This is a genomic window from Synechococcus sp. W60.3 (assembly GCF_047502615.1).
Taxonomy (GTDB): domain Bacteria; phylum Cyanobacteriota; class Cyanobacteriia; order Thermostichales; family Thermostichaceae; genus Thermostichus.
Genome location: NZ_JANSHJ010000013.1, coordinates 1 through 55626 on the forward strand (window position 1 = coordinate 1; position 55626 = coordinate 55626).

The 55626-nt window shown below is 61.5% G+C and carries 55 protein-coding genes and 1 tRNA gene (1 of these 56 only partly in view); 36 read left to right on the forward strand and 20 right to left on the reverse strand.

Annotated elements, in window-relative coordinates; all coding sequences use genetic code 11:
• From NW846_RS06245 to NW846_RS06255, 3 genes are all read left to right on the forward strand, one after another.
• Positions 1 to 449: extracellular solute-binding protein (locus tag NW846_RS06245; RefSeq protein WP_414515582.1), on the forward strand; the 449-nt coding region annotated here is incomplete at its 5' end.
• Between the two features lie 101 nt (positions 450 to 550).
• The gene (locus tag NW846_RS06250) at positions 551 to 817 is read left to right on the forward strand and encodes a hypothetical protein (protein WP_414348271.1); all 267 of its coding nucleotides are present in this window, start codon (positions 551 to 553) and stop codon (positions 815 to 817) included.
• A 93-nt stretch (positions 818 to 910) separates the two neighbouring features.
• Complete coding sequence (locus NW846_RS06255) at positions 911 to 1753, forward strand: carbohydrate ABC transporter permease (protein ID WP_414348269.1); 843 nt, start codon at positions 911 to 913, stop codon at positions 1751 to 1753.
• 24 nt (positions 1754 to 1777) lie between these two features.
• Here NW846_RS06255 and NW846_RS06260 read toward each other — a convergent pair whose 3' ends face one another.
• Together NW846_RS06260 and rpsO are read right to left on the reverse strand one after the other, a co-directional pair.
• Entirely contained in the window at positions 1778 to 2212 is a 435-nt protein-coding gene (locus tag NW846_RS06260; protein ID WP_011431559.1) for a PAM68 family protein, read from the reverse strand.
• Between the two features lie 35 nt (positions 2213 to 2247).
• A complete protein-coding gene (gene rpsO / locus NW846_RS06265) occupies positions 2248 to 2523 on the reverse strand; it encodes a 30S ribosomal protein S15 (protein WP_011431560.1) in 276 nt (91 codons plus the stop codon).
• A gap of 88 nt (positions 2524 to 2611) precedes the next feature.
• Here rpsO and NW846_RS06270 point away from each other — a divergent pair, with 88 nt between their 5' ends.
• A complete protein-coding gene (locus NW846_RS06270) occupies positions 2612 to 3292 on the forward strand; it encodes a HEAT repeat domain-containing protein (protein WP_099812700.1) in 681 nt (226 codons plus the stop codon).
• 66 nt (positions 3293 to 3358) lie between these two features.
• Here the strand turns inward: NW846_RS06270 and apcD are convergent, their stop codons facing one another.
• The 4 genes from apcD to NW846_RS06290 form a co-directional block, all read right to left on the reverse strand.
• On the reverse strand, positions 3359 to 3844 hold the full coding sequence (apcD, locus tag NW846_RS06275) for an allophycocyanin subunit alpha-B (RefSeq protein ID WP_011431562.1): 486 nt from the start codon (positions 3842 to 3844) through the stop codon (positions 3359 to 3361).
• A 187-nt stretch (positions 3845 to 4031) separates the two neighbouring features.
• Complete coding sequence (locus NW846_RS06280) at positions 4032 to 5270, reverse strand: type IV pilus twitching motility protein PilT (RefSeq protein ID WP_369781494.1); 1239 nt, start codon at positions 5268 to 5270, stop codon at positions 4032 to 4034.
• A 370-nt stretch (positions 5271 to 5640) separates the two neighbouring features.
• Entirely contained in the window at positions 5641 to 6330 is a 690-nt protein-coding gene (gene folE / locus NW846_RS06285; RefSeq protein ID WP_099812699.1) for a GTP cyclohydrolase I FolE, read from the reverse strand.
• 123 nt (positions 6331 to 6453) lie between these two features.
• Complete coding sequence (locus tag NW846_RS06290) at positions 6454 to 7179, reverse strand: SDR family oxidoreductase (protein ID WP_414348181.1); 726 nt, start codon at positions 7177 to 7179, stop codon at positions 6454 to 6456.
• Positions 7180 to 7403: 224 nt separating this feature from the next.
• On the opposite strand from NW846_RS06290, the gene NW846_RS06295 reads away from it, so the two are divergent.
• The 4 genes from NW846_RS06295 (at position 7404) to NW846_RS06310 (ending at position 11760) form a co-directional block, all read left to right on the forward strand.
• Positions 7404 to 8600, forward strand: a complete 1197-nt coding sequence (locus NW846_RS06295) for an ABC transporter ATP-binding protein (RefSeq protein ID WP_011431566.1) — start codon at positions 7404 to 7406, stop codon at positions 8598 to 8600.
• A 455-nt stretch (positions 8601 to 9055) separates the two neighbouring features.
• Positions 9056 to 9949, forward strand: a complete 894-nt coding sequence (locus NW846_RS06300) for a Tic22 family protein (RefSeq protein ID WP_011431567.1) — start codon at positions 9056 to 9058, stop codon at positions 9947 to 9949.
• A gap of 11 nt (positions 9950 to 9960) precedes the next feature.
• A complete protein-coding gene (gene prmC, locus NW846_RS06305) occupies positions 9961 to 10848 on the forward strand; it encodes a peptide chain release factor N(5)-glutamine methyltransferase (protein WP_041438671.1) in 888 nt (295 codons plus the stop codon).
• A gap of 141 nt (positions 10849 to 10989) precedes the next feature.
• Positions 10990 to 11760 carry a sensor histidine kinase gene (locus tag NW846_RS06310; protein WP_011431569.1) on the forward strand — a complete coding sequence of 257 codons (771 nt, stop codon included), beginning with the start codon at positions 10990 to 10992 and terminating at the stop codon, positions 11758 to 11760.
• Between the two features lie 25 nt (positions 11761 to 11785).
• Here the strand turns inward: NW846_RS06310 and psb27 are convergent, their stop codons facing one another.
• Positions 11786 to 12187 carry a photosystem II protein Psb27 gene (gene psb27, locus NW846_RS06315; RefSeq protein WP_011431570.1) on the reverse strand — a complete coding sequence of 134 codons (402 nt, stop codon included), beginning with the start codon at positions 12185 to 12187 and terminating at the stop codon, positions 11786 to 11788.
• A gap of 72 nt (positions 12188 to 12259) precedes the next feature.
• On the opposite strand from psb27, the gene NW846_RS06320 reads away from it, so the two are divergent.
• Together NW846_RS06320 and NW846_RS06325 are read left to right on the forward strand one after the other, a co-directional pair.
• Complete coding sequence (locus tag NW846_RS06320) at positions 12260 to 13000, forward strand: NnrU family protein (RefSeq protein ID WP_049749798.1); 741 nt, start codon at positions 12260 to 12262, stop codon at positions 12998 to 13000.
• 34 nt (positions 13001 to 13034) lie between these two features.
• Positions 13035 to 13427: a thioredoxin family protein gene (locus NW846_RS06325; protein WP_011431572.1), complete on the forward strand. Its 393-nt coding sequence runs from the start codon at positions 13035 to 13037 to the stop codon at positions 13425 to 13427.
• On the opposite strand, the gene NW846_RS06330 is transcribed toward NW846_RS06325, so the two are convergent.
• The 5 genes from NW846_RS06330 to NW846_RS06350 all read right to left on the reverse strand — a co-directional run bounded on the left by NW846_RS06330 (position 13364) and on the right by NW846_RS06350 (position 19258).
• Positions 13364 to 14944, reverse strand: coding sequence for a hydantoinase B/oxoprolinase family protein (locus tag NW846_RS06330; RefSeq protein WP_041439269.1), 1581 nt, complete (start codon positions 14942 to 14944; stop codon positions 13364 to 13366). The genes NW846_RS06325 and NW846_RS06330 overlap by 64 nt on opposite strands.
• A 5-nt stretch (positions 14945 to 14949) precedes the next feature.
• On the reverse strand, positions 14950 to 15258 hold the full coding sequence (locus NW846_RS06335) for a hypothetical protein (RefSeq protein ID WP_414347394.1): 309 nt from the start codon (positions 15256 to 15258) through the stop codon (positions 14950 to 14952).
• 31 nt (positions 15259 to 15289) lie between these two features.
• Positions 15290 to 15811, reverse strand: a complete 522-nt coding sequence (locus NW846_RS06340; protein ID WP_240527784.1) for a PDZ domain-containing protein — start codon at positions 15809 to 15811, stop codon at positions 15290 to 15292.
• A gap of 255 nt (positions 15812 to 16066) precedes the next feature.
• Entirely contained in the window at positions 16067 to 17017 is a 951-nt protein-coding gene (gene pip / locus NW846_RS06345) for a prolyl aminopeptidase (RefSeq protein ID WP_011431576.1), read from the reverse strand.
• Positions 17018 to 17050: 33 nt separating this feature from the next.
• Positions 17051 to 19258, reverse strand: coding sequence for a glycoside hydrolase (locus NW846_RS06350; protein ID WP_099812693.1), 2208 nt, complete (start codon positions 19256 to 19258; stop codon positions 17051 to 17053).
• Positions 19259 to 19433: 175 nt separating this feature from the next.
• Here NW846_RS06350 and NW846_RS06355 point away from each other — a divergent pair, with 175 nt between their 5' ends.
• From NW846_RS06355 to NW846_RS06365, 3 genes are all read left to right on the forward strand, one after another.
• Positions 19434 to 19976, forward strand: a complete 543-nt coding sequence (locus NW846_RS06355) for an HNH endonuclease (protein WP_011431578.1) — start codon at positions 19434 to 19436, stop codon at positions 19974 to 19976.
• Between the two features lie 47 nt (positions 19977 to 20023).
• The gene (locus NW846_RS06360) at positions 20024 to 20587 is read left to right on the forward strand and encodes a phycobiliprotein lyase (RefSeq protein WP_011431579.1); all 564 of its coding nucleotides are present in this window, start codon (positions 20024 to 20026) and stop codon (positions 20585 to 20587) included.
• Between the two features lie 123 nt (positions 20588 to 20710).
• The gene (locus NW846_RS06365) at positions 20711 to 22600 is read left to right on the forward strand and encodes an AAA family ATPase (protein ID WP_414515586.1); all 1890 of its coding nucleotides are present in this window, start codon (positions 20711 to 20713) and stop codon (positions 22598 to 22600) included.
• On the opposite strand, the gene glcD is transcribed toward NW846_RS06365, so the two are convergent.
• Complete coding sequence (glcD, locus tag NW846_RS06370) at positions 22597 to 24087, reverse strand: glycolate oxidase subunit GlcD (RefSeq protein ID WP_414515588.1); 1491 nt, start codon at positions 24085 to 24087, stop codon at positions 22597 to 22599. The two genes, NW846_RS06365 and glcD, sit on opposite strands and share 4 nt — an antisense overlap.
• 69 nt (positions 24088 to 24156) lie before the next feature.
• On the opposite strand from glcD, the gene NW846_RS06375 reads away from it, so the two are divergent.
• From NW846_RS06375 to NW846_RS06390, 4 genes are all read left to right on the forward strand, one after another.
• Entirely contained in the window at positions 24157 to 25383 is a 1227-nt protein-coding gene (locus NW846_RS06375) for a class I SAM-dependent methyltransferase (RefSeq protein ID WP_049749799.1), read from the forward strand.
• A 121-nt stretch (positions 25384 to 25504) separates the two neighbouring features.
• A complete protein-coding gene (gene rpmI / locus NW846_RS06380; RefSeq protein WP_011431583.1) occupies positions 25505 to 25705 on the forward strand; it encodes a 50S ribosomal protein L35 in 201 nt (66 codons plus the stop codon).
• A gap of 122 nt (positions 25706 to 25827) precedes the next feature.
• A complete protein-coding gene (gene rplT, locus NW846_RS06385; protein ID WP_011431584.1) occupies positions 25828 to 26184 on the forward strand; it encodes a 50S ribosomal protein L20 in 357 nt (118 codons plus the stop codon).
• A 49-nt stretch (positions 26185 to 26233) separates the two neighbouring features.
• Positions 26234 to 26989 (forward strand): transporter substrate-binding domain-containing protein, encoded by a 756-nt coding sequence (locus NW846_RS06390; protein ID WP_071813541.1) that lies wholly within the window; start codon positions 26234 to 26236, stop codon positions 26987 to 26989.
• On the opposite strand, the gene purH is transcribed toward NW846_RS06390, so the two are convergent.
• Positions 26986 to 28599 carry a bifunctional phosphoribosylaminoimidazolecarboxamide formyltransferase/IMP cyclohydrolase gene (gene purH / locus NW846_RS06395; RefSeq protein WP_011431586.1) on the reverse strand — a complete coding sequence of 538 codons (1614 nt, stop codon included), beginning with the start codon at positions 28597 to 28599 and terminating at the stop codon, positions 26986 to 26988. The genes NW846_RS06390 and purH overlap by 4 nt on opposite strands.
• Positions 28600 to 28892: 293 nt before the next feature.
• Here purH and NW846_RS06400 point away from each other — a divergent pair, with 293 nt between their 5' ends.
• Together NW846_RS06400 and NW846_RS06405 are read left to right on the forward strand one after the other, a co-directional pair.
• A complete protein-coding gene (locus tag NW846_RS06400) occupies positions 28893 to 29585 on the forward strand; it encodes a MotA/TolQ/ExbB proton channel family protein (protein ID WP_369781495.1) in 693 nt (230 codons plus the stop codon).
• Positions 29586 to 29588: 3 nt separating this feature from the next.
• Positions 29589 to 30014, forward strand: coding sequence for an ExbD/TolR family protein (locus NW846_RS06405; protein WP_414346678.1), 426 nt, complete (start codon positions 29589 to 29591; stop codon positions 30012 to 30014).
• A 33-nt stretch (positions 30015 to 30047) separates the two neighbouring features.
• Here the strand turns inward: NW846_RS06405 and argF are convergent, their stop codons facing one another.
• Positions 30048 to 30965 carry an ornithine carbamoyltransferase gene (argF, locus tag NW846_RS06410; RefSeq protein ID WP_187147178.1) on the reverse strand — a complete coding sequence of 306 codons (918 nt, stop codon included), beginning with the start codon at positions 30963 to 30965 and terminating at the stop codon, positions 30048 to 30050.
• 132 nt (positions 30966 to 31097) lie between these two features.
• Positions 31098 to 32393 (reverse strand): carboxyl-terminal processing protease CtpC, encoded by a 1296-nt coding sequence (gene ctpC / locus NW846_RS06415; protein ID WP_011431590.1) that lies wholly within the window; start codon positions 32391 to 32393, stop codon positions 31098 to 31100.
• Positions 32394 to 32641: 248 nt separating this feature from the next.
• On the opposite strand from ctpC, the gene NW846_RS06420 reads away from it, so the two are divergent.
• The 4 genes from NW846_RS06420 to NW846_RS06435 all read left to right on the forward strand — a co-directional run bounded on the left by NW846_RS06420 (position 32642) and on the right by NW846_RS06435 (position 36432).
• Entirely contained in the window at positions 32642 to 34018 is a 1377-nt protein-coding gene (locus tag NW846_RS06420; RefSeq protein ID WP_414346677.1) for a glutamate-5-semialdehyde dehydrogenase, read from the forward strand.
• Positions 34019 to 34281: 263 nt separating this feature from the next.
• Complete coding sequence (locus tag NW846_RS06425; RefSeq protein WP_011431593.1) at positions 34282 to 34827, forward strand: RNA recognition motif domain-containing protein; 546 nt, start codon at positions 34282 to 34284, stop codon at positions 34825 to 34827.
• Positions 34828 to 34960: 133 nt separating this feature from the next.
• The gene (locus NW846_RS06430) at positions 34961 to 35713 is read left to right on the forward strand and encodes a DsbA family protein (RefSeq protein WP_228375373.1); all 753 of its coding nucleotides are present in this window, start codon (positions 34961 to 34963) and stop codon (positions 35711 to 35713) included.
• Positions 35714 to 35736: 23 nt separating this feature from the next.
• Positions 35737 to 36432 (forward strand): HNH endonuclease, encoded by a 696-nt coding sequence (locus NW846_RS06435; protein WP_099884437.1) that lies wholly within the window; start codon positions 35737 to 35739, stop codon positions 36430 to 36432.
• A 74-nt stretch (positions 36433 to 36506) separates the two neighbouring features.
• Here NW846_RS06435 and NW846_RS06440 read toward each other — a convergent pair whose 3' ends face one another.
• Both NW846_RS06440 and NW846_RS06445 read right to left on the reverse strand, forming a co-directional pair.
• Positions 36507 to 37580 carry a sporulation protein gene (locus NW846_RS06440; protein WP_187147160.1) on the reverse strand — a complete coding sequence of 358 codons (1074 nt, stop codon included), beginning with the start codon at positions 37578 to 37580 and terminating at the stop codon, positions 36507 to 36509.
• 195 nt (positions 37581 to 37775) lie between these two features.
• Positions 37776 to 38192, reverse strand: a complete 417-nt coding sequence (locus NW846_RS06445; RefSeq protein WP_011431597.1) for a hypothetical protein — start codon at positions 38190 to 38192, stop codon at positions 37776 to 37778.
• Between the two features lie 97 nt (positions 38193 to 38289).
• On the opposite strand from NW846_RS06445, the gene recJ reads away from it, so the two are divergent.
• The 8 genes from recJ (at position 38290) to NW846_RS06485 (ending at position 46544) form a co-directional block, all read left to right on the forward strand.
• On the forward strand, positions 38290 to 40752 hold the full coding sequence (gene recJ / locus NW846_RS06450; RefSeq protein WP_240527781.1) for a single-stranded-DNA-specific exonuclease RecJ: 2463 nt from the start codon (positions 38290 to 38292) through the stop codon (positions 40750 to 40752).
• A gap of 22 nt (positions 40753 to 40774) precedes the next feature.
• Entirely contained in the window at positions 40775 to 41440 is a 666-nt protein-coding gene (locus tag NW846_RS06455) for a metallophosphoesterase family protein (protein ID WP_011431599.1), read from the forward strand.
• A 50-nt stretch (positions 41441 to 41490) separates the two neighbouring features.
• A complete protein-coding gene (gene rdgB, locus NW846_RS06460; RefSeq protein ID WP_011431600.1) occupies positions 41491 to 42084 on the forward strand; it encodes an RdgB/HAM1 family non-canonical purine NTP pyrophosphatase in 594 nt (197 codons plus the stop codon).
• 192 nt (positions 42085 to 42276) lie between these two features.
• Positions 42277 to 43398: a hypothetical protein gene (locus tag NW846_RS06465; protein ID WP_414346674.1), complete on the forward strand. Its 1122-nt coding sequence runs from the start codon at positions 42277 to 42279 to the stop codon at positions 43396 to 43398.
• Positions 43399 to 43413: 15 nt separating this feature from the next.
• On the forward strand, positions 43414 to 44028 hold the full coding sequence (tmk, locus tag NW846_RS06470; protein ID WP_011431602.1) for a dTMP kinase: 615 nt from the start codon (positions 43414 to 43416) through the stop codon (positions 44026 to 44028).
• A 207-nt stretch (positions 44029 to 44235) separates the two neighbouring features.
• Complete coding sequence (locus tag NW846_RS06475; RefSeq protein WP_414515591.1) at positions 44236 to 45138, forward strand: CHAD domain-containing protein; 903 nt, start codon at positions 44236 to 44238, stop codon at positions 45136 to 45138.
• A gap of 91 nt (positions 45139 to 45229) precedes the next feature.
• Positions 45230 to 46300, forward strand: a complete 1071-nt coding sequence (locus tag NW846_RS06480; protein WP_414346670.1) for a spermidine/putrescine ABC transporter substrate-binding protein — start codon at positions 45230 to 45232, stop codon at positions 46298 to 46300.
• A 100-nt stretch (positions 46301 to 46400) separates the two neighbouring features.
• Entirely contained in the window at positions 46401 to 46544 is a 144-nt protein-coding gene (locus NW846_RS06485; RefSeq protein WP_414346668.1) for a high light inducible protein, read from the forward strand.
• Between the two features lie 71 nt (positions 46545 to 46615).
• Here NW846_RS06485 and NW846_RS06490 read toward each other — a convergent pair whose 3' ends face one another.
• Positions 46616 to 51181: a GAF domain-containing protein gene (locus tag NW846_RS06490; protein WP_414515593.1), complete on the reverse strand. Its 4566-nt coding sequence runs from the start codon at positions 51179 to 51181 to the stop codon at positions 46616 to 46618.
• Between the two features lie 450 nt (positions 51182 to 51631).
• On the opposite strand from NW846_RS06490, the gene NW846_RS06495 reads away from it, so the two are divergent.
• Positions 51632 to 52009, forward strand: coding sequence for a hypothetical protein (locus NW846_RS06495; RefSeq protein ID WP_414515595.1), 378 nt, complete (start codon positions 51632 to 51634; stop codon positions 52007 to 52009).
• Between the two features lie 57 nt (positions 52010 to 52066).
• Here NW846_RS06495 and NW846_RS06500 read toward each other — a convergent pair.
• Positions 52067 to 52149 (reverse strand) — tRNA-Leu (locus tag NW846_RS06500).
• A 121-nt stretch (positions 52150 to 52270) separates the two neighbouring features.
• Here NW846_RS06500 and tgt point away from each other — a divergent pair.
• From tgt to NW846_RS06520, 4 genes are all read left to right on the forward strand, one after another.
• Positions 52271 to 53374, forward strand: coding sequence for a tRNA guanosine(34) transglycosylase Tgt (gene tgt, locus NW846_RS06505; protein WP_414347037.1), 1104 nt, complete (start codon positions 52271 to 52273; stop codon positions 53372 to 53374).
• A gap of 101 nt (positions 53375 to 53475) precedes the next feature.
• Entirely contained in the window at positions 53476 to 54087 is a 612-nt protein-coding gene (locus NW846_RS06510; RefSeq protein ID WP_099835726.1) for a hypothetical protein, read from the forward strand.
• A 63-nt stretch (positions 54088 to 54150) separates the two neighbouring features.
• A complete protein-coding gene (locus NW846_RS06515; protein WP_414347038.1) occupies positions 54151 to 55392 on the forward strand; it encodes a hypothetical protein in 1242 nt (413 codons plus the stop codon).
• Between the two features lie 6 nt (positions 55393 to 55398).
• Positions 55399 to 55626, forward strand: the 5' portion of a protein-coding gene (locus NW846_RS06520; protein WP_011431615.1) for a hypothetical protein. The gene runs 69 nt beyond the window's last position; only the first 228 of its 297 coding nucleotides appear in the window; it begins with the start codon at positions 55399 to 55401; its stop codon lies beyond the right edge, outside the window.

The window sequence follows — 55626 nt, forward strand, 5'->3', positions numbered from 1 at the left end:
CCACCCGCATGCCCTACAACGCCGACAAGGGTTGGACGGGGAACTTGATCGGGGGCGCCAGCCTTTGGTTGGTGAAGGATCTGCCCAAAGAGGTGGAAGAGGGGGCGCTGACCTTCATGTTGTGGCTGAATAACACCGAAAATGCTGCCGAATGGCACCAAGTGACCGGCTATCTGCCCATTCGCAAAAGCTCGGTAGCCTTGCTGGAGTCGCAGGGCTGGTTCAAGGAAAACCCCAACTTCTTCACTGCTATCGACCAAATCAACAACTCCAAGGTCACTCCTGCCACCCGTGGGGCGTTGCTGGGAGCCTTTCCTGAGATTCGCAATGTGGTAACCCAGACCATGGAAGATCTCATGCTCAAGGGCGGGGATCCGGCCCAAGCCATGGCCAGGGCCAACGAGACTGCCAACCGGCTTCTGGCCGAGTACAACTCCCTCTATCAGTAATTGGTCAGGAGCTGGGCTACAGCAAAGCAAAATCTGAGGATGGGGGGTGGGCGGCGGCCTGCCCCTTTTTGGCTTTTGCAAGGTTGGATGGGAGAGAGAACATGGGGAAATGGATCCAAGTGCTGCTGCCGCTGCTGGCGGGGTTGTCGGGGGCCCTCTGGGTGGGATCCCGTTTTCGGCGCATCGAGCGGCCTGTGCTGCTGGGGGCGGCTCTGGGGGGGCTGGCAGGAGGGTTGGGATCCCTGATCTTCATGGTGCCGCTGGATTTTTGCACCTTTGAGCCGGAGCGCAAGGCCATCGACCTCGCTTTTGGCGTGGGGTTGGTGCTGGCGGGCATGGCCATCCCCCTCTGGCCGCTGCTGGCCTAGATCCGCAAGGAGCGGGAGCGCCGCCTGGGGATCCCCAGTGCAGCTCCCCAAGAGAGGGGTATCTTCAAGCAGGGGTGGCTGGCCTGGCTGCTCTTGTTGCCCACCTTCGCCATTTTGGTGGTGTTTCTCTACTATCCAGGGCTGGATACCCTGCGCCTCTCCACCCTGCTCACCTTTGTGGGCGCGCCGCGCAGCCGCTTCGTCTGTGTGGACAACTTTACCGCTCTGCTGACGGATGCCACCTATCTGCGCAGCCTGGGGATTACCTTCGCCATTTCGGCGGCCATCGTGGTGTTGGGGCTGAGCGGATCCCTGTTGATTGCCACGCTGGCCTACCAGCCCATCCGCGGGGCGGCAATCTATCGCATCTTGCTGATCTGGCCCTACGCCATTTCGCCAGCAGTGGCCGGTATCATCTTTTTCATTATCTTCAACCCCTTGGGCGGCGTAGCCAACTACTTGCTGGGGTTAGTAGGGATCCCACGTTTGAACTGGCTGAGCGATCCCAATTTAGCCCCTTGGGTGGTGATCTTTGCCAGCGTTTGGAAGCAAATGGGCTACAACATTTTGTTTTATCTGGCTGGGCTGCAAAACCTGCCTAAAGATTTGCAGGAGGCGGCTGCCATCGATGGGGCGGGGGCCCTTCGCCGCTTCTTTTCCATCACTCTACCGCTGCTTTCCCCCATCACCTTCTTTTTGGTGATCACCAACATGACCTACGCCTTTTTCGATATTTTCGGCACCATTGATTTGCTGACTGCCGGCGGCCCTTCCGGATCCACCTCGGTGTTGATGTACGAGATCTACAAGATTGGCGTATCGTCAGGCAATTTGGGCAGGGCAGCCGCCCAATCCATTGTGCTCTTCTTAATTGTGGTGAGCCTGACGATCCTGCAATTCCGCACCACCGAGCGGAATGTAAGGTATGGGGGATAACGGGGCTGGGGGAGAGAGCAAAATCTAGGATTCGTCAGCTTCCGACGGCTTAGAAGGGTCAGACAACTCGCGCCATTGCTTGAAAACATTGCCTAGGTTGCGGCGGAACTCGTCAATCCCCAGCAGGGATCCCGGCTCTGGATCCCAAGAAGCCGAGAACACGCCGTAGCTAATGCCCAAAAAGCCAAGGCCGAAAAAGGCCAGCGACTCCACCAAAGTAAAGTAGGGGGGCAGGGCTATCACATGGTTGGTTAAGAGATAGTAATTGACAAAAAAGCTGCTCAAGCCAAGGCCAGAAGGGATCCCGGAAAAGACCAAGATCCGCCGCACCATACGCCGGCTGACCTCAGGGGGAATGACAGCAACCGGCTCTCTTTGGGTCGGTTGCGTCTCCACCTGAGCAGGGGTAGAGCTGGAGCGGCGGCGGGAGGCTTTGGAATAGCGGCTGGACTTGCCCACGAAGGTAGCTCTCCGACAGTGATTTAGCTAGCTGCCTACTTTTTCACCCGAATGTTCAACCGTTCGGCCAGCTCCCGGAAGCGGTCGGGAGAACGTTTGGCAATGTAGTTGAGCAGCCGCTTACGCCGACCGATCATCATCATTAGGCCGCGGCGCGAGTTGAAATCTTTCGGGTTTTTCTGAAGGTGCTGCGAGAGTTGGTTGATACGGCTGGTTAGAAGAGCAACTTGTACCTCGGCAGAGCCGGTGTCAGTGTCGTGAAGTCGGTAGGTCTCGATAATCTCCTGCTTCTCTTGCTGCAGTAAGGCCATAAGTTCACAAAAACTGGATGCACTGCCTCAGAATGATAACATCGGCTTTTCGTCCTTTGCTATAGCCGGGTTAGGGGGAGAAAAGGAGATGACGACAACTTCTGGGGATCTGCCGGCCTTGCTGGAGCTGTTGAGCTCTCAGAACTTGGGGGATCGGCTGCGCGCCGTCAACAAGGCCAGAGAGCTCCCCGCGACCGAAGCCTTGACGCTGTTGCAGCGAGCTGTAACCGACGAGAATGCCCGCGTCCGCTATGCCGCCATTAGCCAATTGGGCACGCTCTCCGGCGCAGGTGTCGACCCGGCTGCCCTTTTGCCGATTCTGCGACAGTTTTTGCGAGAGGACCCCGAGTTCGATGTGCGGGCTGCCGCCGCCGCCGCCCTGGGGGATCTGAAGCAGCCACAGGCCCTAGACGATCTGCTAGAGGCTTACCGGCGAGAGACGGAGTGGCTGGTGCGCTTTAGCATTGTCGCCGCGCTGGGCGAGCTGGGCAACCCCGCCGCCTTCGACACCCTAGTGCAGGTTTTACAGGAAGGAGACGAGCTGCTAACAACAGCCGCTGCCGCTGCCCTGGGAGATCTAGGGGATCCGCGGGCCATCCCCCATTTGGAGCCCCTCATCGATTCGGACGATTGGCAGTTGCGCTACCGCGTCTGCATTGCTCTAGCCCAGCTCGGCACCGAAGCCGCCCGCCCCGGCCTAACCCGGCTGGCCCAGGATCCCCAAGAGCAGGTGGCCGCCCACGCCCGCACCGCCCTGGCATCTCTGTAGGCAGCAAGACCACCAAAGCTTGCCTCTCCACCGCCCAGACCGGCCTCCCTCCTCAAGAGAGGCGAGCTAGCTCATGGCATTGATGATGTAGTCGAAATAGGGGGCAGCCTCGGCGGCGGAGTCCGGATCCAGCAGGCTGAGGGCTGCTTCCTTCAAGAACACGATCGCATCGATCATACCGGCAATGGGCACGTTGAGGGCATTGTACATCTCCCGCACCCCTATCAAGCCGATGGATTCGATCGGCTCTTTGCTGCCGGCAATGATGCCATAGGTCACCAGGCGGAGATACCAGTCGTAGTCCCGCAGGCACTGGTTATAGCGCTTTTCGCCGTAGGCATTGCCGCCGGGTTGTATGTATTCGGGTCGCTTGGCAAATAGCTGCTTCTGCGCCTGATCGATAATGCGTTTTTTGTTCTCAGTTAACACCTGAGCGATCTGCAAACGCTTCTCGCCGCTGCTCATGTAATCTTTGATAGCTTGCAGTTCGCTGACGGAGAGATAGCGCAGTTGGTCGTCCGCGGTCTCGATGATCTGGTTGATCACGCTCACGGTAGGAATTCTCCTGTTTGCTAACTTGCTTTCAATTCAATTTGTTCACCAATCCGGCACCCATCCCGCAAGCCAAAGCTCGGCTCAGGAGATGAGAATATGGCCCAGAAAGCCAGCCTTGCCGCTTGCTCTCAGTTTAGGATAGGGCGAGCTTTCCCTCAAGCACCCACCCTGCGGGGCAGCGACCTCAGATGCGCCCCCGCAGCCATTGGGCCATCTCGTTGCGCCGCGGAGCCGCCTCCAGACACACCTCCTCTGTAATGCGCCCCTCTTGGTAGAGCCGAAACAGCGACTGGTTCATGGTACACATCCCCTCGTAGGAGCCGTCGGCAATCAGCTCCTCGATCTCGTCCACGGCACCCCGTTTGATGTAGTCGCGGATGGCATCGGTGTTGCGCATAATCTCGTGGGCAGCGGTGCGCTTGCCGTCGGTGGTGCGCACCAGCGTCTGGGCAATAATTGCTACTAGAGTCTCGGCCAGTTGCAGACGCATTGGCTCCTGCTCCTCTGGCCGGTAGATCCCCAAGAGACGCTCGATGGTGCGGACGGCGCTGTTGGTGTGCAGGGTTCCAAACACCAGGTGGCCCGTCTGGCCGGCCTTGAGAGCCGTATCCACGGTTTCGCGATCCCGCATCTCCCCGATGAGGATGATGTCCGGATCTTCCCGCAGCGAAGCCTTGAGGGCGTTGGCAAACTCCAGGGTGTGGATCCCGACCTCCCGCTGCCGCACCAGCGATTTCTTACTCTGGTGGACGAACTCGATGGGATCCTCAATCGAGATGATGTGCTTAGCAAAGTTGGAGTTGATGTAGTCCACCATCGCCGCCAGGGTTGTGGACTTCCCGGAGCCGGTGGGGCCTGTCACCAGTACCAGGCCCTTGTGCTCCTCGGCAATGCGCTTGAGCACCTCCGGCGCCCGCAACTGCTCCAGCGTCAAGATCTTGAGCGGGATCAGGCGCAGCACCATGGCAGGCCCTAGCAGAGAAACAAAGCAGTTAACCCGGCAGCGCACCAAGCCCTCGTACTGGATAGCGGTATCCAGCTCCAGGCACTCCTCAAACTGGCGGATTTGGTTCTCCGGCAGGCTTTCCCGCAGCCAGCTATAGAACACCTCGGTGGTGGTGACCGGGTAGTTGCCTATCACAATTTGCCCCCGATCCCGGAAACGGGGCACCTCTCCCACCCCCAGGTGAATATCCGAGTAGCCTTTTTCGTAGGCTTCCTGCACCAGTTGGCGCAGCGTCGGTCCAGCGGGGGCAGACTTAGGAGCAGCGGCGGCCACCGGGATCCGTCCAGCAGCCGTGGGGCGAGCCGGCGGCCCAAAAGGCGGAGCAGCCGAACCGGGGCTGGGGGGAGACACCTGAGGCCGGGCAGCAGGAGCTGGAGGGGGCGGAGACATCTGCGGGGGAGTGGCAGGGCCCGGCATGGGCACCGGCGTCTGCGGGGGGGCGACGGCCACATCTGGGGGGACGGGCCGGCCCAAGATGGGCTTGGGGGCGCTGGGGACAGGACGGGATCCGCTCCCGACAGGGGGAGGAGCAGCCCTGCCCAGCACCGGATCTAGCTGGGTTGGGGGTTCTGCCGAGGGCGCTTGCGCGGCCGCACGCGCGGGGCGCTGGATAACAGGCGGGGTCGGCGGCTTCCAACCGGAGTCTAAGTCGGTGGGAAATTGATTTTCGGGGCTAACCTCGCTCATAACAGGCCTCGCTTCTGGCAGGATCTGCGTCGATTTTAAGCTAGTATGCCCAGCCAGAGCAGAGGATTAGCTTTCTTGCCGGCAAAGCGCCGCGGCATCCTTAAAGGTTGGACGGGTGGCGAATGAGGCTCAAAAACTCCTCCCGCGTGCGGGGATCCTCCTGGAACACCCCCACCATCGAGCTGGTGACCGTCCAAGAGCCCGGCTTTTGCACCCCCCGCATCACCATGCACATGTGGGTAGCCTCGATAACCACCCCCACCCCATAGGGATCCAGCATGGTCATCAAAGCTTCCGCGATCTGGCGGGTAAGGCGCTCCTGAACCTGCAGGCGGCGGGAGTACATCTCGACAATGCGGGCGATCTTGCTCAGGCCCACCACCTTTTGGCGGGGGATGTAGGCAACATGGGCCTTGCCGATAAAGGGCAAGAGGTGGTGCTCGCAGAGGCTGAACAAAGTAATATCCCGCAGCAGCACCATCTCGTCGTGGCCCTCGTCGAAGATGGCGCCGTTGATGAGATCTTCCAGGGACTGCCGATAGCCGCTGGTCAAAAATTTCAGGGCGGCCACCACCCGCTCCGGCGTTTTCTTGAGGCCCTCCCGCTGCGGATCCTCCCCAATTCCCCGCAGCAACGTCTCCACTGCCGCTACCATCGCCGGATCCAGGCTCTCTGAGCCCTCGGGCTCTTGCCCCGCCGCATGGGACAGATCTCGGACAAGGCGAGACTTCAGGTTGGCTTTGTCGTTGAGTCGAAACTCGGCACCGGATCCAGGCTTGGCAAGAGTCATAGCAGGATATTCCTTGGGTTGAACGAAGGGTTGAAGGAACTTGTCAAGGGAGGCGGTGCAGGCAGATCTCCTCAAAAGCTCAGTCACAAAGGCCGTTACAGGAAAAGCCAGCTCCAGCCCGGCCTAAAAGGCCCCTGCTGCCGGCATGAGGGTCAGATCTTCCACCACGGCACCCTTGGGCAGGCGAACGATGTGGGCAATCAAGTCCGCCACCAACTCCGGCGAGAGCATTTTGGAACGGTCGAAATCGACCTGAACTGTATCCCAAAGAGGTGTATCCACAGCTCCGGGACACAGGCTGGTCACCCGAATGCCATGCTGCCGTTCCTCTGCGGCCAGGGCTTGAGAAAAGCCCAGCAGGCCAAACTTACTGGCGCAGTAAGCCCCCCAATTGGGAAAGGCTCGCTTGCCCGCAATGGAGATAATGTTGACAATCGTGCCGCAGCGCTGCCGGCGCATCGCCGGCAGGACGGCTTGGGCACAGAGAAAAGCTGCCGTCAGGTTCAAGTCGATCACCCGCTGCCAATCGGACAAAGATAAGGTGGCCAAAGGCCCGACATGGGCTATGCCGGCGTTATTGACCAAGACATCACAAACACCAAATTGATCCAGGAGAGCCTGCAACCGCTGCGGCAGGGCTCTTAAGTCGGCCAAGTCGATGGGAAAAACCTCCGCCTTTCCTCCCTTTGCCTGGATCTCCGCCTGTACCCCCAGCAAATCGGGATGGGAACGGGCCACCAGAGCAACTGCCACCCCCTGCCGAGCTAGGGCTAGGGCCACTGCTTTGCCGATCCCTCGACTGGCCCCCGTAATCAGGGCACGTTCGGGAAACTGGGTCTCAAAACTCATCCACAATAAAACTCTGGGATGCGCCGTCGAGAATAAGCGCCACCAGAGCCTGGGAAACTTCGTTAACCCAGTGTAACACTAATTCCTGCCTGCCCCTCCAAGCAAACAGGAAAGACTGGCATCGATCCCTCTCCGCCGCCCTCTAGCTGACTGGCGTCGGGCCGGGAAGGATCTGAGGTATGGTAGTCTGGTAAAGATAGTGAAAATCTTTTGCAACAACGATCATGGCCGAGTTTTTGATTTCCTCGACGTCCACCGCTGCCCGGACGGACTCTCCCTACATTCTTGAGGTTGAGCACATCAGCAAGGGGTTTCCCGGCCAGCGGCAGTTGGTTTTGCAGGAAGTGGCGTTTCGCCTGCCCCAGGGAGACATTCTGGGGATTGTCGGCCCATCGGGCTGTGGGAAGACCACTTTATTGCGCACCATTGCCGGCTTTGAGCAGCCAGACAGCGGGCGGATCCTGCTGGGGGGGCGAGTGGTGGCCGGGGAGGGGCAGTGGATCCCACCGGAGCGGCGGGGGGTGGGGCTGGTGTTTCAGGATTTTGCCCTGTTTCCCCACTTGGATGTGTTGGCCAATGTGATGTTTGGCCTCCGGCCCACTGCCCTGTTCGCGTCGGCAGCGGGGGGCGGCAGTCGCTCCTCCTCGGCTGAGGTGGGAGGCGCTGCCCAACAGGCGCGGGAACGGGCTGACGAGGTGTTGCGGTTGGTGGGTCTAGAGGACTACGCCCACCGCTATCCTCATGAACTTTCAGGCGGGCAGCAGCAGCGGGTGGCCCTGGCCCGAGCTCTGGCCCCCAAGCCCAGCCTAATCCTTTTGGATGAGCCGTTGAGCAACTTGGATGTGCAGGTGCGCTACTACTTGCGGGAAGAAATCCGCAAAATCCTCAAGCAAACCCAGACCTCGGCCATTTTCGTTACCCACGACCAAGAGGAGGCTCTCTGCCTTTCCGACTGGGTGGCGGTGATGCGGGAAGGCCGTATTGAGCAATGGGGATCCCCGGAGGAAGTCTATCGGGAGCCGGCTACCCGCTTTGTGGCGGAATTCATCGCCCAGGCCAACTTTCTTCGCTGTGAGCGGCGGGAGTTCGGTTGGCAAGCTGAGGGGCTGCTGCACATCCCATTTCAGGCTTTGAGGGATCAGCCCGATCCCCATCTGCGCCAGGGAGAGCTGATGATCCGGCAGGAGGAGTTACGTCTGCATCCCAATCCCCAGGGGAGAGTTACCATTCGGGATCGACAGTTTCTGGGGCGAGAGTATCGCTATTGTCTGGTTACAGAGACGGGCAAGCAATTGCACGCCCTGGCGCGGGAAGCTTTGCCGGTGGGCACGCGGGTTCAAGTTACCGTCGAGCAGGGCCGTCTGTTTCCCATTTCGGAACCTCAGTCAGTAGCGGGATCGGGAAGCAAGAGCTTTGCCTGATGGGAGCTTTGCCCTCAGCCCAGGCGCCCCACGCCGCTGCCGCGTTCCCAGGATCCTGCCTTCTCAGCCCAGACTCTACAGCCAGAGGATGGAGGGGCTATCTGTATTTGGTGTGGATCCGCTTTGTTAGACTCCGTATATAGTAGGAGGTGATGCGGGATCCCCACCCAAAACGAGGGCTTTACCCCTCGACAGGGGTTGAGCAAATGCTTTAACCTTGCCTTCTAGGGTGGCCCAGGGGGCGCTCGTCAAAAAGGGTAGAGGGGCGTAGTGTCAGCAAGGGCCAGCTTCGCCAGGCGCTGTCCCCAAAGTCCCAAGAGTGCGCCGCATGGCCAGCCTGAGCTGTGTTGAGCAAGGTGAGCTTGGTCAGCTCCTCTTGGGCAGAGGTCGTCGGTTAGTGTTTCAGGGATCTGACCCAATAGCAACGAAGACAAGGCGTGATGCCAGGAGTAGAGATGAAAATGATGCGCGGTAATGCAGTGCCGCTTTTGGGATCCCTCTGCCGCCGTAGAGCTCAGGCAGGCGGGCGGGCCGCGTTCGTAGCGGCAGTTCGCAGCACCCTCCTGCTGGGGTTGGCGGGGGTGATCTGGGGGGGAGTTCCTACTTTTGCTCAAGGGGGGCCCCTCTCGACTCAGGCAGTGGCAGCCCCCATGAGTCGTCAAGAAGTGGCGGAGCGGCTGAATCTGGTGCCGGTTTTTGCCATTGTGTCTCAGAACGGCACCCCTGTGGTCGCTAACGTAGAGCGGGAGGGTCGCACCATCCAGGTGGCTTCTTTCTGGCTGGATCAGAACCAAGCCCAGCAAGCGTTGGATCAGGTGAAAGCCAAGAACCCTGAGGTGGGCCAGCAAGCCCAGGTGGTGCCCATTCCCTTGGGCTACGCCTACGAAAAGTCGGAAGAAGAGCGGGCCAAGAATAGCAATCTGTACTTTGAGGTGGTGCCTCGGGCTGCTGATGTGGAGGCGGCCAAGCAAGTGCTGAAAGAAACGGGTCAGGAGGTGCCGCCGGAAGTGATCGGCGTGCCGCTGTTCTATGGCCGCTCGGGAGAGGGGTTGCTGACCATCGAGCAGGATGGCCAGGAGGTGGTGCCTTTCTTCTTCGACCGCAACGACCTGAAGGGGGCTTTAGACCGGGCGGCGGCGCAGAACCCCGAGGTGGTCGGCAAAACCCAGATCGAGGTCACTTCCCTGGCCATCGTGGTGGAGCGCATGTTAGCCCCTGACGCCCAGGAGGATGTGCAGAAGATCGCCTTCATTCCGCCGCGCGCGTCGCTGGAGTACGTGCAATCGTTAATTCGCTCTGCCACTCCCCAGCCCAATCCACCTGCCACTCCCCAGCCTCAGCGGCGTTGACCTAGCTCCTGATGGGATCCCCCTCTGCGCTGGTGCAGCAATTGCTGGCCTGGCGTGCCCAGGCTCTGCAGGCGGCGCAAGCCGCCGGCATCCCTCCTCAGGAGGTGGAACTTCTGCTTAGGGAACGGCTGGGCTGGGGATCGTTGGAGCGCTTGCTGGGTCGGCCCCCGACGCTGCAGGGGGATCCGCTGGCGGAGGTAGAGGAGCTGTGGCGGCGCCGGCTGACAGAGCGCATCCCCCTGCAGTACCTGCTGGGAAGGGTAGAGTGGGCAGGTTTGAGCTTGCGGGTAACGCCAGCGGTGTTGATCCCGCGCCCGGAGACCGAGCTGCTGGTGGAGCAAGCCTCCCTTTGGTTGCAGTCTAACCTGCTGCCGCCGGGATCCCCTTTTGCCGACCTGGGCACCGGCAGCGGGGCCATTGCCATCGCTTTGGCCCAGGGGCATCCCCAGTTGCAGCTTCTAGCGGTGGACGTGAGCCCAGAGGCTTTGGCCGTTGCGGCAGCCAATGTGGCGGACTATCATCTGCAGGAACGGGTGAAGCTGTTACAGGGATCCTGGTTTGCGCCTTTGGATCCCTGGCGAGGTCGGCTGCGTGGCCTGGTTTCCAACCCGCCCTATATCCCCACCGGGGAGCTGGCCTACCTCATGCCCGAGGTACGGCTGCACGAGCCACGACAGGCCCTCGATGGCGGGGAAGATGGGCTGGTGCACTTGCGGCTTTTGATTCAAAAAGCACCGGATTACTTGGCCCCCAACTCCTTTTGGGCGGTGGAGGTGATGCAAGGCCAAGCCCCTTGGGTGGCGGAGCAGTTGCAGGCCAGAGGCGGCTATCAGCAGATCCAAGTCCACCGGGATTTGGCCGGAATTGAGCGGGTGGTCAGCGCCCACTTCGTCGGCTAGAAAGTTGGGAAGAAAAAGGTAGGATCCAGGAGCGCGCCGTTGTCAAACTAGCTAAAACCCAAGGCTCTCCATCCGAACGCCCTGCTTCGAACATCAACGGGATCTCCTACCTTTTGTCCGAAGTACCTCTGGAGGAAACCCTTGCCCGCAGCAAAACCCGATCCTCCCTCCCAGCAGGCCGCTGCTGCCGTCAGGCAAGAGGCGGTGGATTGGCAGTTTGCGTTTGAGCGCTCGGAGGTGATGCGCGCCTTTCAGCAGGAGCTGCTCGTCAGCATTGGCCACGAGCTGCGCAACCCCCTCAGCAGCCAGATGGGATCCCTGCAGTTGGTGCTGTCCGATCTGTGCGATTCCCGCGAAGAAGAGCGGGAGTACCTTCAAAGTGCCAAAGAAGCGGTGGAGCGCCTGATCCAGTTGCTCGAGGAGTACAGCCGCCTGGCCCGCCACGACCTGCCCATTCAACCCTTGCAACCGAAGCCGACCCGACTCCGTCCCCTCCTTCAGGATGTGTACAGCCTAACTCGCCTACAGGCCCAGGATCAGGGCATTCGCTACGAATGGCCGATCCTACAACCGCCTTCTGCCTCTGAGCTGCCCGCCCTCCCGGACAGCCTTATGGTTTGGGCGGATCCCCACGGTTTGGTGCAGGCTCTGCTGGGGGTGTGTCGCTGGGGTATTCGCACCCTACGCTATGGTTCGATGGCTCTACACCTCTATCCCATCGCAGCAGCGGAGGGGCGCCTGTGCCTGGAGTGGAATCTGGAAGGGCGGTGCCATGTGCCCATCCAAACAAAGGGTTGCGCTGCTTGGCGGGTGAGCGAACGGCTCCTGAGAGAAATGGGGGGCGATCTGGAGCTTGGCGAAAGCAGCCTCCACCGGGTTGTCATCAAGGTAATCCTGCGCCTCGCCCAGTGATTTGGATCTGGGAGATCTGAAAAGCTTAACCTTCGCGGCGCAAGGCCAGCTCAGCGCGATCCAGTTGCATCAGCACCCGCTCCACCTTCTCTGGGTCAAGAGGCCGCTTGGAGGTGCGGTAGTGGGAGGCCACGGTGTTGAACACGGTGCGCAGAGTCGTAAAGGATTGCAGCTTGTCGTAGCGATGGCCATGGTAGCGCCCTGCAAATTCTTGAATGGCCTCCATCGCTTCCACCTGCGCCTCCTCTGGATTCATCACGGGATCCGCTTCCGAGAGAACGGTGCGCAGGGTTTGGATCAGGGTCATGCTGTCTTCGTAGTACTTGCCGGTGAGGCGGGCCGCCTGAGCGCTTGCGGTCGCCCAGCCCAGCATCAGGGTGACCGAGAGGAGCAGGCCGAGAAAACGTAGAAAAAAAGGTTTCAGCATCGGAAGCTTGCCCAATGTAACTTATCTTTAAGCATAAGTCACAGCGACACCGGAAGAGGAGCCATCGAAAAGATGCTGTCCACTTTCTTCAACCACTTGCTGCCGGAGCTCGCCCGGTACAGATCCCACGCGATCATGTTGGGCATGATCTTGGGGTTTGCCTGTGCTCACAGTGGGCTGGCCCACTTGCGCCCCTGGGGGGAAGCTTGGCTGGGATCCCGTCTGTACCGCCTTCTTTTTGCGCTGGTCAGCCTCAGCTTGGCTCCGCTGTTGCTGATCTACTTTTTGAACCATCGCTACGACGGGGTGATCCTCTGGGATCTCCATGCTGTCCCCGGCATTCACACCACCGTTGTTCTTTTGTCGGCGCTCTCGTTTTTCTTTTTGTATCCGGCTACCTTCAACTTACTGGAGATTGCTGCCATTCACAAGCCGGAGATTCACCTGTTTGAGACCGGGATCATCCGCATCACCCGCCACCCCCAAATGGTGGGCCAGGTGATCTGGTGTGTGGCCCATTCCCTTTGGATTGGCTCCAGTTTTATGCTGGTCACTTCCCTGGGGCTGGTGGCCTACCACCTGTTCGCCGTCTGGCACGGGGATCACCGTCTGGAGCGGAAATACGGCCAGGCCTTCCGCGATCTCAAGGCCCGTACTTCTGTGATCCCCGGCTTGGCCATTCTGCAGCGGCGACAACACCTGCAACCGCGAGAGTTTCTGCGCTGGGCCTATCTGGGGGTGTTCAGCTTTGTTGTGATTCTTTATGCCTTTCATCCGCAAATGGTTTCTGCAGCCAGCGGGGTTGCCTGGTAGCATGATCCCAAACAACTTCTTTAGTCTGGGAGTGATGAACTTGCAAGTTGCTTTAGATGCTTTTAATCAAGAACTTTTGACAAGTGACGGGTTGGTGTTGGTGGATTTTGGTGCCCCTTGGTGTGGCCTGTGTCGCTTCATTCAGCCGATTACCGACCGTCTCGCAGCAGAGTGGGGCGGCGCGGTCAAGGTGCTGCGGGTGAATGTGGACGACAATTTTTGGCTGCCGCGCCGCTATCGGGTGCGCTCGCTGCCGACCTTAATTTTGTTTGAGAAGGGTCAAGAAGTGCAAAGGCTGGAGCACTTCGCCAGCCGCGATGATGTGCTCCGCCGCTGCGAGCAGTTGTTTCTCGCTCGCCTGCGCTATGTGGGTTCGGGTGCCTGCTCCTCCTCGCTGGACCCCCAAGCCCCGCCGCCAGGGGTGTAGAGGGTGAGCACATCGCCGGCTTTCAGGGGGCGGCTGATCTTGCTGGGCAAGGGATCCCCGTTGACGAGGTTGATCCCCAGCTGGCCAGGTTCGCCGCCTTCTTCCCCTTGCGGGGCATGGTGGCGCCGGTCGGTGAGCAGGGAGAGGGTGCAATCTTGCAAGGTCTGGATGGAGCGGATCAGCCCCCACCCGCCCCGCTGGCGGCCATGGCCGCCGGAATCTGGGCGCAACTCGTAGCGCAGCACCCGCAGGGGATACTCCAGCTCCAGGGCTTCGATGGGGGTGTTGAGGGTATTGCTCATGCCCACGTGCACCCCATCCAGGCCTGGTCGCTGCTGGCTGGCCCCCTGGCCGCCCCCCAGGGTTTCGTAGTAGGTGAAGTGGCGGTTGCCCAGCACGCAGTTGTTCATGGTGCCCTGCCCCTGGGCGATGGCACGGGATCCGGCCACCGGGGCCAGGGCTTTGAACACCACATCGGCAATGCGCTGCGAGGTTTCCACGTTGCCGGCCACCACCGCCGCCGGAAATTGGGCATTGACCAGGCAGCCGGGCGGGGCCACAATCTCGATGGGATCCTCCAGGCCGACATTGCTGGGGGCAGTGGGATCCAACAGGCAGCGCAGGGCAAAGAGCACCGCCGAGCGGGTCACGGCCAGAGGCGCGTTCAGGTTCCCCGCGGTGGCCGGGGCTGTGCCGGCGAAGTCCACCCGCAGCCTCTCCCCCTTGACCTCTACCTGCACCCGGATCTCAATGGGCTCAGGCGGATCCCCGTAGCCCTCCAGGTAGTCGCAGGCGGTGTAGATCCCATCGGGCAGAGCGCGGATCTGGGCCTGCATCCGCCGTCGGCTGTAGGCGATCACCCCGGCAATCAACTGCCAGGCCTCCTCTTCCCCGAACCGGGCCAGCAGCTCGCCAAACCGGCTCACCCCCACGGCGCTGGCCCCCACCTGGGCCTGCAAATCTCCCCGCCGCTGCTCAGGGTTGCGCACATTGGCCAGGATCAGGCGCAGCAGATCCTCCTGCCAGCGCAGCTCCCCTGTCGAGGTCATCTGGGCCAGCCGTAGCGGCGGGATCACCAGCCCCTCCTGCCAGATTTCCGTAGAGTCGGCGGGCATGGAGCCGGGGCGCATCCCCCCAATATCGGCATGGTGGGCGCGGTTCACCGCATAGGCACAGACCTGTTCTGGATCCCGCAGGCCGGGGATGGCCGTAACCACCGTGATATCCGGCAGATGGGATCCCCCCTGGTAGGGATCGTTGAGGACGAACACATCGCCGGGCCGCGGGCCGGCTGCCACCACCGCCCGCACCGCCTCCGAGAGAGCTCCCAGGTGAACTGGAATGTGGGCCGCCTGGGCAATACAGGCCCCTTGGGCGTCGAACAGGGCTGTCGAGCAATCCCGCCGTTCCTTGATGTTGGCCGAGTAAGAACCGCGGATGAGGCGCGCCCCCATCTCCTCGGCGATCCCCGCCAGCGCATTGGCCATCACCTGCAGCCGGATGGGATGGGTATCCATGCCCCTCACAGCCTGCGCCCCAGCCAAACAGCCACCCTGCGGATCCCTTGCCAAAACTGCAGACGGCGCTGCCAGCGGTCGAGGGTATAGCGATTCTCCCGCAGCCGATCCCGCAGGCGCAGCAACTCAGCCGGCGTGGGAGCCAAAGCCCGCTCAGCGGCTTCCCGCCAATCAGCCATAGCCCGCTCCGTAACCCAGAGCGCCGACCGCAGGTTCAAGAGGACAGGAATCAGGGCAAGCAAGGCTAAAAACAGCAGCCCATTGAGGCCGCAAACCGCCCAAACTGCCCACTCTGTCCCTAGTGCAGCAGTCACAGAGAGCTCAGCAAGGGATCCCTGGCAACACTCACTGCTGCTGCAGCATCAAGGGGCGCAACACACGGCCATCGCCGACCACAACCACCGTCGATAGCACTTGTCCGCCGCGCCGGAAGGTAATGGGTACCCGCTGGCCCACGGGGGTGTTTTGGATAATTTGCTGCACATGTTGCACCGAGGTGACCCGCTGCCCGTCCACCCCAATCAAAATATCCCCCTGGGCCAGACCCGCTCGTTGAGCCGGGCCATCCTGGAGCAGGCCAACCACCTGCACCCCTTGAACTCGAGGCGCAGGGCCGAACAGGCGACGGCTGATAGCGCCTTGAGCCGGCTGTCCATCCACCGCTTCGATGGCAACCCCGATGAAACCGTTGCCTACGACAGCAGGCGACACCTGAGCCCCGAAACTGTCAACCTGAACCGTGGGGCTGTAGAAGTTGTAAGCTTCACCCCCAACCGAGTCACAGGGGTAGGCCACAACAGCATCTGCCAGCAGGAGGGAGGCGGGCAGGGCGAGGGCAAGCTTGAACAGAGTGTTCGGTTTCTGCATAGTTCGAGCCTGGAAACGGCGAAGAATAACAAGTTGAGATCCGCAAAAGCATTGGGATGGATCGACCAGCCCGAGAGACACAGCGGAAGCCATCAACCGGGCAGCTTGCACCGCCCTTCCCTCAGTGATAAACCCAAAATCGCCAACTGTCGATAGGCTTGGCCGTGCTTTGGGGCTAGATCCCAAGGTTTTGCCGGCATTTCTGTAGCAATTCTTCAAGCTCTTGGGATCCTCAACCCGGCCTATCTCAGCGGCTCACAGACCAACGCAGCGATCGGTGGCCTGCAGCAGGGCGGTGCGGATCCCGGGCTCGGTGATGGAATGGCCGGCATCGGGAATGAGATGAAACTCCGCCTCTGGCCAGGCCTGGTGCAGTTCCCAGGCGGAAATGGGGGGGCAGACCACATCGTAGCGCCCCTGGACAATGACAGCCGGCAGATGGCGCAGGCGCTCCACCCCCCTGAGGAGCTGATCTTCAGGATCCAGAAAGCCGCCGTGGACGAAGTAATGGCACTCGATGCGGGCAAAGGCCTCGGCAAACTCTTCCCGGCCAAAGCGCTCGATGAGCTCAGGGCTGGGGATCAACTTGCTGGTGCTGGCCTCCCAGATGGCCCAGGCGCGGGCCGCCCTCAGGCGCACCTGGGGATCGGGGTCGTTGAGGCGGCGGTGGTAGGCTGCCAGCAGGTCATCCCGCTCGTTGGGGGGGATGGGATCCAGGTAATGTTCCCAAGCATCGGGGAACAGGTAGCTGGCCCCCGACTGGTAGAACCAGCGGATCTCAAACGAGCGCAGCAGAAAAATGCCCCGCAAGATAAACCCCAGGCAGGATTGGGGGTGGGTTTGCCCATAGGCCAAGGCGAGGGCGCTGCCCCAACTGCCCCCGAACACCCACCAGCGCTCAATGCCCAGGTGCCGGCGCAGCTTTTCGATATCGGCCACCAGATCCCAGGTGGTGTTCTCCCGCAGCTCGGCGTAGGGGCGGCTCTTGCCGCAGCCGCGTTGATCGAACAGCACCACCCGCCAGCGGCTGGGCTCGAAGTACTGCCGGTAAAGGGGATCGATGCCGCCGCCGGGCCCTCCGTGCAAAAACACCACCGGCTTCCCGTCTGGGTTGCCGCACTGCTCGTAGTAGAGGGTGTGCAGGGAAGAGACGGGGAGAAAGCCGTGATCGTAAGGCTCGATGGGCGGGTAGAGGTCGCGCTGCATAACCAGAGATTCTAAGGATCAACGGCCAGCCGCTCAAGGCCTGCGCAGGGCGATGGTGGCCTTGGGCGGGATCCCTTCCTGGAAGGTCTCGCCATCGGCGGCCACGATGACGAACTGCAGCTCTTGTCCCGGCTGGGCGCCCAGATTGCTCCAAGGAATAGCCACCTCCAAACAGGCATCCACCACCGCTTTCACTTGGTGGCTGATGGCGTGCCAGGTGTGGTACTCCCCTGCCTGCAAGAGCTGAGCCTCGACAGGGGCGGGATGCTGGCCGGTGCCGGGGGGCGGCAGCGATAGCTTCAACAGGTGGCGGTAGTGGTAGTTGAGGGGGGCTTCTGCCGGCAACCCTTGGAGGGGAATGGGGCTGTTGACGGTGACGCAGTTGGGGTAAAACCACAGCACCTGCAGTTGCTTGGGCCGCTGCACCACCGAGTTAAAATCCAGCCGCAGGTAGAGGTTGAAGTGATCGAACCCGTACCAGAGGCGGCGGACGACGCTGTTGCGGTGCATGGTGCCGCGGGCGGCGCCGATCTCCACCCGCCCGGCTTGGCTCCACTCCCGTTCGGCGGGGCGGCCGTTGATGGCCGGGTGGATAAATCCTTGCGGCAGGCGATCCCCCAGCCCATCGTGATCCTCGAGAGGGAACTGCAGCACTGCCGGCACGGCCTCTCCCAAAGCGGTGTAGAGGGCCTGCAGATGTTCCCGAAACAACTGGTCGAAAACGGCATCGTGGGCCGAGGAATGGCCCGCCCCAAACCACCAGAACCAGTCGGATCCCTCGGCGGCCCAGAGGGCTTCCCAGGCTTCGGGATTGGCGTGAGGGTGATCCTGAATGACCTGGCGGGCTTGGGCCAGGAGCTCCCAGGCGCGGTTTTTGACGGGATCCCCGATCCAAGTGGTAAAGTCAGCTTCAATCCAGGAGCCGCTGTGCAGTTGTTCGGCTGGCAGAAACTCCGTAGGGGGAAACTGGTCCAAAAACTCCGAAACCGTCACCAAGCGCAGCGCCGGGTGCTGGCTGAGGCGGGCATAGAGGTTCTCCAGGAAGGGCCGGCCATCTTGGGGGTAGTACTCCCAGCAATTTTCCCCATCTAGGGCGATGGTGACCAGCCAGGGCTGTTCCTGGGGCAGGCGGTTGCGGATGCTCTCCAGGTGGCCGATGAGATCCTTGGCGGCAGCATCGGCGGGCATGGCGCTGTAGCTGAAGCCGATCAAATCGGAGAGGCGGTGATCCCGAAAGACAATGGCCAGATCCCCTGCCTCGCTCTCCAGACGGTAGGGCCGATAGAGCTTTTCCGGCTCGAGGATATGGCCCTGCCCGTCGCGATGAAAGGGTTGGCCCAGGCTCCAGCCCAGCACGCCCTCGTCGGAGATGATCCACTCAAAACCCTGCTTTTGCACGATGGGGACAATGGCCGGGCTCACGGATTGCTCCGAAGGCCACAGACCCCGCGGCTCGCGGCCAAAGCGCTCCCGGTAGATCTGCTTGGCCCGCTCCAGTTGGCTGTGGACATCCTGCTCCCAGTGGAAGGGGTAGCGGGGCAGGGGCAAGCCGGGCCGAGCCACCCGCGCCGAGCGCTCGCTCACCAGCAGGGGCAAGATGGGATGGGTGTAGGGGCTGGTGGTCAGCTCCAGTTGGCCGCTCTCTTGCAGCTTGGCGTGCTGGGGCAAGATGGCGGCCAGGATCTGCTGCTGCTTGGCATAGATCCGCTGCCGATCCGCCAGGGTAAAGCCGGATCCCATCTTGATCCAGCCCTCGATCTCGGGATCCTCGTGGAAGAGGGGATCGAACCAGGAGAGGTTGTGCCAGGCCAGCAGGTCGCTGAAGTCTTGCGGTGTCCAGTACTGTAGGCACCAGTTGATCCCCTGCGATTCCCGCTGTTCGTAGAGCTGGCGGTAGCGGGGATAGGGCTCAATCATGGTGGGGTAATGGCTGTCGAAGAAACGCTCGACAATGAAGCGCCGCTGCTCCGGGGTCAGCTTTTCGACAGGAGATAAAGTCAGCTCCAAATAGGGATCGAAGGCGGAGCCGGCCACGTAGTCTTCGATTTGCACAATCAGAGAGGGCACCAGGTTGACCGTTTGGTGCAGGCGAGGATAGCGCTCCAGCAGCAGAACCAAGTCGAGGTAGTCTTTGATCCCGTGTAGGCGCACCCAAGGCATGCGATATTTACCCGCTATCGGACTTTTGTAGAGGGGCTGGTGTTGGTGCCAAACCAAGGCGATATGCAGCGGGTAGGTCATGGGAGGCACGGGATCCGACCATCACCCGGATACTAGCCCATCTGTCCGGCTCCCGATCGTCAGAAACTCTGGAATGTTGAACGGTGGGGATCCGCCTGGATGGTGCCCACTGCGGGGAAACCTTGTCATTCGCCGGATTTCTCAGGACAATGGCGGCAAATGGAAGAGCTAAGTCATGACTGCTGCTACCCACGTCCTGGAACAGTCGATCGTTGTCTTCTCCCAAAACTACTTGCCCATTAGCCGGGTCAACATTAGGCGGGCGATTGTGCTGCTGCTGACGGGCAAGGCAGAGCCGCTGGCGATGATGAATGTGCCGGTATGGAAAGTGCGCTCCCCCAGCCAGGTGATCGAGGTGCCCGAGCACATCCGCCTGACCATCAAGGGCAAAGAGCGGGCCTGGCGAGTGCCCCCTGTTAACCGGCGGGAGGTTCTGCGGCGGGATCACCACACCTGTCAGTACTGTGGCAGCACCCACAACCTAACCCTGGATCATGTCGTGCCTCTTTCTCGCGGGGGATCCCACACTTGGGACAACGTGGTGACTGCCTGCGAGCGCTGCAACCAGCGCAAGGGCAACCGCACGCCCGAAGAGGCGGGCATGGTTCTGCGCAGCAAACCCCGCGCCCCCCTCCACCCGACGGTGGCTTTTGCCGAGCAGTTTTGGCGCGAACAGCAGAGCCGGCAAGAGCCAATCTACGGCTACAGCGCAAGTTAGAATCGGCAAATTTCGGTTGTTATCGAGGAGGATCCGCGTCGGCCATGATGACCGTAATGGAGTTTTTTGCCCTCAGCGCTGGCGAGTGGATGTGTCAGCGTACCAGCCATCACTTGGCCTTTCGCCGCTCTGAGGGGGGGAGATCGCGGATGCAAATTGCTACCCTTTCGCCCGCCGATCCGGCAGTTATCCAGGTTTGTGAGCTGTTCAAGGTGGATCCACGGCGGGCCGTGGGGGCGGCGCGAGTGCAGTGGAATGGGGAGCAGGAGTGGGACAACGAAGAGTACAAAGGCGATGTGGTGCTGGTTCCCATTCCCGATCCCGACAACCCCATGCGGGGGCAACTGTTGCGGGATCAGGGCTATGCCGAGAAAGTGCCGGTGGCCGGCACCTACGTCATGGGATCGGACGGCGCCCTCACCCTCTACACCGAGTACGAGATGACCGAGTCGGAGGAGCGCATCTGGTTTGCCAGCCCCAACCTGCGCCTGCGGGCCAGCACCGTCAAGCGCTTCGGCGGCTTCAGCATGGCCTCTTTCTGCTCCGAGGTGCGCAAGCTCTCCGCCAGCCCTTCCCCCATCTCGGCTGTGGCTGAATCCCGCTCTCTCTAGGCTGTGGGCTGACCAGAAAGCTTGCCGGCGCCGGATCCCTGGCTTACTGGGGAGAGCCTCAGCCGGCAAGGGATGGGCTAAAACCTCTGTTGGTGGGTCATTTGTAGACGGAAAACCCGGGCTGTGGCGGATCTAAGCGACTTTATCCAGGGTATTGAGCAGCTCATCGAGCTAGCCCAGAAGCTGGACGAGAAAAAAAACACGGGGGGGCTGCGAACCGAAGTGCGCATCCAGGCCCGATCCCTGGGCAGCTCCATCCCCCCTTCTGGTTCTATCCCCCGCCGCCGCAGTGCCCAGACGGGGGATCCCTCCTGGAGCAGCGAGCCTCAGGTGATGTCCACGTCAGGCTGGCGCGAGCCGCCCAAGGCTGACCCTACGCCTGAGGCCACTGTCGCCGACCCCCCCGGCAGCCCAGACACCTGGCCGGGACCGCGCCTCAAGGATGTGGGGGGGTTGAAGGAACAACTGCAAGCTTTGCGGGAGCTGGTGGAGATCCCCCTCAAGCGGCCCGATCTGCTGGCCAAGTTGGGTTTGGAGCCGCCCCGTGGCGTGCTGTTGGTTGGCCCCCCTGGCACTGGCAAGACCCTGACGGCCCGCGCTTTGGCCGAGAGCCTGGGGGTGAACTACATTGCCCTCGTCGGCCCGGAGCTGATCGGCAAGTACTATGGGGAGGCGGAGGCGCGCCTGCGGCAGGTATTTGAAAAGGCGGCTAAGTCGGCCCCCTGTCTGGTGTTCATCGACGAAATCGACGCCCTTGTGCCCAACCGCGCCGCCGTCGAGGGAGAGGTGGAAAAGCGCCTGGTGGCTCAAATGCTGGGGCTGATGGACGGCTTTGTGGCCCAAAAAGGTGTTGTGGTGCTGGCGGCCACCAACCGGCCCGAGGCCCTGGATCCGGCGCTGCGGCGACCGGGCCGCTTCGACCGCGAGGTCATTTTCAAGGTGCCGGATCGGGAGGGGCGGCGGGAGATCTTGGCCATCCACACCCGCGGCATGCCGCTGGCAGAAGATGTGGACTTGGACAGCCTGGCGGATCAGACGCTGGGCTTTGTGGGGGCAGATCTGCGCGGCCTGTGCCAGGCGGCAGCCTATGCGGCCTTGCGGCGGCAGGTGCTGGATCTGGGATCCCCCATCCCCGACTCCTTGACAGTTTCGGCGGCGGACTTTCAGCAGGCCCTGCAACAGGTGAAGCCGGCGGTGTTGCGCTCAGTGGAAATCGAGTCGCCCCAGGTGAGCTGGGATCAGATCGGCGGCCTGGAGCAGGCCAAGCAGGTTCTGCAGGAGGCCATCGAGGGATCCCTGCTGCACCCGGAGCTGTACGAGCAGGCCCAGGCGCAAGCGCCCAAAGGGATCCTCCTCAGCGGCCCTCCCGGCACCGGCAAGACCCTGCTGGCCAAGGCGATTGCCTCCCAGGCCAAGGCCAACTTCATCGCCGTCTCCGGCCCAGAGCTCTTGAGCAAATGGGTGGGATCCTCCGAGCAGGCGGTGCGAGAGCTCTTTGCCCGCGCCCGCCAGTGCGCCCCTTGTGTCATCTTCATCGACGAGATCGACACCCTCGCCCCGGCGCGGGGCAGCTACTCCGGCGATAGCGGCGTCAGCGACCGCGTTCTGGGGCAACTGCTGGCCGAACTGGACGGGATCCGCCCCAGCCAGGGGGTGTTGGTGGTGGCCGCCACCAACCGCAAAGCCAGCTTGGATCCCGCCCTCACCCGCGCCGGCCGGCTGGAGCTGCACCTGAGTGTGGAGCTGCCGGATCGGGCCGGGCGGCGGGAGATCTTGGCCGTGCACAACCGCAAGCGCCCCCTGGGGCCGGATGTGGATCTGGAAGGATGGGCTGAGCGCACGGAAGGCTGGAGCGGCGCCGATCTGGCTCTCTTGAGCAACCGGGCGGCAATTGCCGCCATTCGCCGCCACCGGGCCACTGCCGAGTCGGTGGATCCCAAGACCCTGGTCATCCGCCAGGAGGACTTTGCCCAGGCCTTTGCCGAGCTGCAGCAGCAGCGCCAGGCCACCTAGAAGACCGGGATCCCTTGCCATTCCGGCTGCCGGTGGGCGTGGGCCGCCTCGCCGCAGGTGCGGGGGGTGGGAAAGATCTTGTCGGGATTGGCGATGTGCTGCGGGTCGAGCACCTGCCGCACCCACTGCATGCTCTCCAAATCCGTGGGCGTAAACATCTCCGACATGTAGCAGCGCTTGTCGGCCCCGATGCCATGCTCGCCAGAGATGCTGCCTCCCAGGCGCACGCAGAGCTTGAGGATCTCACCCCCCAGCTTCTCCACCTGCTCCAGGGATCCCGGCACCGACTCGTCGTAGAGAATCAGCGGATGGAGGTTGCCGTCGCCGGCGTGGAACACATTGGCCACCGGGTAGCCGTACTGGCGGCTGAGGCGCTCGATTTCTTTGAGGACATAGGCTAGCTGGCTGCGGGGGATCACCCCATCCTGGACGTAGTAGTTGGGGCTGAGCTTGCCCATGGCGGCAAAGGCCGCCTTGCGCCCCTTCCACAGCCGCGCCCGCTCTTCTGCATCGACGGCCACCTGCACCTGGCGGGCCCCGTTTTTCAAGCAGAGCGCCCTCACCTGTTGGCCGACTTCCTCCACCTCCAGCTCCAGCCCGTCCACCTCCACCAGCAAGATGGCTGCCGCATCCCGCGGGTAGCAGCCCAACTGCACCACATCCTCCACAGCATTGATGCTGAAGTTGTCCATGATCTCCAGGCCGGCGGGGATGATCCCGGCGGCGATGATGTCGGAAACGGTGGCTCCTGCCGCCTCGACGCTGTCAAAATCCGCCAGCAAGACCTGCACCTGGGCCGGCGCCTTGAGCAAGCGCAGGGTAATCTCGGTAGCAATGCCCAGAGTGCCCTCGGAGCCGACGAACAGGCCCACCCAGTCGTAGCCGGGCATCTCCGGGATCTTGCCCCCCCAGCGCACCACTTCCCCATCCGGCAGCACCACCGTCAGGCCGAGGATGTGGTTGGCCGTCACCCCGTACTTGAGACAGTGGACGCCGCCGGAGTTTTCCGCCACATTGCCGCCGATGGAGCAAACCGACTGGCTGGAGGGATCCGGCGCATAAAAATAGCCCTGGGCGGCCACCGCTTGGGTAATCCAGGCGTTGATTACTCCCGGCTGCACCACCATGCAGCGGTTGTCCAGGTCGATTTCCAGGATCTGCTTCATCAGGGTGGTGGCGATGACGACGCTATTTTCCAGCGGCAGCGCCCCTCCCGAAAGGCCGGTGCCGGATCCCCGCGCCACGAAGGGCACCTGGTAGCGGCTGCACAGCTTCACCACCTGCGCTACCTCTTCTGTCGTGCGGGGCAGCACCACCAGCGCCGGCCTTTGCCGGTAGCTGACCAGCCCATCGCATTCGTAAACCAGCAGCTCCTCCGGCCTGCTGATCACCCGCCGGGGATCGAGAATTTTTTTGAGCTCAGCCCTCAGTTTGAGCCAATCGAAGGTGAGGCCAGCTTGCAACGGGTGAGAGGAGCGAACAGCCATAGGGGGCGGCAGAACATCTCGTGAGGGGGATATCGTCACTATAGTCTGGATAGTCTGGCCGGAGAGCCTATGCAGTCCCGCAACGCCGAACAGATCCTTGAGCAAGTGCGGCAGCTCTACGACCTCTACCCCTTCCCACCACAGCCCATCGGCACCGTTCCCCCGCCGGGGTGGAACTGGCGCTGGAGCTGGCCCCAGGCCTATGCTTTTTGCACCGGATCCCATCCGGGCCGGCGCAAGGTGCGCATCCTGGATGCCGGCTGCGGCTCTGGGGTAGGGACAGAATACATCGCCCACCAAAACCCGGAAGCGGAGATCTGGGCCTTTGACCTAAGCGGCCGCGCCCTGGAGATTGCCAAGGCCCGCTGCCGGGCTTCCCAGGCGCCGCCGGTGCAGTTTTGCCAGCTCAACGTTTACGACATCGACCAACTGCCGGGGCAGTTCGACTTCATCAACTGCGTGGGCATGCTCCACCACCTGCCGGATCCGCTGGCGGGGCTGCAGGCGCTGGCGAGCAAATTGGCCCCTGGCGGGATCCTGCATTTGTTTGTCTATGGCGAGCTGGGCCGCCACGAAATTCGCCTGATGCAAAAGGCCATCCGCCTACTGGTCGCCGGCTCCGAACACCAGCCCCTGGCTTCCGCAGAACACCTGCAACAAGGGCTACAGGTAGGCCGCCGCCTCTTCCGGATTTTGCCGGAGAGCAACCGCATCCAGCAGCAGGAACGCGCCCGCTGGGCCGTTGAGAACGTGGACGACGAATGCTTTGCCGACATGTACCTGCACCCGCAGGAAGTGGACTACAACATTGAGACCCTGTTTGAGCTGATCCGCGCCTCCGGGCTGCAGTTTTTGCGCTTTTCCAACCCGGAGTTCTGGCGGCTGGAACGGGTGTTGGGCCAGGATGAGGCCCTGCTGGCCCAGGCGGCTCAACTGCCAGAGCCGGAGCGCTACCGCCTGATCGAGCTGCTGGATCCGGTGGTGGCCCACTACGAGCTCTTCCTCGGCAAGCCTCCCCTCCCCCGCTGGGAATGGACCAGTCCGGAGGCGGTGGCCTCGGCTGTTGCCCACCTCAGCCCATGTCTAGGCCTGTGGCCAGGCCGGAGCATCTTCAACTACGCCTACGAGGCAATCTCCCTCAGCGAGGAAGCCTTCGCCTTCCTGCAGCAGGTGGACGGGATCCGCACCGTCCAAGCCCTTCAAGACAGCCTGGAGTCTCCCCTGGGCTGGCCGCAGTTGCAGCAGTTGCTGCGCTGGCAAGTGCTGCTCTTGGAGCCACGGGAGGGCTGTCTTTGAGTGCCTCTGAGCAAATGTGGGCAGCCAAGACCGGTGGCAGCATTTGCCTTCTTGGACTTTCCTGCTCTATGCTGGGAGGCTGTGACCTTTTTCCAGCCCCACCCATTCTGGGGGTACTGCCATGCCCAAAATCAAAACTCGCAAGGCAGCCGCCAAGCGCTTTCGCCTCACCGGCAGCGGCAAGTTTATGCGCCGCCGGGCCGGGCACAACCACCTACTTGAGCACAAAACCAGCAACCGTAAGCGCAAGCTGGCGGGTGTAGCCCTGGTAAGCAAGCAGGATCTGGCCAATGTGCGCCTGATGCTGCCCAACACCCACTAGCTGGGTCCTGTTCGCGCTACGCGCCGCTTCCCCGACGCCTCGGCACGTTGGGGACGGGTTGAAGTCTCAAGGTTTGCCGGGGGCTCGCCAACTTCTATATCCGTCTGTATTGGGTTACTGCCATGAGAGTCAAACGCGGCAATGTTGCCCGCAAGCGTCGTAAGAAGATCCTCAAGCTAGCCAAAGGCTTTCGAGGAGCCGGCTCCAAGCTGTTCCGCACTGCCAACCAGCAGGTGATGAAGGCTCTGCGCAGCGCCTACCGGGATCGCCGGCGCAAGAAGCGGGATTTTCGCCGCCTGTGGATTGCCCGCATCAATGCGGCCACCCGCGCCCAGGGCCTGCGCTACAGCGAGTTCATCGACGGCCTCAAAAAAGGCAATATCCAACTGAACCGCAAAATGCTGGCCCGCTTGGCCTTCCTGGATCCAGAAGCCTTTACCCAAGTGGTGGAAGCAGCTCGCCAGGCCCGCGCCTCCTAAAGAGATGGGGTCTCAGTCTCCGTTGGCCGCAGCAATCCAGAGGTCTTGCATGGCAGCTGGCCTGGCCTTGGCTTGCTTGGGGAGGGGGATCCCTGCGGCTGCCCGCCCCTGGCCAGAGATTGTGCGTTCGGGTCAGGTGCGAATTGCGGTCAAAGACAACCTGAGGCCGTTGGGCTTTCGCGATCCCATGGGCAAGCTGCAGGGGTTTGAGATTGAGCTAGCCCGCGAGCTGGGATCCCGGCTCTTGGGATCCGCGGAGGCGGTGGAGCTGGTGCCGGTAGCCAACGTGAAGCGGCTGCAGGCAGTGGCCGCTGGGGAGGTAGATCTGGCTATTGCCCAGCTTGGCATTACGCCGGATCGGGCGCGACAAGTGGAGTTTACCTCGCCCTACTATCAGGATGGCCCCAGCTTGGTTGTGGCCCGTTCCCACAACTGGGAAAGGTGGTCGGATGTGGGCGGCGCGCGGATTGCCGTCCTGCGCGGATCGGCTGCTATTCCTTACCTCCAGCGCTACCTCCCAGGGGTTGAGTTGGTGGCGGTGGATTCCTACCGGGAAGGGGCGGAATTGCTCCTAAAGGGAGCGGTGCAGGCCTGGGCAGCGGATCGCTCGGTGCTGGCAGGGTGGCTGGCGGAGCACCCCCAGTTTCAGTTTTTGGGATCCCCGTTGGCGGCGGTGGGGCTGGGCATTGCCCTGCCCAAGGGGCTGGAGCATGCTGAATTGCGGCTGCGGGTGCGCCGCGAGTTGGAGAACCTGCGCGCTGAGGGCTGGCTGGCGGAGCGGGCCAGAGCCTGGGGTCTGCCCTAGTGCAAAAAGTGACGGATGCCAGTGCAGACCATGGCGATCCCAGCAGCATTGGCAGCAGCAATGGAATCGGCATCGCGGAGACTGCCTCCCGGCTGGATGATGGCGCGGATCCCAGCACGGGCTGCCGCCTCCACACTGTCGGCAAAGGGGAAAAAGCCGTCGCTGGCCAAAACCGCTCCTGCTGCCTGCGAGCCGGCCTGGCGAAGGGCAATCTCGACGGCGCCTACCCGGTTCATCTGGCCTGCGCCAATGCCGAGGGTCTGCCCCTGCCGGGCAACGACGATGGCGTTGGATTTCACGTGTTTGCAGACCGTCCAGGCAAACTCCAGATCCGCCCACTCTTCCGGTGTCGGCTGGCGCTCGCTCACCACCCGCCAGGACGGGCGGCGGTCGGATCCCTGGGCCAAGTCAGCCTCCTGCACCAGGAAGCCCCCAGCCAGGGTGCGAACGGTTTGGGCCGGCCCAACCGCAAAGTCCGGCAGAACCAAAAGCCGCAAGTTCTTTTTGGCTGCCAGTTGCTCAGCCGCCTCGGGGGTGCAGTCCGGGACAACCACGCATTCCAAAAAGGGCTCCGCCAGCCGCCGGGCAGCCTCCCCATCCAAGGTTTGGTTGAGGGCGACAATGCCCCCGAAGGCGGAAACGGGATCGGCGGCCAAAGCCGCCTCAAAAGCGGCAGCCAGAGTTGGGCGAACGGCTACCCCACAGGGGTTGTTGTGCTTGACAATCACCGCCACCGCTGGCCTAGGGCCGTTGGCCAGCCCTAGGCTCAGTTCTGCCGCCAGGGCGCGGGCCGCCTCTAGATCCAGCAGGTTGTTGTAGCTGAGCTCCTTCCCCTGCAACTGTTTGGCCCGATGCCAGCCGGGAGCAGCCGCATCCACCACATACCAGGTGGCGGCTTGGTGGGGATTTTCCCCGTAGCGCAGGCGTTGCCAAGGGATCCCTTGCAGTTGAAAAACCTGCTCGGCAGCGGTTGCAGGAGCTGGAGCTTGAGAGGGGCGGGACAGCTCTGAGCGAGTTAGGTAGTCGACAATGGCGCGGTCGTAGGCCAGTACCTGCTCGAAGGCGCGGCGGGCACACTGGAAGCGAAAGGCCAGCCGCTCCGCCTCGCTGGAGGGGCTAGAGAGCAATTGCAAATACTGAGGGTACTGGCTGGGATCGGTGAGCACGGTAACGTGGGGATAATTCTTGGCTGCCGCCCGCGCCAGCGTCGGCCCGCCGATGTCGATCTGTTCAAAAGCCTCCTCCAGCGACACCCCTGCCCGGGCCACCGTCTGCTCGAAAGGATAGAAATTGACCACCACCAACTGGATGGGAGGGATCCCCAGCGCCTCCAGATCCGCCCGGTCTTCGCGGCGCTCCAGGCGGGCCAGAATGCCCCCGTGAATGCGGGGGTGCAGCGTTTTTACCCGTCCCCCCAAGATCTCCGGCGCGCCGGTATGCTCCGAAACAGGGGTGACCGGGATCCCAGCTTCTGACAGCGCCTTGGCTGTGCCTCCGCTGCTGAGCAGCTGAAAGCCGTGCTCCTGCACGAGGGCCTGGGCCAGCGGGATCAGGCCGGTCTTATCGGAGACACTTAGGAGAGCCAAAGGTGGGAAGGGCTGAGCAGACATCGGTTGTTAGCGATCTCAAGAGAGCAGAGTTGCCTAGGAGATCCCAACAGGTGGAGATCCCACGCCCCAGCATAGCGCCCCTGCCGGGAGGGGGATAGGAGGTTGTTGCCACTACTGAGAGGTCGGAGAGGTGGCTGGGGTTCACGTGGGATGATCCAGGATGCCAGAAGGTGCAATTCCAGCCACTCAAAAGGGATCCCAGCCCTGCCGAGAAAGTGCTATGACAAGATGAGCGTGAATTGCCGCTAGAAGGGGGTAACTAGGATCGTATGGATAGAGTCTTGCAGCTCCTGATCCAGGGTTGGTACTATTCCATCCCCCTGTTGACGTTCTCAGTCTTCTCGGTGGCCTGTTGCATCGAGCGGGCCTTGTTTTGGTGGAAAGTCACCCACCGGCAGGAGGAGGTGGTGCGGCAAGCCCTGAGCCAGTACCGCCGCAACCCACGCGCTGCCCAGTACCTGCTGGAGCAAAATGCGGATCTCCCCATTGCCCGCATCTTTTTGGCCGGCCTGGAGCTGAACGAAGCCAGCCCCGAAGATTTTAAGCTGGCCCTGGAGACAGCCTTGGCGGCAGAGGTGCCCCTGCTGAAGCGCTTCAATACGGTCTTCGACACCGTCATTACCGTTGCCCCCTTCCTGGGCCTGCTGGGCACCGTTACCGGCATCATCCAGATCCTCAGCTCCATCCAACTGGGGGATATCGGCGGCACCGATACGCAAGGGGTAGGGCAGGGGATCGCCGAAGCCCTCTACTCGACCGCTTTTGGGCTGATCGTGGCCATTCCCACCTTGCTAATCTCCAACGTCTTCCGCTCTCTGTACCTGCGGCAGCTCTCCAAGATCCAGGAGTACGGCGGCGAGCTGGAGTTGCTGCATCGCCAGCGGCAAGAGATGCAAGCCCAACAGCTTTCCCAGTATTCTTACGCCAAGCCCAGCCCCAGCGGCAGCTCCACTCTTCCTCCCTACTCCCCCCTTGAGCCCTCCTAGCCTATGCGCATCCCCGAAGAAAACTTTCGATCCGGCGAGATCAACATCGTGCCCCTGATCGATGTCATCTTCTCGATCTTGGTGTTTTTCGTCATCGCCAGCCTGGTGCTTACCCGCTCGGAGGCCCTCGATGTCAATTTGCCAGAGGCCTCCACAGCCGAAGCCCGCCGCCAGCCAGACGTTACGGTGAGCATCACCGCTGAAGGCCAAATTGCCGTCAACCGCAAGGCGATTGCCAATCTTGCCGCCCTGATCCCAGAGGTGGAACGCGTCCTGGCCGAGAAGCCGGCTGAAGGGCGCCGCCTGGTGGTGATCAACGCCGATTTGGCTCTCTCCCACGGCAAGGTGGTGGAGGTGATGGATACCCTGCAGCAACTGCCCAACGTCAGCCTGGCCATCGCTGCCCGCCGCCCTGCCAATAACCGTTGACAGGCTCCCCTCTGGGGCCGGGGGTGAGGGCCATCACCCTGCCCCCAGCAGTTGGATCAGGAGCGCTTTTTGCACGTGGAGGCGATTTTCTGCTTGATCCCACACCCGGGACTGGGATCCCTCCAAGACCTCGGCGGTGATCTCCTCTTCCCGGTGCGCGGGCAGGCAGTGGAGCACAATGGCCTCGCGAGCCGCCTGTTTCAGCAGCTTAGCATTGACCTGGTAGGGCAGAAAGTCGGCTTTGCGCGCCTCGGCCTGGTCTTCTTGGCCCATGCTGGCCCACACGTCGGTATAGACCACCTGGGCTCCCGCGACCGCTTCGTAGGGATCCCGCAACACCCACACCTGCGATCCCTGGGCCAAGGCTTGCGCTTCTGCTACTACTGCCGCATCTGGCTCGTAGCCGGGGGGGGTGGCGACGCGGATGTGGATCCCGCTCATGGCACAGCCCAGCAGCAGGGAATGGGCAACATTATTGCCGTCGCCGCAATAGGCCAAGGTCAGGCCCGCCAGTTGGCCGAAGTTCTCCTGGATGGTGAGCAGATCGGCCAAAACTTGGCAGGGGTGAAACTGATCCGTGAGGGCGTTGATCACGGGGATCTCGGCATATTCGGCAAAGATTTCCAGCTCCCGCTGGTTGTAGGTGCGAATGGCAATGGCGTCCAGGTAGCGGGAGAGAACGCGGGCCGTATCCTGCAGAGGCTCGCCGCGGCTCATCTGCATCGCCGTCGGCACCAGATCTAGGGTGCTGCCCCCGCACTGGGCCATGGCAGCGGTAAAGCTGACGCGGGTGCGGGTAGAAGCCTTCTGAAACAACAGCCCCAGCACCCGGCCGCGCAGATCCACCCGATAGGGATCCCGCTTCAGTTGCGCCGCTTGGACCAGCAAGGCCGCTAGCTCCGCCGGGCTCAGGTCGCTGAGTTTGAGCAGATCCCGCCCGGCTAAGTTGATGGATCCTACAGCTTGCAACCCCGCCATCGCGCTTCACCGCCTCCGCAAACAACTTCCGGCCCGCGCTGCTGCCTGCTCGCCAGCGCAAGGCCGCTACTCAGCAAGGTCTCGCAGCCTGGGCCCCAACGCTGGCTAGAGGGAAGAGGAACGCATTGGCTCCTTGGCCTGTTGCTGGCGGGCCGAGATCTGCGCCTGGAGGGCCTGGATAGCGGCGGCATATTGCGGGTCGGCGGGAGTCGCCACCAACTCGCGATCCCGGCTGAGGCGATTGAGATCTTCTTCGGACAGTTCCACGACAATGTCAGGGGTGATGCCTTTGTGATCGATATCGGTGCCTTTGGGGGTGCGATAGCGGGCGATGGTCACCGCCAGGCCCGACCCATCGGAGAGGGGATGCACCGACTGCACTAGGCCCTTGCCAAAGGTTTGCGTGCCCACGATCACGGCGCGCCGGTTATCCTGCAAAGCCCCCGACAAGATCTCGCTGGCGCTGGCGGATCCTCCATCCACCAAGACAGCCAAAGGCTTGTCGGTGAGGGCGCTGTTGTTGGCCGTGAGGCGATCCTGCTCCCCTTGCCGGTTCACCGTCGAGACAATGCTGCCCCGGTCGATCCACATGCGGGCGATCTCGGCGCTGGAGTAGAGCAGCCCCCCCGGATTGGCCCTCAGATCCAGCACATAGGCGGCCACCCCTTGTTTCTCCAGCTCGCGAATGGCCTGGCGCACCTTGTCGGCGGCATTGCCGGAAAACTGGGTGATGCGGATGTAGCCAATGGGCAGGCCATTTTCCTGGTGAACCGCATAGCGCACGGTGGCCAGCTCAATTCTCTCCCGCACCAGGTCGAACACCTTCAGCCCTTCCCCCTCGCGGCGGATGGTCAGCCGCACCCGTGTGCCCGGCTCGCCGCGAATGAGGCTGACGGCGGTGTTGGTGTCCATCCCTTCGGTGGATTTGTCGTCGATGCGCACGATTACATCTTTGGACTTGATCCCGGCCCGGTCGGCGGGGGATCCTTCGATGGGGGAGATCACCACCAGCTCGTTGGTCTCTTGATCCATGCCCAGCGTGATCCCCACCCCGGTCAGCTCACCGGATGTGTCAATTTGCATGCTGGCGAACTGGTCGGGATCCAAGAAGCGGGTGTAGGGATCGTTCAGTTTCTTCAGGGCTTCGCGAATGGCTGCATAGGCATCTTCTCGGGTGGCATATTCTCGGCTGAGCAGATCCCGCCGCACCGCCTCCCAGTCGACGGAGTTGAAGGAAGGGTCGACGTATTCGCGATTAACAATCTGCCAAACTTCGTCCACCACTTCCTTGGGATCCCGGCGAAACCCTGCCCAACCCGGCATGGATAGCTGCACCCCGACAAGCGACACGGCTGTGACCACTGCAGCCGTTGCACTCACCACAAACCCACGCTTTCTCATTGGCTCTCCTGGAAGACAAGGTCTAAAAGTCGAGGTTAATCTCCAGCTTTTGGGGGTTTCGCCCAGAGGCTCTTCCCTGCCCCAACTTTATCTCAGGGACAAAGCAGTGCTGCCTGCCCCAGCCGGTGGTATCCAAAGTTTGGTAGGCTGCAAATGGTACAGCCCAACTGTGCCCAACGTAGCACAGGGATCCCTGCAAAGGTGCTCTCGCGATCACATTTGCAAAGGCGCTTTTTCTTCTGGAGTCCATGTCTCTTGTAACCGACTCTCCCAGCCTGCCGGAAGCTGCTGCTGACTCGCCCCTGCTGGCCCAGGTGCAGTTGGCTCGCGCTGCCGCTCGACGCACGGCTACCTTGCCCACTGCCATTAAAAATGCCGCCCTAGAGGCCATGGCCACCGCTTTGCTGGAACACCAAGAGGCCATCTTGGCAGCCAACCAGGCGGATTTGGAGCAGGCAGCGGAGCAGGTCAAGGCCGGTGAGCTGTCCGCCTCGGCCTACGCCCGCTTGAAGTTGGACGCCCAGAAATTGGCCGACGCGGTGGCCGGGGTGCGGCAGGTGCTGCGGCTGCCGGATCCGGTGGGGCAGGCCTTGCTGATCCGGGAACTGGATGAGGGGCTGGTGCTGGAGCGGCGCACCTACCCTCTGGGAGTGCTGGGGGTGATCTTCGAGTCGCGGCCCGATGCTCTGGTGCAAATTGCCGCCCTGGCGGTGAAAACCGGCAACAGCGTCCTGCTCAAGGGTGGCTCGGAGGCGCTCTGCTCCTGCCAGGCATTGATGGCGGCCATCCAGGCGGGGCTGCAGCAGATCCCCGAGTTTCCCCAGGGATCTTTGCAGTTGCTCACCAGCCGTGCCGAGGTCAAGGCCCTGCTGCAACTGGAAGGGCTGGTGGATCTCATCATCCCCCGCGGCTCCAGCAGCTTTGTCCGCTACATCATGGAAAATACCCGCATCCCGGTGCTGGGCCATGCCGATGGCCTCTGCCACTTGTACGTAGATCGGGCTGCCGATGTGGACATGGCGGTGAGGCTAACCCTGGACAGCAAAACCCAGTACCCCGCCGCCTGCAACGCCATCGAAACCCTGCTGGTGCACGCAGAGATCGCCCCCCGGTTTTTGCCCCTGGCCGTGCAGGCGCTGCGCGAGAAGGGGGTGGAGTTGCGCGGGGATCCCCGCTGCCGCCAACTGGTGCCCGATCTGATCCCGGCCAGCGAGGCCGACTGGCGCACGGAGTACGCCGACCTGATTCTGGCCATCAAAATGGTGGATTCTCTCGACGAAGCCATTGCCCACATCGAGCGGTACGGATCCCGCCATACCGAGGCCATCGTGACCGAAGATGCCGCCGCTGCCCAGCGCTTCCTCGACGAAGTGGACGCAGCAGGGGTCTTTCACAATGCCTCCACCCGCTTTGCCGATGGCTTTCGCTACGGCTTGGGGGCAGAAGTGGGCATCAGCACCCAAAAGCTGCCGCCGCGCGGCCCGGTGGGTTTGGAGGGCTTGGTGACCTACCGCTACCAACTGCGAGGGCGAGGCCATCTTGTAGCCGACTATACAGGCCCCCAGGCCCGACCTTTTCAACATCGAGATCGCCGAGATCGCCTGAACACCACCGGTTTGTCTTAGGGATCAGGGCCTGCTGCAGCGGCCGACTGTACAAAGCAATCCATGACGGAAACCGTTCTGCTCGTCTGGGTGGCTCCAAGTTAAGGTAAATTAGAAGATAGCCTTGTGATTTGCAAAGGTTGTGCTTTGTGCCCCGCTGTGGTGCAACAATAGACCACCGAAGGCTACTGGGTTTTGAAATTTGCTGTCGGCTTGAGCGCCTTTGACCTAGCACCTTGCTTTTTGGCTGCCTTTTGTTATTTCGATAGGAGCTTCGCTGCATCATGCCCGTTCGTCTGTATGTCGGAAATCTGCCGGAAGAGGTGGATCGTCAGGCATTGGAGAAGCTCTTTAGCTCTGCAGGTGAGGTCATTTCCACCAAGGTGATTCGGGATCGGCGGACAGGCAAATGTCGCGGCTTCGGGTTTGTAACCGTGAGCACCGAAGAGCAGGCGCAGCAGTACATCGAAAAGTTCAACGGCCACAGCTTTGGCGATGTCAACTTGCGCATCGAGATTGCCCAGCGGCGGGAGAAACGGGAAGACGCCGAAGCCAGGGCAGCAGCCTCCAGCTCCCCAGCTAAGGAGTCTGCCAAAGATGCTGGCAAGGATTCTAGGGCGCCCGGGGATCCTGAGCCCCGAGGTTCTTCCAAAGGCTCCAAAGAGTCTGGGGAAAAGTCCGCTCCCAGCAAAAAGCAACGCCAGCGGGGCAACAAAGGGAGTGGAGGCAATGTCGTTGCCGAGACTGAAGGGGCCTTTGAGCCGGATCCCCGTTGGGCCAGTCAGTTGCAGCGGATTAAGGAGCAGCTTCTCCAAGCGACCAACTCCTGATCCCCCCAAAAGCGTGGTGGACATCGCCGCCATCTGGCGTTAGCCTGGTTGAGCTGTACAGCTCTGGGCATACTCGAGAGGGGGTTTTGGGATGGATAGTCTGGCAAGGGTTTTTCGCGCGTGGGGACAGTGCTTGGCCAAAGCTGGGTTCCTCGGCGCGCTGCTGGTTTGGCTGGGGATGAGCAGCGTTGTCCAAGTTGCCCTCGCAGCTCCAGCCGATTTGGAGGAGCAGGTGCTGCAGATCATTCGCAAGCACCCCCAGGTGATCCTGGAGGCGGTGCAGGAGTACCAGCAGCGGCAGTACCAAGAGCAGCAGCAACAACAGCAGAAGTTGGCGGAAGAATTTGGCCGGCAGTTGCGGGAGAACCCGCGTGCCGTCATCGGAGACTCTCCTCAACTGGGATCCGACGCTTTGCGGTTGGTGTTGGTGGAGTTTTCCGATTTTCAATGTCCCTTCTGCGCCCGCGCCCACGACACCCTCAAACAGTTCATGGCCGAGCACGGGAATGAGGTGACCTTGGTGTACAAGCACTTGCCCTTGACCAGCATCCACCCGGAGGCGATGGCGGCGGCTCGCGCGGCCTGGGCTGCCCACCGTCAGGGCAAGTTCTGGGAGTTCCACGACGAGCTGTTTGCCAACCAATCCCAGCTTGGGGATGAATTTTATGTAGCTACCGCCGAGAAGTTGGGCCTAAATGTGGAGAAATTCAATCGGGATCGGCGCAGCCGGGCGGCGGAGCGCGCCATTCAGCGAGATATGGATCTGGCCTCTCAACTGGGCATCGGCGGCACCCCTCATTTCATCTTGAACGGCCTTTCTTTTTCGGGGGCGCAGCCTTTGGAGGTGTTTGAGCAGACGCTGCAACAGGCCAAGCAAGCCCTCTAGCCCGGTTAGAGCCTCAAGTCCAGATGTCGAGTCCCTATCGTTGCCCAGAGTGCGGAGATAGTTTCCTGTTTCGGCCGGATCCCTGCCCCACCTGTGCCAGCCGAGAACGCCAGAAACAGAAGGCTGCCCGCGCCAGGGAAAAACGGGGCAGCTACGACCTGACGGGCCAGGTGGCCGCCGCCGAGTTCTGGCAACTGTTGCGTTGGTACCCCTGCTGCCCTTGCTGTGGCAAGCCCTGGCCGGAGGTGGGATCCGCCCCTGTCCAGGATCACATCATCCCCCTTAGCCGTGGGGGGCCCAACACGGCTGCCAACCTGCAGCCTCTTTGTCCAGCCTGCAACGGCTGGAAGGCGGATTTTCTCATTTGTTTTGACAGAGCCGTGCCGGGGCGGGTGCGACCCTTGCCTCAGCACCTTTGGCCCAGCTTTCGGCGTTGGCTCGGCCTCGGCGGCGTCGAGGAAAAGCAAGCCCGCGAGCGGCAGTTGGATTGGTTGGATCCCGGCCTAGATCTTGGCGGCGGGGATCGCCCCCAACTGGTGCAACAGTTGGCCTATCCCTTGGCCAGCCCAGCCCAATTGCAGGCGGAAACCTTGCGCCTCACGCTGGCGGCGATCTCACTGGAAGAAGGATCCCTGGCGATTCCAACCAGTGGTGCAAAGGGCAGCGAGGCCCAAGCAGCCCGATGGAGCTATTCCCAACAGCCGCGAAACGGTTCCTAATCTCCCCTCTCCCTGAGGGAGAGGGGCTGGGGGTGAGGGAATCCCTGAGGGAGAGGGGCTGAATCCGGCTGCCGCTACTCGACGGGCAGGATGCGGGCGTCAAACCCTGCTTCAGCCAGAGCACGCCGCGCCTGTTCGGCATTGGCCCGTTGCCGGTAGGTGCCCACCTGAATCACTGAGCCGCGCACAAAAGCGTCAGGGGCAAACTGCTGGAGCTTGGGCAGCGCCTCTGCCCCGGCGGATACCACCACCCAAAATCCGCCCGTGCCTTCTGCGCGCAGGGATGCGGCAGAGGGGGTGGGATCCTGAACCAGAAGCGGTCGAGAGCGGCGCAGATCGGCGGGGAAGATCCCGGCTTCGTAGCCTTGGTCGGCCAAGTACCGCACCTGTTCGGCGGCAGCAGCGGGGTCGGCAAACCCGCCGGTGCGCACCACCCGCAGGTCGTCGTAGATCAAGGGCAGGGATCCCTCTAGCAGTTGTTGGAGTGCAGGCCATTTTTCACCGCTGGGATCGGCCACCAACACCCAGTAGCGCTCCCCCTGAGGTGGGTTGGAGTCGGGATCCCCCACAGCTTCCTCTCCTGCCAACGACACCGCCACCGCCGGCAGGCCCTGGGCGGTCAGCCAGCGGGCCTGATCCTGCGCCAGCGACAGGCGGGAGAAGGTGCCCGTCTGCAAAGCCGCCTGGCCGCGGTATTGCACCACAGCAGCCCCTGGAAAGAAGCGGCGCACCCGCTCTTCCAGCCGGGGATCCCCAGTAGGGTTGGGCACTTGGGTGGCAAAGGGCCGCTGGGGATCGAAGGGGGGAGCCGTTGGCGCTGGCGGGGCAGGACTGGGGGAGGGAGCGGGAAAAGCGGGCGGCAGGGGCGGATCCGTCTCTTGGCGGCTCACCACCCGCACCGGCAACCCCAGCCGTTCCAATTCCGCTTGGCGGCGTTGGGCGTGGTTGCGGTTGATGAACGTCCCCGCTAAGATGAACACTTGTCCATCCCCTTGCACGAAATAGGCGTCCGGCACCTGGGCGCGCACCTTGGCCAGCTCGGCTGCCCCATCGGCCAACACGTGAACTTGGTAACGCGTCAGCGCCAGAGCAGCAGGCAGGGCGAGGGCAAAAGCTGCCAGAGATCCGGCCACGAGCGCCGTCGCCATCGCCGGTCGCAGACAAGGGACGCATGGAAGGAGGCCTGTACAAGTCGTCCCCCCTGAGGCAAGCCACAGGCGAGCAATCCATCTGCGGCGGTTACGCAGCCCAGCGTTCACGGGAGAAGCGCAGATTTAGTGTACCTCTAGTATAGACACGCCGCTGGCCGAGGAGGGTTTGACAACCCCTGTCACCTGCGGTCTTCAGAAGCGACGGCGACGATAGCGCTGGCGACTCGGTCGGCGGAGGGCCGGGGATCCCCCCAGAGCAAAGCGGATGATCTCCGTCTTGTACTGCTGTGAGCCCTCCGTGTAGCGGGCAAGCTGGATGGCGGATCCCTGGCCGGAGGGGAGGGCTGGCAGAGACTGCTCCGGCGTTGCGGCTTCGATGGCGATGAAAAACCGCAAGCGCAGCAGCACCTCCAATTTAGACAGTCGCTCGGTCTGTTCGGGCACGAGGCGGCCCAGAGAGATTTGGAGGCGCGGCCCGCGTCGCCGGGATCCGGGGCGGCTCCAGAGCTGTTGGGCCAACGTCCACAGAGAGGCCTGCTCAGGAGATTTGACCAACAGCTTCAGTCCCGCCAAGGGGTTGAGGCCATAGGTAAGCAGCAGAGAATACATGGGCAGCGGACTGAGGAGCAGAGAGGCGTTTTTGGGTTAGGGTCAAAAGATAGCTCATAGGCCAACTGTAGCACTGCTACCCGCTATCTGAAGACCGATGGCCATGGCCGGGATCCCTGACCAACGCTGGCTGTTTCAGCCTGTGAACCCACTGGCTGCCCAGAGCTTGGCTGAGGCGGTGGGGGTCTCGCCCGTCTTGGCTCAGATCTTGCTCAATCGCGGCCTCTCCAGCCCTGCTGCCGTGCAGCAGTATTTGCAGCCGGATCCCGTCCACCTGCCCCCGCCCAGCCAAGATTTTGCCGATTTGCCGCTGGCGGTGGAATTGCTGGAGGGGGCGATTCGCCGACAAGAGCCCATTGCCATCTGCGGCGATTACGATGCCGACGGCATGACCAGCACGGCTCTGCTGCTGCGGGCGCTGCGGGGCGCTCCAGTGTATTACCGCATCCCCAGCCGCCTCAGGGAGGGCTATGGCCTCAACAACCGCATGGTGCAGGAGCTGCACCGCGAGGGGGTACGCCTCATCCTCACCGTGGACAACGGCATTGCCGCCCATGCGCCCATCCAACTGGCCAAAGAGCTGGGCTTGACGGTGATCGTGACGGATCACCACGACTTGCCCCCCCAGTTGCCCCCTGCCGACGCCATCCTCAATCCCAAACAGCTCCCCCTCTCTTCTCCCTATCGGGGGATGGCCGGGGTGGGGGTGGCCTACCTCCTGGCCCAGGCCTTGGCAGAGCGCCGCGGGGACGAACATTTGGAGCGGGTGGCGCTGGAACTGTTTACGGTGGGCACCATTGCCGATTTGGCGCCGCTGACGGGAGTTAACCGCCTTTGGGTGCGGCAGGGGCTGGCTCTCTTGCCCACTTCCCAGGTGGCCGGGATCCGCGCCCTCTTGGCGGTGATGGGAATGACGGGATCCCCAGAGGAGCTGCGGCCAGAGTGGGTAGGGTTTGGCCTGGGGCCGCGCATCAACGCCATTGGGCGGATTGGCCGACCGGAGCTGGGGATCCAGTTGCTGACCACCGACGATCCGCAGCAGGCAGAAAAACTGGCCCGCCGCTGCGAACGCCTCAACCAGGTGCGGCAGCAGATGTGTGGGCGCATCGAGGCGGAGGCCCTGGAGCAAATCGCCCGGCAAGGGCGGGATCTGCAGCAAGAGCGAGTGTTGACGATTTTGGGATCCCCGCAGCAGCGCTGGCACAAAGGGGTAATTGGCCTGGTGGCCTCGCGGCTGGCGGAGCGTTTTGGCTGTCCGGTGTTTATCGGCAGCCAGTCGCCCCAGGGGGAGATTACCGGCTCGGCGCGGCAGGGGATCCCGGAGTTCGACGTGTTTCAGGCGTTGGAGTTTTGCAAAGATTTGTTCAGCAAACACGGCGGCCACCCGGCGGCGGGGGGATTTAGCCTGAGGGCGGAAAACTGGCCTCTTTTGGAAGAGCGGCTTCGGCAATTTGCCCAACAGCGGTTGCAGCCGGAACAAATCCGTCCCCTGGTGCAGATCGACGCGGAGGTGGCACTGGCGGATCTCACCTTCGACCTCTACCGCGAGCTGCAGCGGTTGCAGCCCTGTGGCATCGGCAATCCGGAGCCGGTCTTTTGCAGCCGCAACCTGCAGGTGTTGCAACAGCAGCGATTTTGCCCACAGCCTGCCCAAAGGGGGGAGGATACCCCCGGCCACCTGAAGCTGCTGCTCCGGGATCCCGTCAGCCGGGGCCTAGACGGGGCAGGATCCTCACTTGCTGCCCCAGCCAAAGCCCGCAGCCGTCCCCTGTGGGCCATTTGGTGGCGAGGGGCCGCCGCCTATCCCCTGCCGGCGCAGATTGACATCGCCTACACCCTCAAGGCCAAAAGGTGGGGGGAAGAAACCCAACTGGAGCTGGAGATTCTTGGGATCCGGCCTGCCGCAGAAGCCAGCTCTGCCGATCTTTCGCCCGCCGCCGTCGCTCCCACCCTCTCCGATGCCAAAGCTGGCGCCCAGGCAGCACCCTCCCCCCTGCTGATCTACCGCCCTGCCCCCCAGCCCACCCAACCGCTGCGTTGGCAGGCTGTATCTCGATTTTCTGCCCTCCTGCCCCAGGCGCGGGGAACGATCCTCCTCTACGGCTTCCGGCGCCCTACGTTTGTCCTGCCACCGAAGCAGCATCCCTCCCTGACCCTCCACTACGACCGCCCCCAAGCTGGCCATCGCTACAACCAACTGTGGCTGTGGAGTTGGCCTCCCTCTTTGGATCACCTCAAGTGGTTGCTCTCCTGCACTCCCGGCGACGCGCTGCTGATTGTCCTGCACCACCAGGCGGTGCCTCTGCCCTCCGCCGCTGCCTTACAACGGCAATTGCGCCACTACCTGCAAAACCAAGCCCAGGTGGATCTGTTACGCTTGGCCCAGCAATGGTGGCTGTCGCCAGCGCTGTTAGTGGCCGGCCTGCGCTCCCTGGGGTATGCCTGTCCAGAGTTTGGCCCGACAGGATCTTTGGAAGAGGAGCTGGAGGCCCAGCGGGCCTGGTACCGCAGCTCTTGGCAACAAGTGGCTGCCCTGCTGCAGGGATCTCGTCCGCAATAGACCCCTCGCTTCCCGCCAGCCTATGGGAATTAAACTGCTCCTCGGCTCCGACTACCACGGCAACGACCGGCTGATCCGGCAGGCCCTTGACCATCTGCCCCAAGTGGATGCTTACATCAACTGCGGCGATTTCTGTTCCAAGGCCGGCAAGCCCTCCTGCAAAGCCACTCAAGGCTTTCACCCCACAGCCCAAGCCGAGGTGGCCCAGTTGCAATCTTTTCTGGCGGCGGTGGACAGTCTGGGCAAGCCCTGGCTCTTTTTGCCCGGCAACCACGATCCGGCAGCCTCTGTTCTGGAGCCGCTGGCTGGCAGTTGGGGGCGGGCGATTACCCAGTCCTGTTGCTTTGAGTGGCTGGGGCTCCAAGTGCTGGCGGTGCCCTGGACTCCCCCCTGTGGTTGGAGCTGGACCCTCACCCGCAGCCATCTGCAGGAGCTGCTCACCCTCTACGGTCAACCTCCTCGCCCCATTGACCTGTTGCTCAGCCACGCGCCGCCGCGGGGCCTGTTGGACGAAGGCGGAAAATGGTACCACCGCCGCATGCCCACCTTGCGCCCCTTGGTGGATCACCTGCAGCCGCGCTACTACATCTGCGGCCACATGCACTGGGACGGGGGCAAGGTGGAGCGGTGCGGATCCACCCTGGTGATCAACACGGCGCTGCACAACATGGTTCTGGAAATCCCCTGAGCCCCTGGGCAGCCCCCCCACTGTCTGCTGGTTTCCCCTAAGATACCCTTATGGCACGCCCCTTGATCTTGGCCAGCAGCAACTCCGGCAAATGGCGGGAGTTCAGCACCTTTTTTCAGCTCCATGCCCCTGCCTGGGAGCTGCGCCCCCTGCCTGCCGAGCTGACTGTGGAAGAGAGCGGCAGCACCTTTGCCGAAAATGCCCTTCTCAAGGCCAAGGCCGTGGCAGAATCGCTGGGGGAGTGGGCCATTGCTGATGACTCCGGCCTGGCGGTGGCAGCCCTTGGCGGCGCCCCCGGGATCCACTCCGCTCGCTATGCCCCCGACGATGCCGCCCGCATCCAGCGGCTGCTGCGGGAGATGGAAGGGATCCCCAACCGCCAAGCCAGCTTTCACTGCGCCATTGCCCTTGTCGATCCCCAGGGCCAGGTGCGGGCCTTGGTGGAGGGCATCTGCCACGGGGAGATCCTGGCTCAGCCGCGGGGCAAGGGAGGGTTTGGCTACGACCCCCTCTTTTGGGTGCCCGAAGTGGGGCTGACCTTCGCCGAGATGAGCCCGGCGCAAAAAGAAGCGGTCGGCCACCGCGGCCAGGCCCTGAGAGCCCTGAAAGAACAGCTCCTCATCTTGGAGCGCAGTCTAGGCTAGCTTGAAGGTACGGCTGCATTCTCCACGAGGGGGGCCGAGACAATGGCAGCAGCCTGGGCCAGAAAAGGTTTCACGAGGCCGCGGGGGGGATCCCTTGAACCCTAAGGCTGCAGCTCTGTGGATCCTACCTGTCAAAAGGTTTCCTCGGTACAGGAAGATGGGAGTGCCAGTTTTGCGTTGGGAGCCTGAAGAATGACCTTCTCTGAGGAGCGCGATCCAAGCCGGGATCCAAACCGTATTCCAGACTCAACGGCTGCTGCCGGCGAGGGAAGCCGCGGCCAAGCTCCCAACAGCCCAGAGTCCCAAGGCCGGCGTTCCCCGCCCCCCTTGCCGGAGGACGGCTCTACTCCCTCCACTGGAGGTGCCGAAGACTGGCTAGAGGATGAGGAGAGGCAAAACGATGGCAAGACGTCCGCTGCTCGTCTCTCTGGGCGCGGAGGACAGAGGGCCAGCTCAGCCCGAGAAGCTGCCGCCGGATCTTCGCGGGGTGCCGAGACGGAGTCCTCTCGGCCCCGGCCCAGCCGTGCCGGACAAGCCTTGGTTCCCCGGCGCCCTATCTCCAGCAACTGGGGTTACGACGGATCCGCCCGCTCTGCCGCCTATGCCGGCTCCTACCGGAGCGACTCCAGCCGTTCTGCAGCTTACGGCTACACCCCCAGCTACGGGGGCAGGGGGGGATATGGAGGGGGAGGACGCAGCAGCAGCTCTTCAGGGGGAGTCTCCTCCTCAGATCTGACCATCCTGCTGGTGGTGGCCCTGCTGGCCTTCTTCGGCGGGTTTGCCATCCGCAACATCTTTGCCGAGTCGGGCGGCTTTGACGATGAGCGCCCCATCCGCGCTGCCAATGTGCCGGCGGCCTTCCGGGATTTTTGCTTTGCCTACAACGGCACGGCTTCCTTTACCGTGGTGCAACTGACCAGCGTCTCTGCCCTCACCGTGGCCTCGGTGCCCATCTACAAAGTGGATACCTGCACCATTCCCGTCAGCCAAACGGCCAATGCCCTGCAGGCCTTGGGCATCCGCGGACGGGCCAACACCCTGGGCCCCCAACTGGGCGGATCCAACCTCACCCTGATCCAGATCCCCTTGGCCAGCAGCTTGGCCCGCGCCGTCTACAACCAGTTTCCCAGCTTAGCCACTCAGGGTAATGAGGCCCAGGTTTTGTCCCAACTGGAAACCGCCGTCAACAACGCGCTCCGCTCCAACGTGGAGGGGCTGGCCCTGCAAAACCTGGAGCCCACCAACATCCCCGACGTGTACGTGATGGTGCCGGGCCACTCCTTTGATTTGCAACCGCAGCTTAATCTGCGCTAGCCCCCTGACGGCGCCGTGTTCATTACTCTAGAAGGCGGGGAGGGGGTGGGCAAAACCACCCAGCAAGCCCTCTTGGCCGAGCGGCTGCAACGAGAAGGCTACGCCTGCGTGTCTACCCGCGAGCCGGGAGGGACGGCGCTGGGCGAAGCGCTGCGGGAGCTGCTGTTGCACGGGGATCCCTTGACGCCGCTGGCCGAGCTGCTCCTGTACGCTGCGGATCGGGCTGAACACGTGAACAAGGTCATCGCGCCGGCTCTCGCGGTGGGACAAGTGGTGATCTGTGATCGCTTCACCGATTCCACCTTGGCCTACCAGGGCTACGGTCGAGGCCTGAACTTGGAGCAGATCCGCCAGCTCAACCACTTGGCCACCGGCGGGCTGCAGCCACAGCTTACCCTGTGGCTGGATCTTGCTCCCGAAGTGGGGCTGGCGCGCTCCCGTCTTGGCGACAAGCTCGAACAGGAGCACCTGGAGTTCCACCGCCGGGTTTACCGCGGATTTCAAGCTCTAGCCGCCGCAGAGCCGCAGCGGATTGTCCGCATTGACGCCGGGGGATCCCCCCTGGAGGTGGCTGCCCGCATCTGGTCGGTGGTCAAGCCTCGCCTGCTGGCAGCAGTCCCAAGGCCCTAGACGAAAGGTTAAGATTTGGTTAAAAAGGGGGGAGCAGGGGGCGGCTCAAGCTAGCCTAGGTAAGCCAGGGCAGGGGAGTTTGCCGCTCTTTGGAGTTGTTGTCGTGGGTAGAGAAGACTTGCGGTGGACCTCATTGCTGCTGAATCGGAAACTGAGAGCCTCGGCAAGACGGAGTCCTCGGAGTCACTCTTGCTCTCGTCTTCAAGCTTGCCTCCGCTGGCTGCTTTGGCCCACCAACTGCTGAGCCAGCAATGGCAGCGGCTGCAGAAGCATGTGGGGAGAGTGCTCAAGCACCACCCAGAGGCGGCAGAATCCCTTCATCAGATCCGGGTGAGCTTGCGCCGCATCGGCACCTGGGCGGAAGTGTTTCAGGGATCCGTGCGCCTGCCCAAGCCGCTTAAACCCAAGCGTTTGCAGAAGCTGACCAGAACTCTGGGCCAGCAGCGGGATCTGGACGTATTGCTGGAAATCCTCCAGGAGCCCTGTTGGCAGGGGCTCCCGGCAGCCGAGCAGGCAGAGCTGAAGGAGTTGGAGGAAGACCTGCGGCAGCGGCAGGCCCAAGCTGAGAAACGTTCCCGTCGCATTTTGGAAGATGCCGACTTTCAAGAGTTTCAGGCAGCCTGCGCCGAGTGGCTGGAGCACCCTCGCTACCGGCCTCCGGCCCAGCTTCCCCTCCGGGAGAGCTTGCCTCACCTGTTGGCCCCTTTGCTGGCTGCCTGGTTCCTGCAGCCGGGTTGGCGGATCCCGGCCTTCCCCGAAACCGAAGCTCAGGCTGAACAACTGCATGACCTGCGCAAAGCCACCAAACGCCTGCGCTACCAGCTAGAGTTTTTTGCCCCCTTCTACGGAGAGACCCTCCAAAGCTGGGTGAAGGCCCTCAAGCGTCTGCAGGAAAAGTTGGGCCGCTTTAACGACTTGCAAGTTCTACAGGCCCAGCTACCTGCCGACTCAAGCTTGCAGAACTGGCTGCAGGAACAACAGAAGCTGGCTCTCCAAGATTGGCCCACGCAGCAACAGCGTTACTGTAACCCTGCCGAGCAGCAGCGGCTATATCAGTTGCTCTTCTTGGTTGGGGAGAACAGCAACGGGGAAGTCCAGGTGGTAGGCTAGAGCAGGGATTTGAACCGCGATTGGCTGGACAGGATCGCTCCAGATCCATGGCTAGGTGTAAGGGCGACGTCCAGCTCCACTAGGTGTGAAAATGCCCATGAAAAAGAGAATTGCCACGGCCGTTGCTTTGCTCTGCTGTCTACTGGCCCTACTTTTCTTTTGGCGCTTAGGAACTGCTGCCCGAAAACAAACCCTCCAACTCTACATCTGGTCGGAATACATTGACCCAGCCATTCTCACGGCCTTTGAGAAAGCCACTAACAGCCGCGTAGTGGTGAGTGTGTACGAGTCCAACGAGGACATGATTGCCAAGCTGCGGGGGGGCGGCGTCAGCCAGTACGACATTGTCGTGCCCACCGACTACGTTGTGCCCAACATGGTGGAGCTGGGCCTGCTGCAGCCTCTCAACAAAAACCTCATTCCCAATCTCCGCAACCTGGACGAGAAGTTTGTCGGCTTGCCCTTTGACCCAGAAAACACCTACACCGTTCCCTACCAGTGGGGCACCACCGGCATTGGCTACCGCAAAGACCGCCTGCCGGAAAACTTTGAGCGTTCCTGGGGGGTGATCTTTGATCCTAAGCAGCAGTACGGCCCCTTTGTGATGATCGATGAGATGCGCTCTATGCTTGCGGCTGCCGCCTTCTACCTGGGCTTTGACCCCAGTACTACCGTTCCCGCAGAGCTGCAGCAGATTCAGGAGCTGTTGATTCAAGCCAAACGCCGCAGCGCCGGTCTCATTGGCGGGGTGGGCGGCAAAAATCAACTGGTCTCCGGGACAGCCAATGTGGCGGTTGTCTACAGCGGTGATGCCCTGCAAGCTGCCGAAGAAAATCCCAACATTGGCTACTTTGTCCCCCGCGAGGGCGCCCACATTTGGCTTGACGTGATGGCTATCCCTGCCAAAGCTCCTAACCCGGAGCTGGCCAACCGCTTCATCAACTTCATTCTGGAGCCGGAAATTGGCGCCCAACTGAGCAACTACAACCGCTTTGCCACCCCCAACGCTGCTGCCCTACCCAGGATCAACCCCCGGGATCGCCAAAACCCAGCTATCTATCCCGATGAGACGACCTTTGCCAGGCTAAAGTACCTCAAAGTGCTGTCGCAGGAGCAGCTACGTCTGGTTGACGCTGTCTGGACTGCCGTCAAAAGCAGCTAGGGATCCACTGCCTGCGGCTTGTTAGCTCTCGACACAAAACTTGACACTTTTTAATATCTGAGCCACATTGGGAATGTCACCTACTGATGGAGTTGCAGCCATGGAAAACCAAGAAGCTAAGTTTGGCTTTACGCCCTTTGCCGAAAAATGGAATGGCCGGCTGGCGATGCTGGGCTTTGTAATTGGCGTTTTGACCGAGCTGCTCACGGGCCAAGGGATCCTCTCTCAAATCGGCCTGATGTAATCCCAAGCCCTGGCACAGACCCTTTCTGCTCGGCTGGCAGCCGAGCTTTTGCTTTGCTAAGGCTCTACCCCCTACAAATTCTGCAAGTACTGGCAAAGGTCGGCTAGGATGCGCTCCAGCTCCTCCAGGCCCTGGGAAGCCCTGGCCCATTCTGGTGCAGCGCTGTCCAGGGATCCCTGCTGGGCCAATCCCACCCCTAGGTGCTCCAGCTCGCGGGCCACTTGACAGAAGGCATTCGCCCCGACGTTGGCGCTAGCCCCTTTGAGGCGGTGGGCAACTTTCCGCAGCTCTTCAGGGTCACCTTTCGTAACCGCTTGGCGCAGGTGCGGCAACTGGTTCTGGCAATCTTGGACAAACACCTGCAGCAGCTCCCGCTGAAACTGGCGGTCTCCGCCGGTAACTCGATCCAAGTAGGCGGCGTCGATGGGGTAGGGCAGCGTGGGAGCAGAGTTGCCGTTGGCGCCCTCAGCAGAAGGGGGATCGGGCGAGGCAGGCCCATTGGCTGCTCCTGCTGCGGAGGGAGCGATCCTTTGGCTCCAGTGGTTGAGCACTCTTTCCAGATCCTCCTTCAGCACCGGTTTACTGAGATAGTCGTCCATGCCAGCTTGCAAGCAGCGCTCCCGATCCTCCTGCATGGCGTTGGCTGTAATGGCGATCACCACGGTGCGGTGGCCGGATCCCCGCTCCTGCTGGCGCAGGCGGCGGGTGGCCTCGTAGCCATCCATCACCGGCATTTGGCAATCCATGAGGATGAGGTCGTACTGGACTCGCTGCAACAGATCCAGCACCTCCTGTCCGTTGGCCACCACATCCGCCATATAGCCCAGGCTCTGGAGCTGGCGCAGGGCCACCTTCTGGTTGACGGGGTTGTCTTCTGCTAGCAGGATGCGCAGCGATTGACGGGGACGATCCTCCCTGGGGGTCGTCTGAGGGAGGACGGGACTCATTCCCAAGAGCGAAGTGGATAAACCAGAAGATTTCCCCAGCGCCATGACCAGCGCTTCCTGCAGACGGCTTTGTTTTACCGGCTTAACTAAGTAGGCGGCAAAGCCAATCTCGGCAGCGCGGCGGGAGTGCTCCCCCAGTCCCAGTGAAGTCATCATCACCAGTTGCGTCTGGGACAGTTCCGGATCGGCTTTGATCCAGCGGCCCAGGGTCTCCCCATCCACCTCCGGCATTTGCATGTCCAAAACGGCCAGGGGGAAGGGTCTGCCTTCCCGAACGGCTTGGCGCAGTTTGTCCATAGCCTGATAGGCATTTTCGGCCTCTTCCACCACCATGCCCCAAGCCGGGGCCTGGCAGCGCAGGATCTTGCGATTGGTGGCATTGTCGTCCACCACCAACAGCCGCTTGCCCTGCAGATCCACCGGGATGCGAGCAGAAGGCTGGGCAAGCTGCTGGACGTAGGGCTGCCGCTCCAGAGTCAGCTCGACGCTGAAGGTGCTGCCCTGTCCCTCCTGGCTTTGCAACGAGATGGTTCCCCCCATCAGTTCTGTCAGTTGTTTGCAGATGGCCAAGCCCAGTCCCGTACCTCCGTATTTGCGGGTAGTAGAGGCATCCACCTGGCTAAACGGTTGAAACAGCTTGCTCTGCGCCGCCGCCGGGATCCCGATCCCGGTATCTCTCACCGAGAGCTTGAGGTGGACATGGGTAGCGGTTTCTTGCAGCACCTCCGCTTGGATCACCACCTCCCCCTGGTGGGTAAATTTAATGGCATTGCTCACCAAGTTGTTGAGGATTTGCCGCAGACGCGAGGCATCTCCCCGCAGGTAGCGCGGCACTTCCGGTGGCATGAGCACCGCCAGCTCCAATCCCTTGGCGTGGGCAGTGGGGGCAAACAGATCCGCCACCTCTTCCAGACACGAGCGGAGATCGAAATCCAGGATCTCCAGCTCCATTTCCCCGGCCTCCAATTTGGAGAAGTCCAGGATGTCGTTGATGAGGGTGAGCAGCGCATCGCCGCTGACGCGGATGGTCTCTACAAAGTCCCGCTGTTCTGCATTGAGGGGGGTCTCCAGCAGCAGGCCCGTCATCCCCAACACCGCGTTCATGGGGGTGCGGATCTCGTGGCTCATGGTGGCTAAGAAGCTGCTTTTGGCCTGGGCAGCCTGCTCAGCTGCTTTGCGGGCTTGTTCCAGCTCCAGACTGCGCTTTCTCTCCCGTTCCAAAAGGGCTGCCTGGGTGAGGGCAACGCCAATTTGGTTGGCCAACTGCGACAGCAGCTCCATCTCAAACGGCTGCCACTGACGGGGCCCGGAGCACTGGTGGGCCAGCAACAACCCCCACAACTGCTGCTCCAAAAACAGCGGCACCACCAAGTTGGCCCTGACCTGCATTTTTTGCAGCAGCTCTAGGTAACAAGGCTCCAGTCCTTCACTTTCCACATCGCTAACAACGCGAACGCGGCCCTGGCTGTAGAGCTGGGCGTACTTTTCCTGAAAACAGGGATCCTCAATCACCTCTCCCATCAAGGAGGGGATCCCCGGCTGAGTTTTCTCGTTGGAGATGATCCCAGAACCATCCGGCTGGAAGCGGTAGACCAAAACCCGGTCGGCTTTGAGCAGAGCTTGGATTTCTGTTACCGCCGTCTCTAGGATCTCGGCGATATCCAAAGATTCGCGGATCTTCAAGCTGAGATTGGCTAGCAACTGAGCCCGGCGGTTTTGCCGCTCCAATTCTTCTGCCGCTTTCTTCTGCTCGGTAATGTTGCGGAAGATGCCCCGCGTAGCTACCATCACTCCATCTTCAAAGCGGCAGTTGACATTGCCCTCCACCCAAACGGTTTCACCGCTGGCCGTGAGGAAAGCTGTCTCTACCCTCTCCAGTTTCTCCCCTGCTAGAAGCTTCTGGAAAAGAGCCTGGCAGTGCTCTCGGCAGTCGGGATGGAGAATGTCGAAGAGGGTCATCTGATAGACCTGAGCTTCGTCATAGCCCAAGGTCTCTTTCCAAGCTCGGTTGACATATAAAAAGTGCCCTTCAGCATCCACGCTCTGGATGAGGTCGCTGGCATTTTCAAAGAGATCCCGGTAGCGCTCTTCGCTTTCTTTCAAGGCCAGCTCCGCCAGCTTGCGGTCGGTGATGTCGATGCCGGTGCCCATGACAAACTCCACCTCGCCGGCAGCGTTGATTAGGGCGGTGTTAGACCAAGAAATAAGCCGCAGTGCCCCTTGCTTGGTGCGCCAAAAATTCTCATGGCGATTCAAAAAGAGGGAATGATTGCCCTTGAGCTGTTCAAAAGCTTGCTTCACACCAAGCACATCTTCCGGCGGGATCAAACCCAAATCCCACAGCAGCCGGTTCTTAACTTCTGCCAGCGAGTAGCCAGAGAGCTGCTCGGCAGCGCGGTTGAAGCGCAAAATGTGTCCCTCAGGATCCAGAACCACCACCAGCGCCCCTGCCGTATCGATAACCGCGTTGGTAAAATCTCGCTCTTGCTTGAGGGATCGTTCTGCCTCTTCTCGCTCGGCAGTCTCCCGGCGGATGAGGAAGTAAACGGCGCTCAGAACCAGGTAAGTGAAAATCAGCCCCCCCAGGGCAACAAGATTGGTTCTCACCCAGGTTAACTGCAGTTCCTGATTGCGTTGCTCCAGAAGGCGATTTTCCTCCTGCTGGAGCACCCGAATCAACTCGACAATTTGCTCCATTAACCTTGGCCCTTCGCTGCTTTCTAGAGCTTCCTGAACGGCAGGTAGCCCCTCTTGCTCCCTCAGCCGGATCAAGTCTTGGATGACTCGTAGCCGTTGCTCCAGCAGCTCTAGGCGCTTCAGACGCTCTTGCTGCAGGGGGTTGTCAGCAGTGAGCTCTTTCAACAAGCGCAGATGGGTGGAGGTGGCTTCAAGGCTGGCTTGGTACTCACTGAGATAGCGAGGATTATTGGTCAGAAGATAACCATATTGACCGGCCTCGGCGGCGCGGGTTTCCGCCAGCAATCCTTCCAAGTTTTGGATCACTTTTAGAGTGTGGGCCACTCGTTCTGTAAGCTGCGGCAGTTGAGAGGCATTCCGCTGAGCTGAGTAGGTGATCCCGCCCAAAAGCAAGGCAGCCAGGCCAAAACCGGCGGTAACTTTGAGGAGAAAGCGGTTTTTGCGGGCAGGTTTAGTATCCCCCGACTTAGGCAGCAGAGGCGTCTGAGCCAGTTCCCTCAAAGTACGGCGCAGCTCCAGTTGGGCCACCACCTGATGGGCCAGGGCTTGTAATTGCTCCAGTTGTTCTGGGGTCAGGTGCCGAGGCTGATAATCGACAACGCAAAGCGTGCCTAAGGCTTGCCCTTCTGGAGTTACCAAGGGAATGCCAGCGTAAAAGCGAATGTGGGGCTCTTGAGCGACAAACGGGTTATCGGCAAAGCGGGGATCCTGAGTGGCATCGGGCACCACCAGCGGCTCTTTAGGCGACAAGATGGCGTGGGCGCAGAAGGCCACATCCCGGGGAGTCTCCTCCACATCGACGCCGAATTTGGCTTTAAACCACTGGCGGTGTTCGTCGATAAGGCTGACCAGGGCAATGGGCGTGCCGCAGATGTAGGCGGCAAGGCGGACGATCTCGTCAAACGCAGTTTCAGGTGCCGTATCGAGAATCTGATACTGCCGCAGGGCAGCCAGCCGCTCTTTTTCGTTGGGAGGAAGGGGAGCTTTGGGCATAGGTCAAACTAAGCGGAGAGGAAGGGTTCCGATCCACCGATCTCGGAGGTCGATAGTCTCAAGGTAAAAGAGGTAACCCCAGCATAACCTCCAAGCCTCTCTACCGGAAGCTACAGGGATCCGATCCCCAAGCCCGCTTCCTGCTGGATGAGCTGTCTGCATTCTCGCCCTGCTCAGCAGCTCCGTCAGACGAGGCAAAATTACAGGCCCAGACCTGACCTATCCAGATCCGCTGTAGGCAGAAGAGAAAAAAGCTGGTCGGATCTCGGTCTCGACATTCGTACTGGTGTCAAAGCCAGGGAAGATTGATACAATAAACTCCAATCGATGGTGTTAGTTAAGATGACCAGGCTATTTCCTATCGTTCGTATGGGAACTTCAGGTTGAAACTTTTTAACAAAGGGCGTAGCATGATACCACAAGCTCGGCAAAAGGAGGATAGCTTTAGCTATGCAAAAGCTCCAAGATAGCCTGGTAGAGGCCTTGAGCATTGATGGTGCCTTGGGGGTAGCAGTGGGAGATTGGAAAACCGGGATGTGCCTGGGATACAAGGGTACCAACAGCCCTGCCTTTCCCGAAGCTAATCTAGAGCTGGCTGTTGCCGGAAACACAGAGGTGATCCGCGCCAAAATGCGAGCTGCTGAGTCTCTTAAGCTTACTGACAAAATCGAGGAGATTCTTATCCTGCTGGAGACTCAGTACCACCTAATGCATCTAGTCCAGCACATCTCTGGTTTGTTTTTCTATCTGGTTCTGGATCGAGAGAAAAGCAACTTGGCCCTTGCCCGCATCAAGCTTGGCCAAATCGAAAAGGAGCTGACCCTCTAGAAGTGGAGGTGAAGCCGGACAACCTGGCAGTATCCCCTGAAACCCATTTTGGGGGAGTGCGGAACCGGGGACTTGAACCCCGATGGCATTGCTGCCACTAGAACCTGAATCTAGCGCGTCTACCATTCCGCCAGTTCCGCAGCGATCTATAAGTCTGCCCAAGAAAAGGGATCCCTGTCAAGGGCAGAGGCAGGTTCTGCAAAGGGATCCTACTCTTATGCTAAGCTCGGCTGCGCACGCACTGGATCCAGAGCGCTAACTTTGGCAGCTTTTACCTTTGTTTGCGAGGGCACTTGTCCCAATACCCAGGCGCGGGCAGGATACTTCATTACCCCCCACGGGGAGATCCCCACCCCCTGCTTCATGCCGGTGGGGACTTTGGCCAATGTGAAAACCCTCACCCCTGCCCAACTCAAGGAAACCGGCGCCCACATTATCCTCAGCAACACCTATCACCTCCACCTCCAGCCTGGCGAAAGCATCATCCAAGAGGCCGGGGGGCTGCACCGCTTCATGGCTTGGCCGGGCCCCATCCTCACGGATTCGGGCGGCTTTCAGGTCTTCAGCCTCAGCGCCATTCGCAAAATTGACGAGGAAGGGGTGACCTTCCGCTCCCCCTACGACGGGCGTCTGGTTCGCTTTACCCCTGAGCTTGCCATTCAAATCCAAAATGCCTTGGGCGCGGACATCATCATGGCCTTTGACGAGTGCCCGCCCTATCCTGCTAGCCCTGAGGCGGTGGCGGCAGCGGTGCGGCGGACTACTCAATGGCTGAAGCGCTGCGTGGAGGCCCACCGCCGCTCAGACCAGGCTTTGTTTGGCATTGTCCAGGGCGGGGTTTACCCGGAGCTGCGTCGGCAGGCAGCAGAAGAAGTCTGCCGGCTGGATCTGCCCGGCTATGCCATCGGCGGCGTCAGCGTGGGAGAGCCGGTGGAGCTGATGCACGCGGTGGTACGACAAACAGCTCCTCTGTTGCCGGCGGATCGCCCCCGTTATCTTATGGGGGTAGGCACCTATGCCGAGATGCGGGCGGCAGTGGCTGCCGGCGTGGACTTGTTTGACTGCGTCATTCCCACGCGCTATGCCCGCCACGGCACCGTGATCAGCCGCGGCCAACGCTGGAACATCAAGAACGCCGAACACCGCCGCAGCCTGGATCCCATCGATCCCGACTGCCCCTGCTACACCTGCCGCCACTTCAGCCGCGCCTATTTATGCCACCTCATCCGCGCCCAAGAGATCCTGGGCTACACCTTGCTTTCCATCCACAACATCACGGAGCTGATGCGCTACACCCAAAAGATGCGCCAGGCCATCCTGGAAGGCAAATTTCATGAGAACTGGGATCCGTGGCGCGAGGGCTGAGCCTCCTCGGAAAGCTTCGTCAATATCAGTAAATGTTCGTGGGTTAGGCTTCCTAATCGCTACAATGAGCGAAGAACCTAGTCTTAACCTCGGAGAGGAGCATGGCTATTCGCACCCTGCAAAGTGTAATTGAGCAGCATATTCCTGGGCTCCCTGGCCTCATCGCCGTCTTGGTAGGGCGGGTCACGGATGGCAAAACGGTAGCCAAAGTAACTTACGCCCGCGATGCCCAGGAAGAACAGGCGCTGGAACTTTTGGGCACCTACGCCAGCGATTTGCTCCAAGCCAACAACCGCCTTTGCCAAACGGTCAGCCCTGAGGAGGAGACGGATTACCTCACAACGGGCTCATCTCATGTGCGGGTGATCCTGAAGTCTTTCCCCAAAAGTCCCTACTTTGTTTTGTTTTTGACCCGCTCCATCACCGACCTCAAAGCAATTTCAGAGCGGATCAAAGCTATCCTCATCGACGGCAAACCGCTGCTGCCTCCTGTTCAAGACGGCACCCTATCCACTGCTCAGGCTTTGATTAGCTACGCCAAGCGCTACGCTCCGGATCCCAACTTTGTCATGCTGCGCTTGTCCCTAAAAACGGGCATTGACCGCATCCGCCTAGAAAAAGGCACCCTAAACCCCCAGGAGCTCCGCATTCTCCACAAAGCGGTATCTGAGGTATTGGGGGTAGAGCGCTTGCCTATTGCCTTGCCTAGCTAAAGGCTAAGGTTGTAGAAGTCGTCAACTGTTGCCCCTTCCTATCGCCTCGAGCTCAAGCCACCTATGTTGGAGCATCTACGCCTTGACCGCGAGCGCAAGCTCATTTCTCTCTTTGGCGAGCCGGTGATTTTCCACTGCCACCACTACAACCTATTCCTGCAGCAGACCATTGAGGATCCCGAATGGATCGATGGCGTAGGGATCCTGCGTAGGGCAGCTCAGGAGATTTTCTACAGTCTTCTGCGGGGAGCTTTCGGGACTCTCGGTGTTCAGAGTGCCCAAGAGCGCTTGGCAGTGGCGGCTCAGATCTTCAGCTTTTTGGGGTTTGGGCGGCTGGAGTTTGACGTGACAGCTTCGGGTGGGGAAGTGCAACTTACCCATTCCCACTATGCAGAAGGCTGGCTGAGCAAGTACGGGGAACAGGTCAGCCGCACCCGTCCTATCGACCACGTGGCAGTGGGCTATGTGGCAGCGGCTTTGGATGCCACCTTTGGCGAGCTAGGCAGCTACACGGCGGAGGAAACAGAGTGCATGGCCGTTACGCGCAAGGATTGCTGCGTGATCCAGGCTACTCGGCTGTCGCGGCCTCAATCTTTGATCCCTAGCCCCGGCATGGGCAAGCTCATCGAACGTCCCGCCGATCTGCCCAAGCCGATAACAGCAGTGGACTACGACGCAGTCAACGAGGCCTTATGGAGCTTGCCTTTAGCTGGAGATGAGCGAGGCCAGATTCGCGCCTTTAACGTGTTGCTCACTCGCATGCCTGCTAACTATTACAACCGCATTCAGTACCGCTTTTTGGAGGAGCTGAAGGCGGTGCGAGCTGAGCTACTGGGGGTGGGAGAAGATCTCATCCGGGAGTCGGGACATGTCTGCGTATTCTACACCTTTGGCAACGTTATGGAATCCGTGGAGTGGGAAACCCTTGTGGGGCCAATGCTAGAGAAGGATACCGACTGGATCCATGGCGGCTATGCGGTGGCCAGCAGTCTGGGGTGGGGTCGCTGGCAGGCTTTGGAGGTGGTGAGCGGCGAGTCTTGCCGGGTGGCCATTGACGGCAACTACGAAGCCAACTACTTTTTGGCTTCCTACCCACGGGCAGAAGATCCCGCCTGCTATTTTGCTCAAGGGGCGGTGCCGGCGATGATGAATCTGGTCTACAACGGCAACATCCAGCAGAAGCCGATTCTGGATCAAGTCTTCTACAACCGCCTCTTCCAGCGAGGTGGGCTGTTTTGCGGGAAGGAGACCAAAGCCAGAGAGAAAGGGGATCCCTGGTGTGAGTTCTACGCTGAGCGGATTTAGGGATCCATGCAGGTGCGCATCCTCAGGCGGCGGGAGTGTGGAACGGGCTGGGCCACAGACCTGCTGCTGCCGCGCTGCCTGAGCTGGCCGGAGGTGGAAGAGCTGGCCCGGGAGATAGGGGCCACCTGCCGCTGCTTTCAAAAGCAACTGGTGTGGTTGGATCTGCCGGCAGGACGGATTACGGCTTCTTTGCGGGTGCCTCGCCTAACTTTGCGGCTCTACGACGCCGCTGTT

Excerpts from the sequence above, each read along its gene's own strand:
- NW846_RS06485 (WP_414346668.1), top strand. The coding sequence starts at position 46,401 with ATGGAAAACCAAGAAGCTAAGTTTGGCTTTACGCCCTTTGCCGAAAAA.
- NW846_RS06295 (WP_011431566.1), top strand. The coding sequence starts at position 7,404 with ATGGCCGAGTTTTTGATTTCCTCGACGTCCACCGCTGCCCGGACGGAC.
- NW846_RS06320 (WP_049749798.1), top strand. The coding sequence starts at position 12,260 with ATGCTGTCCACTTTCTTCAACCACTTGCTGCCGGAGCTCGCCCGGTAC.
- NW846_RS06515 (WP_414347038.1), top strand. The coding sequence starts at position 54,151 with ATGTTGGAGCATCTACGCCTTGACCGCGAGCGCAAGCTCATTTCTCTC.
- NW846_RS06290 (WP_414348181.1), bottom strand. The coding sequence starts at position 7,179 with ATGAGTTTTGAGACCCAGTTTCCCGAACGTGCCCTGATTACGGGGGCC.
- glcD (WP_414515588.1), bottom strand. The coding sequence starts at position 24,087 with ATGGCTGTTCGCTCCTCTCACCCGTTGCAAGCTGGCCTCACCTTCGAT.
- NW846_RS06440 (WP_187147160.1), bottom strand. The coding sequence starts at position 37,580 with ATGGCGACGGCGCTCGTGGCCGGATCTCTGGCAGCTTTTGCCCTCGCC.
- NW846_RS06330 (WP_041439269.1), bottom strand. The coding sequence starts at position 14,944 with ATGGATACCCATCCCATCCGGCTGCAGGTGATGGCCAATGCGCTGGCG.
- NW846_RS06495 (WP_414515595.1), top strand. The coding sequence starts at position 51,632 with ATGCAAAAGCTCCAAGATAGCCTGGTAGAGGCCTTGAGCATTGATGGT.
- NW846_RS06405 (WP_414346678.1), top strand. The coding sequence starts at position 29,589 with ATGCGCATCCCCGAAGAAAACTTTCGATCCGGCGAGATCAACATCGTG.
- NW846_RS06510 (WP_099835726.1), top strand. The coding sequence starts at position 53,476 with ATGGCTATTCGCACCCTGCAAAGTGTAATTGAGCAGCATATTCCTGGG.
- prmC (WP_041438671.1), top strand. The coding sequence starts at position 9,961 with ATGGGATCCCCCTCTGCGCTGGTGCAGCAATTGCTGGCCTGGCGTGCC.
- NW846_RS06390 (WP_071813541.1), top strand. The coding sequence starts at position 26,234 with ATGGCAGCTGGCCTGGCCTTGGCTTGCTTGGGGAGGGGGATCCCTGCG.
- NW846_RS06480 (WP_414346670.1), top strand. The coding sequence starts at position 45,230 with ATGCCCATGAAAAAGAGAATTGCCACGGCCGTTGCTTTGCTCTGCTGT.
- purH (WP_011431586.1), bottom strand. The coding sequence starts at position 28,599 with ATGTCTGCTCAGCCCTTCCCACCTTTGGCTCTCCTAAGTGTCTCCGAT.
- folE (WP_099812699.1), bottom strand. The coding sequence starts at position 6,330 with ATGACTCTTGCCAAGCCTGGATCCGGTGCCGAGTTTCGACTCAACGAC.
- NW846_RS06350 (WP_099812693.1), bottom strand. The coding sequence starts at position 19,258 with ATGACCTACCCGCTGCATATCGCCTTGGTTTGGCACCAACACCAGCCC.
- pip (WP_011431576.1), bottom strand. The coding sequence starts at position 17,017 with ATGCAGCGCGACCTCTACCCGCCCATCGAGCCTTACGATCACGGCTTT.
- rpmI (WP_011431583.1), top strand. The coding sequence starts at position 25,505 with ATGCCCAAAATCAAAACTCGCAAGGCAGCCGCCAAGCGCTTTCGCCTC.
- NW846_RS06360 (WP_011431579.1), top strand. The coding sequence starts at position 20,024 with ATGACCGTAATGGAGTTTTTTGCCCTCAGCGCTGGCGAGTGGATGTGT.
- NW846_RS06425 (WP_011431593.1), top strand. The coding sequence starts at position 34,282 with ATGCCCGTTCGTCTGTATGTCGGAAATCTGCCGGAAGAGGTGGATCGT.
- NW846_RS06270 (WP_099812700.1), top strand. The coding sequence starts at position 2,612 with ATGACGACAACTTCTGGGGATCTGCCGGCCTTGCTGGAGCTGTTGAGC.
- NW846_RS06250 (WP_414348271.1), top strand. The coding sequence starts at position 551 with ATGGGGAAATGGATCCAAGTGCTGCTGCCGCTGCTGGCGGGGTTGTCG.
- NW846_RS06455 (WP_011431599.1), top strand. The coding sequence starts at position 40,775 with ATGGGAATTAAACTGCTCCTCGGCTCCGACTACCACGGCAACGACCGG.
- ctpC (WP_011431590.1), bottom strand. The coding sequence starts at position 32,393 with ATGAGAAAGCGTGGGTTTGTGGTGAGTGCAACGGCTGCAGTGGTCACA.
- NW846_RS06465 (WP_414346674.1), top strand. The coding sequence starts at position 42,277 with ATGACCTTCTCTGAGGAGCGCGATCCAAGCCGGGATCCAAACCGTATT.
- NW846_RS06375 (WP_049749799.1), top strand. The coding sequence starts at position 24,157 with ATGCAGTCCCGCAACGCCGAACAGATCCTTGAGCAAGTGCGGCAGCTC.
- rpsO (WP_011431560.1), bottom strand. The coding sequence starts at position 2,523 with ATGGCCTTACTGCAGCAAGAGAAGCAGGAGATTATCGAGACCTACCGA.
- rdgB (WP_011431600.1), top strand. The coding sequence starts at position 41,491 with ATGGCACGCCCCTTGATCTTGGCCAGCAGCAACTCCGGCAAATGGCGG.
- NW846_RS06325 (WP_011431572.1), top strand. The coding sequence starts at position 13,035 with ATGAACTTGCAAGTTGCTTTAGATGCTTTTAATCAAGAACTTTTGACA.
- NW846_RS06300 (WP_011431567.1), top strand. The coding sequence starts at position 9,056 with ATGAAAATGATGCGCGGTAATGCAGTGCCGCTTTTGGGATCCCTCTGC.
- NW846_RS06280 (WP_369781494.1), bottom strand. The coding sequence starts at position 5,270 with ATGCCGGGCCCTGCCACTCCCCCGCAGATGTCTCCGCCCCCTCCAGCT.
- NW846_RS06355 (WP_011431578.1), top strand. The coding sequence starts at position 19,434 with ATGACTGCTGCTACCCACGTCCTGGAACAGTCGATCGTTGTCTTCTCC.
- rplT (WP_011431584.1), top strand. The coding sequence starts at position 25,828 with ATGAGAGTCAAACGCGGCAATGTTGCCCGCAAGCGTCGTAAGAAGATC.
- NW846_RS06490 (WP_414515593.1), bottom strand. The coding sequence starts at position 51,181 with ATGCCCAAAGCTCCCCTTCCTCCCAACGAAAAAGAGCGGCTGGCTGCC.
- psb27 (WP_011431570.1), bottom strand. The coding sequence starts at position 12,187 with ATGCTGAAACCTTTTTTTCTACGTTTTCTCGGCCTGCTCCTCTCGGTC.
- NW846_RS06445 (WP_011431597.1), bottom strand. The coding sequence starts at position 38,192 with ATGTATTCTCTGCTGCTTACCTATGGCCTCAACCCCTTGGCGGGACTG.
- NW846_RS06435 (WP_099884437.1), top strand. The coding sequence starts at position 35,737 with ATGTCGAGTCCCTATCGTTGCCCAGAGTGCGGAGATAGTTTCCTGTTT.
- NW846_RS06340 (WP_240527784.1), bottom strand. The coding sequence starts at position 15,811 with ATGCAGAAACCGAACACTCTGTTCAAGCTTGCCCTCGCCCTGCCCGCC.
- recJ (WP_240527781.1), top strand. The coding sequence starts at position 38,290 with ATGGCCATGGCCGGGATCCCTGACCAACGCTGGCTGTTTCAGCCTGTG.
- NW846_RS06420 (WP_414346677.1), top strand. The coding sequence starts at position 32,642 with ATGTCTCTTGTAACCGACTCTCCCAGCCTGCCGGAAGCTGCTGCTGAC.